Source organism: Paralimibaculum aggregatum (assembly GCF_030270585.1).
Taxonomy (GTDB): domain Bacteria; phylum Pseudomonadota; class Alphaproteobacteria; order Rhodobacterales; family Rhodobacteraceae; genus Thermohalobaculum; species Thermohalobaculum aggregatum.
Genome location: NZ_BSYI01000002.1, coordinates 111,186 through 168,856, shown reverse-complemented (window position 1 = coordinate 168,856; position 57,671 = coordinate 111,186). Strand labels below are relative to the sequence as shown.

42 protein-coding genes and 3 pseudogenes (2 of these 45 cut by a window edge) are annotated in these 57,671 nt (G+C 73.7%); 2 read left to right on the top strand and 43 right to left on the bottom strand.

The window, feature by feature from the left end; genetic code table 11:
• From fghA to QSJ97_RS01890, 8 genes and pseudogenes are all read right to left on the bottom strand, one after another.
• On the bottom strand, positions 1–500 hold the 5' portion of the coding sequence (gene fghA, locus QSJ97_RS01920) for an S-formylglutathione hydrolase (RefSeq protein WP_285669811.1). 325 nt of this gene lie to the left of the window's left edge; only the first 500 of its 825 coding nucleotides appear in the window; the start codon lies at positions 498–500; its stop codon lies beyond the left edge, outside the window.
• Positions 501–682: 182 nt separating this feature from the next.
• On the bottom strand, positions 683–1,084 hold the full coding sequence (locus QSJ97_RS01915) for an SRPBCC family protein (RefSeq protein ID WP_285669810.1): 402 nt from the start codon (positions 1,082–1,084) through the stop codon (positions 683–685).
• 83 nt (positions 1,085–1,167) lie between these two features.
• A complete protein-coding gene (locus tag QSJ97_RS01910; protein WP_285669809.1) occupies positions 1,168–1,692 on the bottom strand; it encodes a YbaK/EbsC family protein in 525 nt (174 codons plus the stop codon).
• Between the two features lie 7 nt (positions 1,693–1,699).
• On the bottom strand, positions 1,700–2,812 hold the full coding sequence (locus QSJ97_RS01905) for an S-(hydroxymethyl)glutathione dehydrogenase/class III alcohol dehydrogenase (RefSeq protein WP_285669807.1): 1,113 nt from the start codon (positions 2,810–2,812) through the stop codon (positions 1,700–1,702).
• 2,413 nt (positions 2,813–5,225) lie between these two features.
• Positions 5,226–7,040, bottom strand: coding sequence for a hypothetical protein (locus tag QSJ97_RS01900; RefSeq protein WP_285669805.1), 1,815 nt, complete (start codon positions 7,038–7,040; stop codon positions 5,226–5,228).
• A gap of 229 nt (positions 7,041–7,269) precedes the next feature.
• Positions 7,270–7,929: pseudogene (locus QSJ97_RS25210) on the bottom strand (DUF4214 domain-containing protein); the annotation flags it as partial.
• A gap of 153 nt (positions 7,930–8,082) precedes the next feature.
• Positions 8,083–8,235: pseudogene (locus tag QSJ97_RS25145) on the bottom strand (calcium-binding protein); the annotation flags it as partial.
• Positions 8,236–9,838: 1,603 nt separating this feature from the next.
• Positions 9,839–10,507 (bottom strand): response regulator, encoded by a 669-nt coding sequence (locus QSJ97_RS01890; RefSeq protein WP_285669802.1) that lies wholly within the window; start codon positions 10,505–10,507, stop codon positions 9,839–9,841.
• Positions 10,508–10,536: 29 nt separating this feature from the next.
• Between QSJ97_RS01890 and QSJ97_RS01885 the strand changes: the two genes are divergently transcribed.
• Complete coding sequence (locus QSJ97_RS01885; protein WP_285669801.1) at positions 10,537–12,762, top strand: sensor histidine kinase; 2,226 nt, start codon at positions 10,537–10,539, stop codon at positions 12,760–12,762.
• Positions 12,763–12,783: 21 nt separating this feature from the next.
• On the opposite strand, the pseudogene QSJ97_RS01880 reads toward QSJ97_RS01885, so the two are convergent.
• From QSJ97_RS01880 to QSJ97_RS01755, 26 genes and pseudogenes are all read right to left on the bottom strand, one after another.
• Positions 12,784–14,148 (bottom strand): annotated as a pseudogene (locus QSJ97_RS01880) (NAD(P)/FAD-dependent oxidoreductase); the annotation flags it as partial.
• The gene (locus QSJ97_RS01875) at positions 14,112–15,116 is read right to left on the bottom strand and encodes a lysylphosphatidylglycerol synthase transmembrane domain-containing protein (RefSeq protein ID WP_285669799.1); all 1,005 of its coding nucleotides are present in this window, start codon (positions 15,114–15,116) and stop codon (positions 14,112–14,114) included. The gene QSJ97_RS01875 and the pseudogene QSJ97_RS01880, both read right to left, overlap by 37 nt.
• On the bottom strand, positions 15,113–16,117 hold the full coding sequence (locus QSJ97_RS01870; protein WP_285669798.1) for a glycosyltransferase family 2 protein: 1,005 nt from the start codon (positions 16,115–16,117) through the stop codon (positions 15,113–15,115). Before QSJ97_RS01870 ends, QSJ97_RS01875 begins: the two co-directional genes overlap by 4 nt.
• 131 nt (positions 16,118–16,248) lie before the next feature.
• Positions 16,249–17,217 carry an ABC transporter permease gene (locus tag QSJ97_RS01865; RefSeq protein ID WP_285669796.1) on the bottom strand — a complete coding sequence of 323 codons (969 nt, stop codon included), beginning with the start codon at positions 17,215–17,217 and terminating at the stop codon, positions 16,249–16,251.
• A gap of 14 nt (positions 17,218–17,231) precedes the next feature.
• Positions 17,232–18,314 carry an ABC transporter permease gene (locus tag QSJ97_RS01860; RefSeq protein ID WP_285669795.1) on the bottom strand — a complete coding sequence of 361 codons (1,083 nt, stop codon included), beginning with the start codon at positions 18,312–18,314 and terminating at the stop codon, positions 17,232–17,234.
• Positions 18,311–19,927 carry an ABC transporter ATP-binding protein gene (locus tag QSJ97_RS01855; RefSeq protein WP_285669794.1) on the bottom strand — a complete coding sequence of 539 codons (1,617 nt, stop codon included), beginning with the start codon at positions 19,925–19,927 and terminating at the stop codon, positions 18,311–18,313. The genes QSJ97_RS01860 and QSJ97_RS01855 overlap by 4 nt, the downstream gene beginning before the upstream one ends.
• A complete protein-coding gene (locus QSJ97_RS01850) occupies positions 19,924–20,346 on the bottom strand; it encodes a VOC family protein (RefSeq protein WP_285669793.1) in 423 nt (140 codons plus the stop codon). The genes QSJ97_RS01855 and QSJ97_RS01850 overlap by 4 nt, the downstream gene beginning before the upstream one ends.
• 5 nt (positions 20,347–20,351) lie before the next feature.
• On the bottom strand, positions 20,352–21,350 hold the full coding sequence (locus tag QSJ97_RS01845) for a BMP family lipoprotein (RefSeq protein ID WP_285669792.1): 999 nt from the start codon (positions 21,348–21,350) through the stop codon (positions 20,352–20,354).
• Positions 21,351–22,388: 1,038 nt separating this feature from the next.
• Complete coding sequence (locus tag QSJ97_RS01840) at positions 22,389–23,228, bottom strand: isopenicillin N synthase family dioxygenase (protein WP_285669791.1); 840 nt, start codon at positions 23,226–23,228, stop codon at positions 22,389–22,391.
• A 32-nt stretch (positions 23,229–23,260) separates the two neighbouring features.
• Positions 23,261–24,208 (bottom strand): nucleoside hydrolase, encoded by a 948-nt coding sequence (locus QSJ97_RS01835; protein WP_285669790.1) that lies wholly within the window; start codon positions 24,206–24,208, stop codon positions 23,261–23,263.
• Positions 24,209–24,241: 33 nt separating this feature from the next.
• The gene (locus tag QSJ97_RS01830) at positions 24,242–25,120 is read right to left on the bottom strand and encodes a PfkB family carbohydrate kinase (protein ID WP_285669789.1); all 879 of its coding nucleotides are present in this window, start codon (positions 25,118–25,120) and stop codon (positions 24,242–24,244) included.
• Positions 25,121–25,129: 9 nt separating this feature from the next.
• Complete coding sequence (locus QSJ97_RS01825; RefSeq protein WP_285669788.1) at positions 25,130–25,813, bottom strand: phosphoribosylanthranilate isomerase; 684 nt, start codon at positions 25,811–25,813, stop codon at positions 25,130–25,132.
• Positions 25,814–27,405: 1,592 nt separating this feature from the next.
• On the bottom strand, positions 27,406–28,857 hold the full coding sequence (locus tag QSJ97_RS01820) for a hypothetical protein (RefSeq protein ID WP_285669787.1): 1,452 nt from the start codon (positions 28,855–28,857) through the stop codon (positions 27,406–27,408).
• Between the two features lie 103 nt (positions 28,858–28,960).
• Positions 28,961–32,791, bottom strand: coding sequence for a S8 family serine peptidase (locus tag QSJ97_RS01815; protein ID WP_285669786.1), 3,831 nt, complete (start codon positions 32,789–32,791; stop codon positions 28,961–28,963).
• Positions 32,792–32,940: 149 nt separating this feature from the next.
• Complete coding sequence (locus QSJ97_RS01810; protein ID WP_285669785.1) at positions 32,941–34,146, bottom strand: alginate O-acetyltransferase AlgX-related protein; 1,206 nt, start codon at positions 34,144–34,146, stop codon at positions 32,941–32,943.
• A gap of 9 nt (positions 34,147–34,155) precedes the next feature.
• Positions 34,156–34,479, bottom strand: coding sequence for a hypothetical protein (locus tag QSJ97_RS01805; RefSeq protein WP_285669783.1), 324 nt, complete (start codon positions 34,477–34,479; stop codon positions 34,156–34,158).
• Positions 34,480–34,502: 23 nt separating this feature from the next.
• Entirely contained in the window at positions 34,503–37,817 is a 3,315-nt protein-coding gene (locus QSJ97_RS01800) for a hypothetical protein (RefSeq protein ID WP_285669782.1), read from the bottom strand.
• A 120-nt stretch (positions 37,818–37,937) separates the two neighbouring features.
• The gene (locus tag QSJ97_RS01795) at positions 37,938–39,749 is read right to left on the bottom strand and encodes a CHASE2 domain-containing protein (RefSeq protein ID WP_285669781.1); all 1,812 of its coding nucleotides are present in this window, start codon (positions 39,747–39,749) and stop codon (positions 37,938–37,940) included.
• A gap of 4 nt (positions 39,750–39,753) precedes the next feature.
• Positions 39,754–40,443 (bottom strand): ABC transporter ATP-binding protein, encoded by a 690-nt coding sequence (locus QSJ97_RS01790; RefSeq protein ID WP_285669780.1) that lies wholly within the window; start codon positions 40,441–40,443, stop codon positions 39,754–39,756.
• Positions 40,443–41,195 (bottom strand): ABC transporter ATP-binding protein, encoded by a 753-nt coding sequence (locus QSJ97_RS01785; protein ID WP_285669779.1) that lies wholly within the window; start codon positions 41,193–41,195, stop codon positions 40,443–40,445. The genes QSJ97_RS01790 and QSJ97_RS01785 overlap by 1 nt, the downstream gene beginning before the upstream one ends.
• Positions 41,188–42,198, bottom strand: a complete 1,011-nt coding sequence (locus tag QSJ97_RS01780) for a branched-chain amino acid ABC transporter permease (RefSeq protein ID WP_285669777.1) — start codon at positions 42,196–42,198, stop codon at positions 41,188–41,190. Before QSJ97_RS01780 ends, QSJ97_RS01785 begins: the two co-directional genes overlap by 8 nt.
• Complete coding sequence (locus tag QSJ97_RS01775) at positions 42,191–43,108, bottom strand: branched-chain amino acid ABC transporter permease (protein WP_285669776.1); 918 nt, start codon at positions 43,106–43,108, stop codon at positions 42,191–42,193. The genes QSJ97_RS01780 and QSJ97_RS01775 overlap by 8 nt, the downstream gene beginning before the upstream one ends.
• Positions 43,105–43,551: a hypothetical protein gene (locus QSJ97_RS01770; RefSeq protein ID WP_285669775.1), complete on the bottom strand. Its 447-nt coding sequence runs from the start codon at positions 43,549–43,551 to the stop codon at positions 43,105–43,107. Before QSJ97_RS01770 ends, QSJ97_RS01775 begins: the two co-directional genes overlap by 4 nt.
• Positions 43,548–44,267: a 3-keto-5-aminohexanoate cleavage protein gene (locus QSJ97_RS01765; protein ID WP_285669774.1), complete on the bottom strand. Its 720-nt coding sequence runs from the start codon at positions 44,265–44,267 to the stop codon at positions 43,548–43,550. Before QSJ97_RS01765 ends, QSJ97_RS01770 begins: the two co-directional genes overlap by 4 nt.
• Before the next feature lie 12 nt (positions 44,268–44,279).
• Entirely contained in the window at positions 44,280–44,708 is a 429-nt protein-coding gene (locus tag QSJ97_RS01760) for a YfjT/YkfB family phage-associated protein (RefSeq protein WP_285669773.1), read from the bottom strand.
• A complete protein-coding gene (locus QSJ97_RS01755) occupies positions 44,708–45,868 on the bottom strand; it encodes an ABC transporter substrate-binding protein (protein ID WP_285669772.1) in 1,161 nt (386 codons plus the stop codon). Before QSJ97_RS01755 ends, QSJ97_RS01760 begins: the two co-directional genes overlap by 1 nt.
• A 167-nt stretch (positions 45,869–46,035) precedes the next feature.
• On the opposite strand from QSJ97_RS01755, the gene QSJ97_RS01750 reads away from it, so the two are divergent.
• Positions 46,036–46,863 carry a hormone-sensitive lipase gene (locus QSJ97_RS01750; protein WP_285669771.1) on the top strand — a complete coding sequence of 276 codons (828 nt, stop codon included), beginning with the start codon at positions 46,036–46,038 and terminating at the stop codon, positions 46,861–46,863.
• A gap of 192 nt (positions 46,864–47,055) precedes the next feature.
• Here QSJ97_RS01750 and QSJ97_RS01745 read toward each other — a convergent pair whose 3' ends face one another.
• The 9 genes from QSJ97_RS01745 to QSJ97_RS01705 form a co-directional block, all read right to left on the bottom strand.
• Complete coding sequence (locus tag QSJ97_RS01745; protein WP_285669770.1) at positions 47,056–48,210, bottom strand: iron-containing alcohol dehydrogenase; 1,155 nt, start codon at positions 48,208–48,210, stop codon at positions 47,056–47,058.
• Between the two features lie 182 nt (positions 48,211–48,392).
• Positions 48,393–49,604 (bottom strand): hypothetical protein, encoded by a 1,212-nt coding sequence (locus tag QSJ97_RS01740; RefSeq protein WP_285669769.1) that lies wholly within the window; start codon positions 49,602–49,604, stop codon positions 48,393–48,395.
• A gap of 165 nt (positions 49,605–49,769) precedes the next feature.
• Entirely contained in the window at positions 49,770–50,849 is a 1,080-nt protein-coding gene (locus tag QSJ97_RS01735) for an ABC transporter ATP-binding protein (protein ID WP_285669767.1), read from the bottom strand.
• Positions 50,850–51,794: an ABC transporter permease subunit gene (locus QSJ97_RS01730; protein ID WP_285669766.1), complete on the bottom strand. Its 945-nt coding sequence runs from the start codon at positions 51,792–51,794 to the stop codon at positions 50,850–50,852. It abuts the gene before it with no gap.
• A gap of 64 nt (positions 51,795–51,858) precedes the next feature.
• The gene (locus QSJ97_RS01725) at positions 51,859–52,173 is read right to left on the bottom strand and encodes a hypothetical protein (RefSeq protein WP_285669765.1); all 315 of its coding nucleotides are present in this window, start codon (positions 52,171–52,173) and stop codon (positions 51,859–51,861) included.
• On the bottom strand, positions 52,170–53,186 hold the full coding sequence (locus tag QSJ97_RS01720) for an ABC transporter permease subunit (protein ID WP_285669764.1): 1,017 nt from the start codon (positions 53,184–53,186) through the stop codon (positions 52,170–52,172). The genes QSJ97_RS01725 and QSJ97_RS01720 overlap by 4 nt, the downstream gene beginning before the upstream one ends.
• 186 nt (positions 53,187–53,372) lie before the next feature.
• Entirely contained in the window at positions 53,373–54,056 is a 684-nt protein-coding gene (locus tag QSJ97_RS01715; protein ID WP_285669763.1) for an SDR family oxidoreductase, read from the bottom strand.
• Positions 54,057–54,426: 370 nt separating this feature from the next.
• Entirely contained in the window at positions 54,427–55,731 is a 1,305-nt protein-coding gene (ugpB, locus tag QSJ97_RS01710) for a sn-glycerol-3-phosphate ABC transporter substrate-binding protein UgpB (protein ID WP_285669762.1), read from the bottom strand.
• Positions 55,732–56,208: 477 nt separating this feature from the next.
• Positions 56,209–57,671: the 3' portion of an ABC transporter substrate-binding protein gene (locus QSJ97_RS01705; protein ID WP_285669761.1), read on the bottom strand. It continues 136 nt past the right edge of the window; only the last 1,463 of its 1,599 coding nucleotides appear in the window; its start codon lies off the right edge, out of view — the gene reads right to left on this strand; it ends in the stop codon at positions 56,209–56,211.

Sequence of the window (57,671 nt, the reverse complement as noted above, 5' to 3'; positions counted from 1 at the left end):
GAGAGCGAGGCGTAGCGCTCGGGATGGCGCATCGCGAGGGTCAGCGCGCCGTGCCCGCCCATGGAATGCCCGGTGATGCCGAAGCGCCCGGGATCGACGGGGAACTCGGCGGCGACGAGCTGCGCGAGCTCCTCGGTGACGTAGCTCTCCATGCGGAAATGCGGCGCCCAGGGGGCCTCGGTGGCATCGACATAGAAGCCCGCGCCCTGGCCGAGGTCATAGGCCTCGTCATCGGCCACGCCCGGCCCGCGCGGCGAGGTGTCCGGGAACACCAGCGCGAGGCCGTAATCGGCGGCGAAGCCCTGCGCGCCGGCCTTGGTCATGGCGTTCTCGTGGGTGCAGGTCAGCCCCGAGAGATACCAGAGGCAGGGCACCGGGCCGTCCTCGGCCTCGGGCGGCAGGTAGACGGCGAAGGTCATGTCGCAGCCGCAGGCGGTGGAGGCATGGCGATAGACGCCCTGCACGCCGCCGAAGGCGCGGTTCTCCGAGACGGTTTCCATATCCCTCTCCTCAGTGTCGGTGATGGTGGGGTTTCAGGGGGTGACGGGAGCGGCCGTGGCCGGCCGCCCATGCCCGCCGCCTCCCCCGCCCGCCCACCCGGAGGCGGCGGGCATGGGCCGTGCCGAGGCCCCGGAACGGGGGCCCGGCAGGGCCGGAGGCGGCGGTATCCGGAGGCGGCCGGTCAGCCGCCGAAACGCTCCTTCAGCGCGGCGAGGCCGGCCTCGTAGACCCCGGCGATGGTGTCCTCGACGCCGGGCTCCTTGGCGGTGAAGATCGACGACCAGACCACCGCCGAGCCGGACCCTGCCGGCACCACCGCGATGGTGGCGCGGTAATGGCTGATCGGCAGCGGGCCGTCGACGATGGCGTAGCCGTAGGAGGCGCTGTCGGCGCCGAGATGCTTCTCGAGCAGCTCGCTGCCGTCGGCCAGCGCCAGCCGGCGATGCTCGGCCGAGCCGATGTCCTCGCGCGTCGAGCTGGCGAAGCCGGGGTGCCAGTCCGCCAGCGACTGGAAGCCGCCGATCGCCGCCCAGACCTCTTCGGGGCTTGCGGCGAGCGTCACCGAGCGTGTCACCTGTGCCATCCGTCTCTCTCCCTCTGGCGCCCGGGCCGCGATGCGGCGGGGCGGTTGGTGCCGGGGGCCGGACGGACCGGCAAGGACCCGGCTCAGCTCATCGCGATCACCCGTGCGCCGGTGGCCTCGCGGAGGCGTTCCGGCGCGATCTCGAAGACCGCGTCCGGCGCTCCGGCGGCGGCCCAGACGGTGCCGTGGGCGAGCAGGTCGCGGTCCATCAGCACCGGCACCGGCGCGGCATGGCCAAAGGGCGGGATGCCGCCGATGGCGAAGCCGGTGGCGGCGCGCACGCGCTTGGCATCGGCCCGGCCGAGGCGCTCGCCGGTGCGTGCCGCCACCGCCCCGGGATCGACCCGGTTGGCGCCGGAGACCAGCAGCAGGCGCAGCGCGCCCCCCGTGTTCTCCGCGTTCTCCGGGCTCCCGGCGCCCTCCGGCGCGTCCCCGGCCGCGCCCTCGACGGCGAAGACCAGCGACTTCACGATCTGCGCGACATCGCAGCCGCAGGCCGCGGCGGCGTCCTCCGCGGTGCGGGTCGAGGCCGGCATGCGCCGCACCGCCACCGCCAGCCCGAGCGCCGCGGCGGCGGCGGCGACCCGCTCCGGTCCGGAGGGCGCCACCCCGGCCTCAGTAGACCACGACGGCGCGGATCGAGGCGCCCTCGTGCATCAGGTCGAAGCCCTTGTTGATCTCGTCGAGGCTGAGCGTGTGGGTGATCATCGGGTCGATCTCGATCTTGCCCTGCATGTACCAGTCGACGATCTTCGGCACATCGGTGCGCCCGCGCGCGCCGCCGAAGGCGGTGCCCTTCCAGGTGCGCCCGGTGACCAGCTGGAACGGCCGGGTGGAGATCTCCGCCCCGGCCGGCGCGACGCCGATGATGATGCTCTCGCCCCAGCCCTTGTGGGCGCATTCCAGCGCGGCGCGCATCACGTTGACATTGCCGATGCACTCGAAGCTGTAATCGGCGCCGCCGCCGGTCAGCTCGACCAGGTGGCCGACGAGATCGCCCTCGATCTCCGAGGGGTTGACGAAATCGGTCATGCCGAAGCGCTCGCCCCAGGCCTTGCGGTCGTTGTTGAGATCGACGCCGATGATCTGGTTGGCGCCGGCCAGCCGGCAGCCCTGGATCACGTTGAGCCCGATGCCGCCGAGGCCGAACACCACGCAGCGCGAGCCGATCTCGACCTTGGCGGTGTTGATCACCGCGCCGATGCCGGTGGTGACGCCGCAGCCGATGTAGCAGATCTTGTCGAAGGGCGCGTCCTTGCGCACCTTGGCCAGCGCGATCTCCGGCAGCACGGTGTGGTTGGCGAAGGTCGAGCAGCCCATGTAGTGCAGGATCGGCTTGCCATCGAGGGTGGAGAAGCGCGAGGTGCCGTCGGGCATCAGGCCCTGGCCCTGGGTCGAGCGGATCGACTGGCAGAGATTGGTCTTGGGGTTGAGGCAGTATTCGCATTCCCGGCATTCCGGGGTGTAGAGTGGGATCACGTGGTCGCCCGGCTCCAGCGAGGTCACGCCGGGGCCGACCTCGAGCACCACGCCGGCGCCCTCATGGCCGAGGATCGCCGGGAAGGCGCCCTCGGGATCGGCGCCCGAGCGGGTGAACTCGTCGGTGTGGCAGAGGCCGGTGGCCTTGATCTCGACCAGCACCTCGCCGGCCTTCGGCCCCTCGAGATTGACCTCTGTCACCTCGAGCGGCCTGCCCGCCTCGAATGCCACTGCTGCGCGTGTCCGCATGAATAGCTCCCATCCTGTCGGCCCGTGATGCTCGCTCCGGGATGCGGGTTCCGCTACGGCGCCCGCCGCCCGGTGCTCCGCTGGACCCTAGGCCGCGCCCGCCGCTTTGTGAAGCCGTGACGTGCCGGTGAGGCGCCCGCGGCAGGCGGCGCATCCGGCCCCGGCGGAGCCGCGGAGACCGGCGCAGGCGCGGCCCGCAATGGTGCCGTCGCGGCAGGCCGAAGCCCCGGCCGCCGCGCCGGGAAACGGCGCCACGCCTTGAAGCGGCAGACCCGCGAAGGCACCCGGCGAGCGCCGCCCCGGGGCCGCCGGAAGCGGCAGGGCCGAAGCCCCGGCTGCCGCGCCAGACCCCGGCGCCATGCCAGAGAGCGCCGGCCCGCGGAGCCCCGCCGCAAGCGCCGTCCGCAGCTCCGCCGGGCGACGGCAGGACGGAGCCTCGGCCGGACCCCGAGGACATGGTTGCAGCCTCGACCACGCCGGCCCCGTGGAAGCGGGCGGCGAGCGCTGTCCCACAGAGCTGTCTTGTGTAGAAGTGCCGAGTCTCCGGCCGGAGCATCGGGACGCTGTGACAGGCCCGAAAGTGCCGGATCTGCGGACGCCAGCGGCGAACGCTGCCCGCAGAGTTGTTGCGTGCAGGAGGGCCGAGTCCCCGGCCGGGGCATCGGGACGCGATGACGAGCCCGAGAGTGGCTGACCCGCAGAGGGCAGCGGCGAGCGCTGCCCCGCAGGGCCGCCAGGCGCGTGAGGGCCGACACGCCGTCCGTCGCGTCAGGCCCCGATGCCATGCCAGAGAGCGCCGGCCCCGCGGAGCCCCGCCGCAAGCGCCATCCGCAGCTCCGCCGGGCGACGGCAGGCCGGAGCCTTGGCCGGACCCCGAGGACATGGTTGCAGCCCGAGAGCGCCGGACCCTCGGAAACGGGTGGCGAGCGGTGCCCGCACGACCGCCGGGCGCGGGAGGGCCGAGGCCCCGGCCGGCATGTCTGGAGGCAATGACTGCCCCGAGAGCGGCAGCCCGCAGAGGCCGGCAGAGGGCGGTGCCCGCAAAGCTGCCATATGCAGGAGGGCCGGGTCCGCGGCCGGGGTGTCAGGACGCCGTGACGGGCCCGAGAGCGGCGGACCAGCGGAGCCCAGCGGCGAGCGCCACCCATAGGGCCGCCGGGTGCGGGCGGTCCGAGGCCCCGGCAGGCGTGTCGTGATGCAGCGACACGCCCGTGAGCGACGGACCCGCAGCGGCCGGCGGTGAGCGCTGCCTGCAGGGCCGCCGGGAGCGGGAGGTGGACTCTCCGACCGGCGCTTCGAGAAGCGGCCGCGGACCGGATAGCGGTGGCCCCGTCGAGACGGGCGCCGAGCGGCACCGGCACTGCCGCCGATTGCGGGAGGCCGAGGCCCCGGCCGCTACGCTGGGAAGGCGACGACATGCCCGAGAGCGCCGGACCTGCGCGCAGCGCCCGGCGAGCAGAGCCCGCAGGGCCGCCGGGTACGGGCGGTGGAGGCCCCGGCCGGCTTGTCGGGAAGCCGTAGCGGGCCCAATAACGTCGGCCCTGCCGAGGAGGCCGGAGAGGGGCACCGGTAGAGCTGCCGGGAGCGGGAGGCAGCGCCCCGGCGGGCCCGAGATGTGCCGACCTGAAGCGCCGGGCGTCGCGGTGAGAATTGTCCGACGCGGGAGGCCAAAGCCCCGATTGGCGCGCCAGAAGGTGGTGGTCTGCCGGAGAGGGCGGACCCGAAGGGGAGGGCGGCGAGTGGCGCCGGCAGGGCTGCCGGGTACGGGAGGCCGGGGCCTCGGTCGGCGCGTCAGGACGCGGTGGCAGGGCTGGGAGTGTCGGGCCCGCGCAGGCGGCCGAGGAGTGTTGCCGGCAGGGCCGCTGGGCGCGGGAAGGCCGATGCCCCGGCCGGCGGGCCGGGAAACGGTGACAGGCCGGGGAGGGGCGGCCGGTGGAGGCGGGCGGAGAGCGGTGCCGGCAAGGGCGCCGGGAGCGGGTGTCCCCGGTTAGCGCGTCGGGACGCGGTGGCAGGTCGGGTGGGACGGCCGGCGGAGGCGGGCGGCGAGGATGACCGTTGTGGAAAGCGGTGGCCGTCGCCGGTGCGTCTGAACATGGTGGCAGGCCGGAGGGGGGCCGGCGCGTGGAGGCGGGCGGCGTGGGGTGCCTGTTGCGGGAAGCCGTGGCCGTCGCCGGTGCGTCTGAACATGGTGGCAGGCCGGAGGGGGCCGGTGCGTGGAGGCGGGCGGCGTGGGGTGCCTGTTGCGGGAGGCCGGGGCTGTCGCCGGTACGTCAGGGCCTAGTGGCAGGCCGAGGAGGGCGGGCGGGTGGACAAGGGGACCGGCGAGGCTACCGGGGGCGGCCGGGGCGGTCAGCTTTGGACATGCTGCGGGCGGCCGTTTGGGCCGCCCGCGGTGATCCCGCATCCCGGGCGTTCAGTTCTGGGTGCCGTCCTCGCGGGCCGGCTCCGGGGCGGGTTCGCCCTCGGTTGCCTCTTCCTCGGCCGTGTCATCGGTGGGGGCGGGTTCGCCCTCGGTGGCCGCTTCCTCGGCGGCGTCATCGGCTGGGGCTGGCTCGCCCTCGGTGGCCGCTTCCTCGGCCGCGTCATCGGTGGGGGCCGGTTCGCCCTCGGTGGCCTCTTCCTCTGCGGCGTCATCGGCGGGGGCGGGTTCGCCCTCGGTGGCCTCTTCCTCTGCCGCGTCATCGGCGGGGGCCGGTTCGCCCTCGGTGGCCGCTTCCTCGGCGGCGTCATCGGCTGGGGCTGGCTCGCCCTCGGTGGCCGCTTCCTCTGCCGCGTCATCGGTGGGGGCGGGTTCGCCCTCGGTGGCCTCTTCCTCTGCCGCGTCATCGGTGGGGGCCGGCTCGCCCTCGGAGGCCGCTTCCTCTGCCGCATCGTCGGCCGGGGCGGGCTCGTCGGCCGGCGCGGCCTCGGCCTCGGGGGCGCCGTCGGGCTCCGGCGCGGCGGCCGGCGGCTCGGTCTGCTGGCCGCCGGCATCCTCCTTGCCGACCGCGTCGGAGACATCCTCGCCGTCATCGACCGGGGCGGGCGCCTCCTTGCCGACGGCATCCGAGACCTCGCCGCCGTCATCGGCCGGGTCCGGCGCGGGCGCCTCCTTGCCGACCTGGTCGGAGACCTCGTCGCCGCCGGCCGCGCCGCCCTCCGCGCCGCCATCCGCGTCGTCGCCCTGGCCGGCGGCCGGCCCGGGTTTCCCGACCGCGTCGGAGACGTCGTCGCCCTCGCCCTCGGCATCGGCGCTGTCGGAGCCCTCGGCGCCGGCGCTGCCGCTCGGCTGCGGCACGCCCTCGGCATCGCCCTCGCCGCCGAGCTCGGTGGCCGGCGGGGTGTCGTCCTGCGCGCCGGCGGCATCGCTGGCCTCGCCGGACCGGCCGGCGCCGCCGTCGCGGCTCTCCTCCGGCATCGCGCTCAGCGCCGCGACCGCCGCGCTCAGCGCGCCGAGCTCGGCCTCGCTGCGCCCGATCGCGCCGAGCAGGCCCGCCATGCCGGCCTCCAGCGCCTCGAGCCGCGCGCCCATGTCGGTGCCGTCGCGCATCCCCTCGGAGAGCTCGAGGCTCATCAGCGCGGTCTCGCCCTGCAGCTCGGCGGCGATCGCCGCGGCGTCGTCGACATCCTCGGCCAGCGTCGCCATGCTCTCGCCGAGCCCGGCGATCTCCTCGGCCGCCATGCCCTGCGCCTCGGCGAGGCCGACCACCGCGCCGTCGAGCGAGCCGGTGATCTCCTGCAGCTCGCCGATCATGCCGACGGCGCCCTCGACCACGGTCTCCAGCGAGCCGAGCCGGGCGTCGAGCCGGTCGGCCGCGGCCTCGATCCCGGCGATCGCCGCGCCGGTCTCGACCATGTCGGCATCGACCCCCTCGACGACGCCGCCGAGCGCCGCGATCTCGCCGCCGAGCGCCGCCACCGTCCCGTCGAGCCCGGTGAGGTCGCCGACCAGCCCGCCGACGCTCACCCCGAGCGCGCCGATCTCGCCGCCGAGCGCCGAGACCTGCCCGTCGACGCCGGCGACCTGGCCGTCCAGCCCCTCGATCCGCGTGCCGAGCGCCAGCACCTGGGCCTGCAGGTCGGCCAGCGCGGCGGGGGTGTCGGCCATCGCCTGGACCTGCGCGCCGAGCCCCTCGATGCGATCGACGATGGCGGTGTCCTCGGCCTGCATCACGCCGACGGAGTGCCCGATCAGCCCGCCGGCCACCGCCACGCCTGCCATCATGGCGAACGATCTGAAGTCATCCATCTCCGGGAACCCCCTGTTACCTGCTGGGCGGCGCGCTGTGCCGCGCGCTGCGCCTGGTCTCGCCTGCTTCGGTTCGGGGGAAACTATCACGCGAAATCTGGCTGGGCCACGGGGAAGGGCCGCGAAACCGCGGCCCTGTCGCCGCGGCGCCGGAAGGCGCGCCGCGGAGCCGGTCGGGGCGGGCTCAGGCCACCCAGATCCCGTCGTCGTAGTTCTCGGCCTGGTTGGCGAGGTTCTCCGGCGCGTCGACGAATTCGAGCAGCAGGTCGGCGGCATCCATCAGCCCGCCCTCGAGCACGCCGACCCAGTGGTCGAAGCCGCCGCCATCGGGCACCCGGCCGAGCACGTTCTCGTAGAACGCGGAGACATAGTCCCCGGCCTCCGGCACGATGCCCTCGAAGCGCCCGGCGAACTCGCCGCTGCCGAGGAACTCCTCCGCCGCGTCCAGCAGCTCGAAGCCGGTCTCCAGCACGCCGTCCCAGAAGCGCAGGCCGGCCTCGTCCGGGGTGCGGCCGAGCGAGGCGGCATAGAGCCGGTAGGTGGTCTCGGCCTCGGCGCGCATGCCGAAGAGATAGGCGCCGTCGTCGAACTCCACGCGCTCGACATCGGTCAGCCGGTCGATGCGGCCATCGGCGTGCTCGATCTCGACGCTGCCGTCGGCGAGCACCCGGTCCTCGACATCCTTGCGCGACAGGGCGTAGCTCACGGTGTCGATGCCGGCGCCGCCGTCGATCTCGCGCCCGGCCGGGGCGGCAAAGTCGAAATGGTCGTCGTCCGGGGTGCCGGCGGCCGGGGCCGGGGCCTTGCCGGCGATCTCGACCAGCTCGCCGCCGACGCGGATCTGGGCGCCCTCGTAGCGGCCCTCCTCGTACCAGCCCTCGACCGTCACCGCGTTGTCGGTGCCTTCGGCGGCGAGATGCAGGTCGACGCCGTCGCGGGTCGCGGAGAGGGTCACGCCGGCGGCGAAGGACAGGGTCTCGCCGCCGGTGCCGTCGCTGACATAGTCGTGGCCGAAATCGCCGGAGAAGTGGAAGCTGTCGGCCCCCGCGCCGCCATAGAGCTCGTCGTCGTCGGCGCCGCCGTCGAGGCTGTCGTCGCCGGCGCCGCCGAACAGGAAGTCGTCGCCCCGGTTGCCGATCAGCCCGTCGTCGCCGGCGAGGCCGAAGAGCGCGTCGGAGAGCCTGCCGTCGTCCATGCCGATGGCGAGCGGCACGATCGGGTGCGGCGCCTCCAGCATGTCGTCGCCCCCGGTGCCGACGCGGACGGTGTCGAACAGATCGGCCGGGAGGTCGATCAGCATGTCGGCCAGGTCCTCGAAGAAGGCGCGCGCCGCGGCCATCGCATCCGCCGCCAGCTCGGCGATCTCGGCGATCTTCGCGCCGACCGACTCGACCGCGTCGAACATCGGCTCGAAGGGCTCCAGCAGCTTCTCCTTCAGCCGGTCGATGGCGCCGAAGAGGTCGAAGCCGATGGCGTCGAGCGCGTCCTCGACCAGCCCCTCGACGAAGCGCTGCACCGCGCCGATGGCGTTGTCGATGGCGGCGAGCACATCGGCCGGGTTGACCACCAGCGGCGGGATCGCCGGGGTGATCTGCACCGGCCCCCAGGGGCTCGGCACAAAGACCGCCGGCACCCCGGGGATCACGGTGTAGTCGCGGTCGAGCACGCCCTCGATGCTGTCGAAGGCGCTGGAGATCGGCTTGAACACGGTGTCGAGCGTGTCGGCGGCGGCGTCGATCAGATGCGCCGGCAGCTCCGACAGCGTGGTCTCGATCGCCGAGAAGGCGCCCTCGAGATCGTCGCGCACCCCGGCGAAGCCGCCGTGGAAGTCCGAGACCTCGTCCATGAAGCTGGCGGACCCGTCGAGGCGCTGGCTCAGCCCGTGGCCGAACACCATGCCGGTGCTCATCGAGGCGGCGATCATCCCGGCGACATCCTGCACCTCCCGGCCGTAATCGGCGGCGAGCGCGATATAGGGCTCCACCCGGCCGGCCTTGTCCTCGATCTGGCCCAGCGCGGTGGTGACCGGCTCGAGCGCGCTGTCGATCCGGCCGAGGCCCTTCTCCAGCGGCTCCAGCTTCTCGGCGACATCCTCGCCGATATCGGCGGCGCGGCGGATCGCCGAGCCGATGCCGTAGGGCAGCGGGCTCAGCGCCGTCACCACGCTGTCGGGCAGGTCGATGCCCTTGCGGAACAGCGAGACCGCGGTCTCCATGTCGCCGGGCAGGCCGAGATAGGTGCCGAGCTGGTCGGCGGCGCCCTCGAGGCTGGCGACGAAGCGGTGATCGGCCTCGAGATGGCCGGCGAACTCGTCGGCGCTCGCGCGGAAGGCGTCGAGCTGAGAAGCGGTGGTCATGGTGGCTCTCCTCATCTGTGCGCCCGGCCTTTCCGTCTGGTTGCACGGACCGGGGCGGGGTCTGTTGCGATGAGGTGAGGATGCCGGCGGGCCCGGCGGCGGCGTGAGAGGTCGGCCCCCCCGCCGGCATGGGGGAACTCCCCCAATCGCCGCACCGCCGGGACAGGCGCGGTTTTGCGCGGCCTGCGGCGGATTTTCCGGCGAATCGGGGGCGGGACGTGACGCGCGTCACCGGGGATGGGGCGGCGCGCCGGCGGCGCGCGCCCGGGGCCCGCCGCCTCCCCCGCCCGCCCACCCGGAGGCGGCGGGCCCCGGGCAGGGGGATGGCGGCCGCCGCGCGGGGCCCCGGCGGCGAAATGGGGCACGCACCCCATGCGCCGGGCGCGCGGCTCGGGCTATGCTGGGCGAAACCGGGGCGGGCGGGCCGGCCGATGGCGGCGGGTCAGGTCTCGGACAGGCTGTCGAGGAGGCCTTCGCGGAGCGCATGCGCCAGCAGCTCAGACATCGAATGCACGCCGAGCTTGGCCATCAGGCTGGTGCGGTGCTTCTCCACGGTCTTGTGGCTGATATGCAGCCGCTCGCCGATCTCGACATTGGTCAGCCCCTGCGCCACCAGGCTGAGGGTCTGGCGCTCGCGCGGCGAGAGCTCGGGGCCCGGCGGGCGCGCCTCGAGCAGCGCGACCACATCCGGCGAGACGAACTTGGCGCCCTCGAGCACGAGGCGCAGCCCGCGCGCCAGCACCGACGGGTCGCCCCGCTTCAGGAACAGCCCGTCGACCCCGGCCGAGGTCAGCTCGGCCAGCAGCCCCGAGGAGCTCATGCCGGTCAGCACCGCGATCCGGGTCTCCGGGCTCTGGCGGCGGATCTCGACGAAGACCTCGACGCCGCGGGCATAGGGCATCGAGAGGTCGAGCACGAAGAGGCTCGGCCGGCGGGTGCGCGCGGCGCGCACCGCGTCGAGCCCGTTGTCGACCTCCTCCAGCACCTCGACATCGCCGAACTCCTCGAGCACCTGACGGATGCCGGCGCGGATCATCGGGTGGTCGTCGGCGATCACCGCGGTCTTCGGCGCCGGCGGGCGGGGGGCGCGCAGCCCGCCGAGGCTACCCATGCGCGCCTCCGCCGGGGCGGAGCGCGCCGATGCGCCTGATGCAAGCCGGTCTCGCCCTCATCCTCGCCATCCTCTCATCGCTCGCGTTGCCGGCCGCGCCGGCCCGGGCCGCGGCGCCGATGCCGCTCACCGCCGGGATGGCCGAGACGCCGCTCGATCCGCATGCCGAGCATTATGCCGATCGCGACGGGAATATCGAGCTTTCCGAGGCCCGCGCGCTGGCCGAAGCGGGGCGGTTCGTGCCGTTCCGCCTGCGCGACGTGCTGCACGACCCGGCCGGCCAGACCCACTGGGTCCGCGTGCCGGTGGTGAGCCGCGCCGCGCGCCCGGCGCGCTGGATCCTCGATCTCAACGCCAAGAAGGCGCCGGTCGCCGAGGTCTACCTGCTGCGCGGCGGCGCGCCCGAGCGGATCCTCGCGATCGCCCCGGACAGCCGCTTCGACGCCCGCCCGATCCTGTTCCGCAACCTCGCGGTGCCGGTGGCGCTCGATCCCGGCGAGCGCGCCGAGATCTTCATCCGCCTGCGCCTGCACACCAATATCGAGCTCGAGCTCACCGTCCAGGACCCGGTGCACTATGCCACCGCCATGGCCGCCGAGAACGGGCGCTATTTCCTGTTCCACGGCTTCATCCTCTGCCTTGCGGTGATGACGCTGGCGCTGGCGGCGGCGCTGCGCGAGCCGGCGGCGCTGTTCTACGCGCTCTATATCGGTTCGGTGGCGAGCTGGGTGTTCCTGATGGACGGGTTCTCGTTCCAGTATTTCTGGCCCGGCTGGCCGGGCTGGGCCGGCGATGCGCTGCGCCCGCATCACGCCGCGATGGGCTTCTTCGGCGCCTGTTTCGCGCGCGCCTTCTACCGCCTCTCCGAGACCCATCCGCTGCTCGACCGGCTGTTTCTCGGGGTGATGGCGGGCACCGCGGCGCTGGCGCTCAGCACCGTCGTCTCGGGCCACCGGCTGCTGACCGGGGCGGGGTTCCTCTTCATCGTCGCCTCGGCGCAGATCTACCTCGCCACCGGCATCGTCGCGGTGCGCCGGGGCTGGCCCGGCTCGGTGCCCTTCCTGGTCGGCGCCTCGGCGGTGGCGGTGGCGAGCTGGCTGGCGATCATGGCCCATGCGATCCCGGAATTCGCCAGCATCGACCAGACGCGGGACTGGGGGCGCGTCGCCTTCGCGATCGAGGCGGTGGGCTTTCTCACCGCGATCGGCGCGCGCATCGCCCGGATCCGGCGCGAGCGGGCCGAGGCGGATGCCCGCGCCATTTCGGCGCTCGAGGCGCAGCTCGCGCTGGCCGAGGAGCTGCGCGCCGCCGATGCCGCCCATGCGCGGGCGACGGCGCTGGCCGAGCGCCGGCGCACCGAGATGGCCCATGCCACCCACGACCTGCGCCAGCCGCTGGCCTCGCTGCGGCTCTCGCTGCGGGGGATGCGGGCGCTGCCGGGGTCGGAGCGGGCGCAGCTCGAGCGGCAATGCGCCTATCTCGAGGACCTGGTGACGCGCTATCTCGACGAGGCGACCGGGGAGGCCGCCGCCGCCGGGGAAGAGGGCGGCGACGAGGACGGTGGCGGCGACGGCGACGGCCGGGCCGCGCCGGCGCCCGGCGCCGGGGCGGAAGGTCCCCGGGCGGACGGGCAGCGCGGCGACGACCCGCCCCCGCGGAGCGATCCGGAGGCGGCGCCGCTGCCCGGCACGCGCGAGGATTTCCCGATCCGCCTGCTGCTCGACACGGTGCGCGCGATGTTCGCCGAGGAGGCCCGCGCCCGCGGCATCGCGCTGCGCGTGGTGCCCTCCGGGGCAATGGTCTCGGCCGACCCGATGGTGGCGATCCGCATCGTCTCCAACCTCGTCTCCAACGCGGTCAGGCACAGCGGCGAGGGCCGCGTGCTGATCGGCTGCCGGCGGGCCGGCGACGGCGCGGTGACGGTGGCGGTCTGCGACACCGGGCCGGGGATGAGCGCCGCGCGGCTGGCGGCGATGCGCGCCCCCGGCGCCCGCGGCGCGGGCTCGGAGGGCAAGGGGCTCGGCCTCGCGCTGATCGCCGGGCTCGCCGCCGATCACGGGCTCGCGCTCCGCGCCGAGAGCGTGCCGGGCCGGGGCTCCTGCTTCGCCGTGACGCTGCCGCGGGCCGCCGCCGGAGCCGGGAGCGCCACCGGGACCGGGACCGCCACCGGGGCTGGGACGACCGCCGGGGACGGGGCCGGCGCCGGGAATGGGGACGGGGACGCAAGGGCCACCACCGGGGCCGGGCCGGGCTGAGCCTGGCCGGGGCGGGGGCGCTCAGGCGGGCGTCGCCTCGGGCGCCGTCTCCGCGGCCAGCCGGGCGCCGAGCCGCCGCCCCTCGCGGATCGCGTAGTTGGTGCCGCGGTCCTCCGGATAGATCTGCGCCATCGAGCAGAGCAGCAGCCCCTCCGGCCCCTCCTCGGGCGGGATCAGGCGGGAATAGCCGCGCTCCACCACCGGCTGCGCCCAGCGCGCGCGCCAGAGATGGTGCCGCTGCACCGAGGCCGGATCGAATTCCGGGAACATCCGCGCCAGGTGCGGCAGCGCGAAGTCCAGCATCTCCGCCGCGCCGAGGCGGTAGAGCGGATCGGTATGCGGCAGGTATTTCGAGAGATAGACGATGTGGCGCCCGCCATAGCGCGCGGCACCGGCGAAATTGGTGTGCTCGATCACCCCGACGAAGGGGAAGGAGGGGTCGTTGACATTGAGCCAGTAGGTCTCCGAGAGCGGCCGGTCGAGCTCCAGCACCAGGCAGAGATTGGCGAGGTAGTGGATCCGCTCGAGGCGCGCGACGTAATCCGCCGGCGCCCAGCCGCGCACCATCTCGGCGACCAGCGGCAGCGCCGGCGTGGCGATGGCGCGCGCCGCGGTGAGGCTGCCCCAGCGGCCCGAGAGCCGCCAGCCGCCGGCCTCCGGCACCAGCCGCTCGACCGGCGCGGCCAGCCGGATCTCGCCGCCGGCGCCGCGCACCGCCTCGGCCAGCGCCTCGGCCAGCGCCACGAAGCCGCCGCGGAAATAGGCCAGCCGCTCCTCGCCCCTGGCCCCGCGCGAGCCGCCGCGCAGCTTCAGCTTGTTCCAGAACCAGACCGCCGAGATCGCCTCGGCATGCGGGCCGAACTTGCCGGTGAGCAGCGGCTCCCAGACCACGCGGAACACCCGCTCGCCGCCCATCGCGCGCAGCCAGTCGGCCGCCGTGGTCTCCTCCAGCGCCCGCCAGTCGCGCACCCGCCGGGCGCGCAGAGCCAGCAGCCCGAGGCGGATCCGGTCGGCGAAGGGCAGGGGGGCGAAGCGCAGCAGGTCGAGCGGGCTCGAGAGCCGGTAGATCGTGTTGGCGAAGTAGAGCCCGGTGTTGGAGGGGTTGATCTCGACCTCGCCGTCGAGGCCGAGCGCGCCGATCAGGTCCATCACCGCGCGGTCGTTGGTGAACCAGTGGTGGTAGAAGCGGTCGAGCCGCTCGCCCTCGGTCTCGAAGGCGGCGGCGAGCCCGCCGATCCGGTCCTCGGCCTCGAGCAGGGTGACGCGGCGCCCGGCGCGGGCCAGCTCATAGGCCGCCGAGAGCCCGGCGAAGCCGCCGCCGATTATGGCGAACTCGGTGTCGCGTCCGGTCATGGCAGCGGGCTCTGCGAGGCGGCGCGGGCGGCGGCGCCCTTCGGCAGCGGGCGCAGCAGGAGGGCGATGCCGCCGACCGCCAGCGGCGGGAAATACAACATGGTATGGGTCAGGATCGCGAAGGCCGCGGCCACCGCCTGCGGCTCGCCGAACAGCTGCACCGCCTCGGCCGCGAAATAGTCGAAGGTGCCGACATAGCCCGGCGTGCTCGGCAGCAGCGTCGCCAGCGTGCCCACCGGCAGCGCCAGCCAGGCGGCCTCCGGCGCGGCCATCCCCGGCAGCGCCAGCGCGGCGCAGAGGAAGACGCAGCCCTCGAGCCCCCAGGCCAGCGCCGACCAGAGCATCAGCCGCGCCATGACGGCGCCGCGGGCGAGCCGGCGGAGCAGCGCGAAGATCCGGTCGGATTCCTCGCGCAGCCGCGCCCCGGGGCCGGGCGCGAGGCGCGCCACCAGCCCGGCGCCGCCGCGCGCCAGCGGCTCGAACACCCCCGGCAGCAGCAGCGCCAGCGCCACCGCCAGCGCCGCCGCCACCAGCGCCGCCGCGCCGACCCCGAGCAGCCCGCCGGCATCGAGCCCGGTGAGCCAGAGCGCGAGGCCGAGAATGCCGAGGATGGTCAGCAGGTCGAGCAGCCGCTCCACCACCAGCGTCGCCAGCACCCGCCCGGTGCCGACCCCGAGCCGGCCCGAGAAGGCGAAGGCCCGCAGCGCGTCGCCGGCGCGGAACGGCAGCACGTTGTTGACCGCCATCGAGATCATGAACGGCCCCATGCAGCGGCCCCAGGTGAGCGCCGGGTTCTCCAGCGCCAGCATCGCCCGCCAGCGCGCCACCCGGGCGGAATAGCCGGCGAGGAAGCAGAGCACGCCGAGCCCGATCCAGCCCGCCCGCGCCTCGGCGAAGGCCGCGCGCAGCGCCGCGCCGTCGGTCTCGCGCGCGATCAGCCAGACGAAACCCGCCGCCATGGCGAGCCCGAGCGCGAGGGTCAGCAGGCGCCGCGCGCTCACCGGCGCGGCTCCCCGGCCCCGTCGCCGAAGCCGATGCGCTCGCGCAGCAGGTAGAGCGGCCGGCCCTTGGCCTCGTCATAGATCCGCGCGACATACTCCCCGAGGATGCCGAGGCAGACCAGCTGCACGCCGCCGAGGAACAGCACCGCGATGAACAGCGCGGTCCAGCCCTCGACCCAGATATCGGTGAAGATCCGCAGCACCAGCGCATAGAGGATGCCGAGCAGCGCCACCCCGGCGGCGATCAGGCCGATCGCGATGGCGAGCTGCAGCGGCTTGCTGGAGAACGAGAGGATCCCGTCGAGCGCGAAGCGCACCATCTTGCGCAGCGGGTATTTCGAGACCCCGGCGGCGCGCTCGGCCCGCGCATAGGGCAGCGCCGCCTGGCGATGGCCGACCCAGGCGACCATGCCGCGCAGGAAGCGCCGGCGCTCCGGCATCGCCTTCAGCGCATCCACCACGGTCCGGCTCATCAGGCGGAAATCCCCGGTGTCGAGCGGGATCGCGACCTCCGAGAGCCGGTTGAGCACCCGGTAGAAGCCGCGTGCGGTGGCCAGCTTGAAGGCGCTCTCGCCGGGCCGCTCGGTGCGGGTGCCATAGACCACGTCGAAGCCGTCGTTCCAGCGCCGGACCATCTCCTCGATCAGCTCGGGCGGGTCCTGCAGGTCGGCGTCGATCAGCACCACCGCATCGCCGCCGGCGGCATCGGTGCCCGCGGTCGCCGCGATCTGGTGGCCGAAATTGCGCGACAGCGCCAGCACGCGCAGGCGCGGCTCGGCCGCCGCCGCCGCCTTCAGCAGCGCCAGCGTGGCATCGGCGCTGCCATCGTCGACGCAGATGATCTCGGTCTCCAGCACCGGCCGGCCGGCACCGGGCCGGGCGAGGCGGTCGGCCAGGGCGGCAAGGCGCGCGAGGGTGGCGCCGATCACCGCCTCCTCGTTGTAGCAGGGCACGACGATCGACAGGCGCGCCCGCATCTCCCCGCCCTCCGCATCGGTCATCGCCGCGTTCCTTCCGCCGGCCGCCGCGCGTTGCGGCGTCTCGCAGGGGACCTAGCCGATTTCGCCCGACGGGTCCAACGGGTCCGGCGCGATTGCCGGGTCTGCTGGCGCCGGCGGCCTGGCGCCGGCGCTCACCGCTCCTTGCTATAGGGCGTGCCGAGCGCCCGCGGCGGCACCGCGCGGCCGAAGAAGCCGGCGAGCAGCAGCACCGTCGCGAGATAGGGCAGCACCAGGATCACCTGCGTCGGCACCCGCCCGATCACCGGCAGCACCTCGCCCTCGAGCCGCGCCGCGCCGGCCTCGAGGAAGCCGAACAGCAGGCAGGCGAACAGCACCGGCCAGGGCCGCCACTTGCCGAAGACCAGCGCCGCCAGCGCGATGTAGCCCTTGCCGGCCGACATCTCGCGCACGAAGCCGGCGCCGTGCGCGGTCGAGAGGAAGGCCCCGGCGACGCCGCAGAGCAGCCCGGCGATCAGCACCGCGCGGTAGCGCAGCCCCGGCACCGAGAGCCCGGCGCTGTCGACCGCCGCCGGGGTTTCGCCGACGGCGCGCAGGCGCAGCCCGAAACGGGTGTGGCCGAGCATCCACCAGGCGCCGACCACCACCGCCAGCGCCAGATAGGTCGGCAGCGTGTGCCCCGAGACCAACTCGCGCCAGAGCGGCCCGAGCACCGGCACGCCGGAGAGCGTCTCCACCCCCGGCAGCACGATCGGGCGGAACCGCGCCTCCGGCCCCAGCGGCGGCGACTGCCCGCCCTGGTCGAACAGCGCGATGCCGACCACCACCGTCAGCCCCGAGGCGAGGATGTTGATCGCGACGCCGGAGATGATCTGCTCGCCGCGATGGGTGATGCAGGCAAAGCCGTGCAGCGCCGCCATCGCCGCCCCCACCGCCATCGCCGCGCCGAGCCCGGCCCAGGCCGAGCCGGTGAGCGCCGCCGCCGCCGCCGCGGTGAAGGCGCCGGCCAGCATCTTGCCCTCGAGCCCGATATCGATCACCCCGGCGCGCTCGGAGATCATCCCGGCCATGGCGCAGAGCATCAGCGGGGTGGCGAGGCGCAGCGCGCTGTCCGCGGTCAGCAGGAGATCGAGCCAGCCCATCCGCGTCTCCCCCCTCAGGCCCGGCCCAGCGCCCGCGCCACCAGCGGCACGAGCATCTGGCTGAGCGCCCCGGTGAACAGCACGATCAGCCCCTGCACCAGCAGCACCATCTCGCGCGTGATGGTGGCGAACTCGAAATCGAACTCCGCGCCGCCCTGGTAGAGCGCGCCGAACAGCAGCGCCGCCAGCGCCACGCCGAAGGGATGCCCGCGCCCCATCAGCGCCACCGCGATGCCGGTGAAGCCGAAGCCGGCGGTGAAGTTGATCAGCAGCTTGCCCTGCGCCCCGAGCACGGTGTTGACCGCCATCAGCCCGGCCAGCGCGCCGGACACCGCCATCGCCTGCACGGTGATCCGCGCCACCGGGATGCCGGCATATTCCGCCGCCGGCGCGGCGAGCCCGAGGCAGCGCAGCGCATAGCCCCAGCGGGTGCGCCAGATCAGCCACCAGACCCCGATGCAGGCCGCCACCGCCAGCAGGATCGAGAGGTTGAGCGGCGAGCGCCCGGCCTCGAGCCCGAGCAGCGGCGCGATCTCGTGCCACTGCGCGATGCGGGCGCTCTCGGCGAGGGCGCGGGTCTCGGCATTCGACTGCCCCGGCCGCATCAGCGGCCCCGAGAGCAGCCCGACCACGAGGCCCGAGGCGAGGAAGTTGAACATGATCGTAGTGATCACGATATGGCTGCCGCGGCGCGCCTGGAGCCAGCCCGGCACCGCGCCCCAGGCCGCCCCCGCGGCGGCGGCGCCGGCGATCGCCAGCGGGATCATCAGCAGCGCCGGCAGCACCGCGTCGAAGGCGAGGCAGAGCCCCGCCGCGCCGAGCCCGCCGAGCATCGCCTGGCCCTCGGCGCCGATGTTGAAGAGCCGCGCCTGGAACGCCACCGCCACGGCGAGCCCGGTGAAGATGAAGCTGGCGGTGTAGAACAGCGTGTAGCCGAGCGCGCCCTCATAGACGAAGGCGCCGGCGACCAGCACCTCGAGCGCCGCCGCCGGGTCCTCGCCGAGCGCCGCGATCACCAGCGCCGCGACGGCGAAGGCGAGGCCGAGATTGAGCACCGGGATCAGCCCGTAATCGGCCCAGGCCGGCAGGCGGGTCAATGCCGCGGGTCGGCCGGGCCGGGCCCGCCGCCTCCGCCGCCCGCCGGCCCGGCGGCGCCGGGCCCGGCCATCGCCGCCGCCGCGCCGGGGGTTTCGGGAATCCCGGCCATGGCGAGGCCGATGCGCTCGCGCGTCGCTTCGGCGCAGGGGAACTCGGCCACGATCCGCCCCGCCGCCATCACCGCCACCCGGTCCGACAGCGCCAGGATCTCGTCGAGCTCGACCGAGACCAGCAGGATCGCGCAGCCCTTCGCGCGCAGGCCGAGGATCTGCTCGTGCAGCGCCGCGATGCCGCCGATATCGACCCCGCGGGTCGGCTGGCCGATCAGCAGCACGGCGGGGTCGGCCTCGATCTCGCGGCCCATCACGAGGCGCTGCTGGTTGCCGCCCGAGAACGCCGCGGCGCGCAGCGACGGCGCCTCCGGCCGCACCCCGTGGCGGGCCATCAGCCGGGCGCAATGGGCGCGCATCGCGGCCGGGCTGAGGCGCCCCGGCGGGCCGGCCTGCGGCCCGTGATGATAGCCGAGCACGGCGTTCTCGGCCGCCTCCATCGCCAGCACGAGGCCGCGGCGGTGGCGGTCCTCCGGCACATGGGCGAGGCCGAGCCGGCGCATCTCGGCCGGGTCGGCCGGGTCGGCGGCGGTGATCCGGCGCGCGCCGATGCGGATCTCGCCGGCCTGCGGCGGCATCAGCCCGGCGAGCAGGTCGAGCAGCTCCGACTGGCCGTTGCCGGCGACCCCGGCGAGCCCGAGGATCTCGCCCGGCCGCAGCGCGAGATCCACCGCCTCGAGGCAGGCCACGCCGCGCCGGTCGCGCCAGCCGAGCCCGCGCGCCTCGAGCGCCGGCGCCGTGCCGGGGGCGCTGGCGGCGGGCCGCGCCGGGGCGGCGATGTCGCGCCCCATCATCAGCCGCGCCAGCTCCTCCGGTCCGGTCTCGGCGGTGACCCGGTGCGCCACCATCCGGCCGCCGCGCATCACCGAGACGCCGTCGGTCGCCGCCATCACCTCGCCGAGCTTGTGGGTGATCAGCAGCACCGTGACGCCGCGCGCCTTCAGCGTCGCGAGCAGGCCGAAGAAGCGCGTCGTCTCCTCCGGCGTCAGCACCCCGGTGGGCTCGTCGAGGATCAGGATGCGGGCGCCGCGGAACAGCGCCTTCAGGATCTCCACCCGCTGCTGCAGGCCGACCGCGAGGCCGCCGACCTCGGCCTCCGGGTCGATCTCCAGCCCGTGCTCGGCGCCGAGCCGGGCCAGCGCCGCGCGCGCGCCGCGGGCGCCGCCGGCCAGCCGCCAGCCGCCCTCGGCGCCGAGCATCACGTTCTCCAGCACGGTGAAGTTGGGCACGAGCATGAAATGCTGGTGCACCATGCCGATGCCGAGGGCGATGGCATCGGCGCTGTCGCGGATCTCCGCCGGCCGGCCGTCGATCTCGATGCGGCCCTCGTCGGCCCGGTGAAAGCCGTAGAGCACCGAGACGAGGGTGGATTTCCCCGCCCCGTTCTCGCCGATGATGCCGTGGATGGTGCCGGCCGGGATCTCCAGATCCACCGCGTCGTTCGCCACCACCGGGCCGAACCGCTTGGTGATGCCGGAGAGGCGGACGGCGGGCGCGGTCATGCGCCCTCCGGCCTCGCCGCGACGAGCTCCACCGTGTTGCCCTCGGGGTCCTCGGTGAAGACCCCGCGCCAGCCGATCCAGTCGAAATGCTCGATCCGGCAGGGCTGGCCGATCCGCGCATACCAGGCGATCGCCGCCTCCTGCTCCTGCCAGCCGAGCGACAGCGCGATGTGGTGCAGCGACGAGCCGCCGCCGGTCGCCGGGGCCGGGCCATCGGCGGCCGCGGCGAACAGCGCCAGCACCGCGGTATGGCCGGCATGGCCCTCGGCGATGCGGAAGAAGGTGATGCCGCCCGGCCGCCGGGAGAGGAGCTCGAGCCCGATCACCTCGCCATAGAAGCGCTCCATCGCCGCGAGGTCGCGGCAGCGGATCGCGATCTCCCCCAGCGCGCGGACGCGGAAGCCGCGCTCGTCCCCCATCACGGTCAGAACGGGCAGCTGTTGTCGGCCATGTAGTCGTGCACGGTGATCTCGCCGGACACGATCTTCGCCCGCGCCGCCTCGACCGCGGCCTTGACCTCGGGGCTCACCAGCGCCGCGTTGTGCTCGTCGAGCGCCCAGTCGACGCCGTCCTCGGCCAGCCCGAGGATGCGCACCTCGGCGGTCAGCGCGCCGGCCATGGCATCGGTCAGCGTGTCATAGGCGGCGACGTCCACGCGCTTGACCATCGAGGTCAGCACCGAGCCCGGCGCCACGCCGTTCTGGTTGCTGTCGACCCCGATCGCGAGCTTGCCGGCATCCGCCGCGGCGCGGATCACGCCGATCCCGGTGCCGCCGGCGGCGTGGTAGATCACGTCGGCCCCGCGGTCGATCTGGCTCTGCGCCAGCTCGGCGCCCTTGGTCGGGTCGTTCCAGGCGGCCGGCGTGGTGCCGGTCATGTTCTGGATCACCGCCGCGCCCTCGCGCGATTCGATCACCCCCTGCACATAGCCGCAGGCGAACTTGCGGATCAGCGGGATGTCCATGCCGCCGACGAAGCCGACCGTGCCGGTCTCCGAGGTCAGCGCCGCGGCGACGCCCACGAGATAGCTGCCCTCGTGCTCCTTGAAGGCGTATTGCCGGAGATTGGGTCGGTCGAGCCAGCTCACGTCGATTATCGCGAAGCCGACATCCGGGTTGTCGGCGGCCACCGCGTCGATCGCGTCGGCCTGCGCGAAGCCGACGCCGAGCACCACGGTGGCGCCGCGCCGGACCATGCGGCGCATCGCCTGCTCGCGCTGGGTCTCGTTGGTGACCTCGAACTCCATCACCTCGACGCCGGTCTCGTCCATGAAGCGCTTGACGCCGTTCCAGACGCCCTCGTTGAACGACTTGTCGAACTTGCCGCCCATGTCGAACACCACGGCGGGCTTGAACTCCGCGGCGACGGCGGAGGTGGCGAGGAGGGCGGCGGCGGCGAGGCCGGCGAGAAGCTGGATGCGCATGGTTGTGATCCCTGTTTTTATCTGTCGGGGTGCAGCGTTCCGGCGCACCCGTTCCGAGCAAAGGCAATCTGGCCCCGGTGGGCAAGGGAAAATGCATCCCGGCGTGCAGCTTTGTCCCGCACCGGCGGCCCGGCCCGCCGGGATCGCCCCGCCCCGCCCGCATGGCCCGGCCCGCAGAGCCCCGCCCCGGCCCCCGCGCAGAGGCTCGCGCCGGGCCGCAGGACCGCCCGCCCGCACGCCCGCAGAGCCCCGCCCCGGCCCGCCCCGAACCGCCGCGCGAAGGCCCGCAACGGGCCGCCGGGGGAAGGCATGTGCGGAACCTCTGCGCTGCGAACCGCCGCGGGAGGGTTTGCGCCAAACCTCTGCTGCTCCGGACTGCCACTTGGGGGCGCGCACCGAACCTCTGCTGCTCCGGACTGCCACTTGGGGGCGCGCACCGAACCTCTGCTGCTTCGAACTGCCGCTGGGAGGTTCGTGCCGAACTTCCACCGCCCCGGACTGCCGGGGGAAGTTCGCGCCGAACTTCCACCGACCCGGACTGCCGTAAGGAGGTTCGCGCCGAACTTCTGCCGCTCCGGATTGCTGCGGGAAGGTTCCTGCCGAACCTCTGCCGCTCCGGACCTCCGCGGGAAGGTTCGCGCCGAACCTCCGTCGTTCCGGACTGCCGCTGGGAGGTTCGTGCCGAACTTCTGCCGTTCCGGACTGCCGGGGGAAGGTTCGCGCCGAACCTCTGCCGCTCCCAACCTTCGCGGGAAGGTTCGCGCCGAACTTCTGCCGTTCCGGACCGCCGAGGGGAGATTCGCGCCGAACCTCTGCCGTTCCGGAGGGCCGGGGAAGGTTTGGCCGGGCCTCTGCCGCTCAGAGCTGCCGGGGGATGGTTCGGGCGGAAACGCTGCCGCTCCGGGGCGGTGCGGGGCGGGTCGGGCGGGGCGGTTGTCGCGGCCTCCCACGGGGCGCGGGCGCGGTGTCGGGCGCCGACCAACTGGCCGCCGCCGCAGGCCCTCGCCGGCGCGGGGCCGGGGCGGCGGGCCGTGCGGCTCAGCCCTTGAGGCCGATCTCGCGCAGGCGCTCGGTGAGGAAGTCCTCCGCCGTGGTGCCGGGCTTCAGCACCACCTCGGGGCGCGGGTGCAGGAACATCGGCATCGAGAAGCGGGCCGAGCGGTCGCCCTCTGCCGGGTTCACCACCCGGTGCACCGTGGCGGGGTAGTGGCCCCCGGTCGCCATCTCCAGCATGTCGCCGGCATTGATCGCCATCATGCCGGGATCGCAGGGCACCCGGTGCCAGGTGCCGGCGGTGTCGCGCGCCTCGAGCCCCGGCGCCGAGCCGGCCAGCAGGCAGGTCAGCAGGTTGATGTCGCCATGCGCCGCGGCGCGCACCGCGCCGGGCTCGGGCGGCGTCTTGACCGCCGGATAGTGCAGGATGCGCAGCAGGTTCTGCCCGCTGCCGGCGAGCATGTCGGTGAGCGGCTCGGAGAGCCGCGCGGTCACCTCGGCCGGGCTCTCGTCCTGCAGCCAGCCGAGCAGGGTCGCCCCCACCGCGACCAGATCGGCATGCAGCGCCCGGGTCCCGGCCTCGAGCGCCGGCGGCACCGGGCCGTCGGCATAGACGTGGTAGAACTCCTTGAGATCCTTGACCGCGCTGTCCTTCGCGTTCTCCGAGCGGAACGGGAAGAAGCCGGCCGCGCCGCCGGGCGCGCGGGTGAAGGCGTGCTTCTCCTCCGAGGCGAAGAACCTGCCCCAGGCGTCATAGGTGGCCTGGATGCGCTCCGGCGCGATCGGGTGGTCGGTGAGCACGGCGAAGCCGGTCTCGTGCAGCGAGCGGGCGAACTTCGCCGGCGCGCCCGGGTCGCGGTAGGAGACGGTGGCGATGTCGAACATGGGGCTCTCTCCGGTGAGGGGGCGTGCCGGGCTCAGGGCAGCCGCCCGGCATGCAGGATCTCGAGGAAGCGGGCGCGCACCGCCGGTGCATCGACCCCGAGGCAGAGGGTGAGGGGGCGCGCCGCCGCCTCCGGCGCCTCGCGGGTGCGCCCGGCCTCCGGGCCGCGGACCGTCACCTCGACCGGCGCGACGGCGGTGCGGAAGAGCTCGGGCCGCAGCGCCGCGATCACCGCGGTCGGGTCGTGCAGGTGGCAGCCGTCGAGCCCCTCGCTGGCCTTGTGGAAGGCGAAGTAGAACTCCGCCGCCTCCGCCAGCAGCGCCCCGCATCGCGGCGAGCGCGCCACCATCGGCGCCAGGTCGGCGGCGGTGAGGATCACCCGCTCGGTGACGTCGAGCCCGACCAGCGTCACCGCCCAGGGCGCGGCGAAGACCGCCGCGGCGGCATGCGGGTCCTGGTGGATGTTGGCCTCGGCGAAGGGGGTCACGTTGCCCTTCTGGCGCAGCGCCCCGCCCATCACGATCACGCCCCGGGCCTGGCGCGCGATGGCCGGATGCACGTCGAGCGCCGCGGCGAGGTTGGTCAGCGGGCCGACCGCGACGATGGTGACCTCGCCCGGCCGCGCCGCGCAGGTCTCGGCGAGGAAGCGCGCGGCCGGGCGCGGGTCGGGCAGACGGCCCGGCGGCAGCGGCGGCAGCACCGCGGTGCCGAGGCCGTCGGCGCCGTGCACATCGGTCGCGAAGGGGCGCGGCGGCTGGAGGCGCGGGCGCGCCGCGCCGGCGGCCACCGGCAGCGCCGGCGCCCCGGCGAGCAGCGCCAGCTGCAGCGCGTTGCGCGTCGCCACCGGCTCGGGGACATTGCCGAACACCGTGGTCAGGCCGAGCAGCTCGATCTCCGGATCGGCCAGCGCGTAGAGGATCGCCATGGCGTCGTCGACGCCGGGATCGGTGTCGATGACGATGGCGGCGGGGGTCTCGGTCATGCGTCTCGGCTCATGCTGGGTCTCCGGCAGGGCTCAGCCGCGGCCTGCGGCGAGGAAGGCATCGGTTTCGGCGGCGGTGGGGATCGCGGCGGCGGCCCCCGGCCGGGTCACCGAGAGCGCGGCGGCGGCGGCGGCCCGGGCCAGCGCCGCGCCGTCGTCCAGCCCGCGGTCGCGCCCGGCGAGGAAATAGCCGAGGAAGCAGTCCCCCGCGCCGGTGGTGTCGACCGGCTCGACCGGCAGCGCCGGCACCGAGAGCGTTCCCGCCGGGCCGCGCAGCTCCGCCCCCTCGCGGCCGCGGGTGACCAGCAGCTCCGCCGCCGGCAGCGCCGCCGGATCGGTGCCGAGATGCGCCGCCAGCGCCGCCGCCTCCACCGCGTTGAGCGCGAGCAAATCGGTGTGCGGCAGCGCCTCGGCCGCCGCCGCCGGGTCGAAGGGCGCCGCGGCATAGGCCGTGCGCAGGCCGGCCGCGCGCGCCGCGGCGAGGCTCTCGGCGACCCGGCTGGTCTCGTTCTGCGCCAGCCACCAGTCGCCGGGCCGGGCCGCGGCGATCCCGCCGGCCACCATCGCGCCGGTGATCGCCCGGTTGGCGCCGCCATGGATGACGATGCGGTTCTCGCCGGAAGGCTCGACGAGGATGATCGCGTGCCCGGTCGCCGCCGCGACCGTGGCGAGGCCGGAGACATCCACCCCGCCGGCCGCCAGCGCCTCGCGGCACCAGCCGCCCTCGGCCCCCACCGCGCCGACCAGGCGCACCGCCGCGCCCGCCGCCGCCGCCGCCAGCGCCTGGTTGCAGCCCTTGCCGCCGAGCCCGCGGACATAGCCGCCATCGGCCAGCGTCTCGCCCGGCCCCGGCGCATGCGGCACGCGGTAGCTGTGGTCGATGTTCACCGAGCCGAGGACATGGATCGCCATGCCCCGAGCCTAGCCGTCGCCGGGCGAGGCCGCCAGCATGTTCGCCGCCTCGCCGACCGCCGCCATGAAGGCCGAGAGCCGCTCCGGGTCGAGCGCCTTCGCCGCGCCGCGGCGCAGGCCCGAGCAGATGTCGAGCCCGAACGGCCGCACCTCGAGGATCGCCCGCTGCGCGTTCTCCGGGCCGAGCCCGCCGGCGAGGAAGACCGGCTTCGGGCTCTGCAGCACGAAGGCCCGGCTGACCTGCCAGTCATGCACCCGCCCGGTGCCGCCGAGCGCGCCCTCCGAGGGCCGGCCCGAATCGAGCAGGAAGGCGGCGACATGGGGCGCATAGGCCGGGATCAGCCGCAGCGCCTCCGGCCCCTCGACATGGATCACCTGGATCGCGTGCAGCCCGGTGGCGGCCAGCCGCGCCGCCTCGGCGGGGGCGATGTGGCGCACCACCTGCACGGTGTCGACCCCGGCCGCGCGCGCCTCCCCGGCGATCGCCGCGGCGGTCTCGGCAGCGGTCAGCAGCACCGGCCGCGCCCAGGGCGGCGCGGTGCGGGCGATGCGCCCGGCCTCGGCGAGGCTCAGCGTGCCCGGCCCGCTCGGCATCGGCCCGACGAGGCCCAGCAGATCGGCCCCGGCGCCGGCGGCCAGATGCGCCTCCTCCGGCGAGGCGATGCAGCAGATCTTGACGCGGATGCGGCGCATGGCGGGTCTCCCGGCGCCCGCGGGGCAGGGCGGGCCTCGCCCCTTCCTCCGCCGCCCGCGCCGGCCGGTCAAGCCCTGCCGCGACCGCCCCGCGCCGGCGGCGGACGCGCGCAGCGCGGCCGGAGGCGGCGGGGGCGGCGGCGGGCCCGCTCGCGCGAGCGGCCGGGCGCACCGCGCCCGCCCGTGAGGGGGAAACCGCCGCCCCGGTCGCCCGCCCCGCAGCACCGGAGGCCCGAGCGAACGGACGCCCGGCCTTTCGAAACGCCCGGACGCCGCAACCTGCCCGCAAGGGGAAGACTGCCGCACCGGTCGCCGGCCGCAACACCGGGGGCTCGGACGAAGGGGCCGTCCGGGCGGTCGGAACGCCCGGACGCCGCAGCCCGGCCACAAGGGGAAGACCGCCGCCCGGGTCGCCGGCCGCAACATCGGGGATCCGGACGAAGGGACCGTCCGGCCGGTCGGAATGCCCGGACACCGCTGCCCGGCCATGAGGGGAAAACCGCCACCCCGGTCGCCCACCCCCCAACACCGGGGCCCGGACGAAGGGATCGTCCGGTCGGTCGGAACGCCCGGACACCGCTGCCTGGCAGCGAGGGAAAGACCGCCGCGCCAGTTGCCGGCCGCAACACCGGGGGCCCTGACGACGGGATCCTCCGGTCGGTCGGAACGCCTGGACACCGCTGCCCGGCAGCGAGGGAAAGACCGCTGCTGCGGTCGCCGGCCCGCAACGCGAGGGCACTGACGGCGGGACCCTCCGGCCGCTCGGAACGCCCGAACGGCGCAGCCTAGCCATGAGGGGAAGATCGCTGCTCAAGTCACCCGCCCCGCAATGCAGGAGGGAACTGGCAGTGGTCTGGCAGGCCGGACCATCCGGGCGCCGTCATCCGGCCGTGCGGGAGACGCGGCGCCGCCAACTGGCGTCGCGGGAAGCGGCGCCGGCACCAGCGATGGCGGTATGCGGAACCGGCATCAGCCATGACGCGAGGCGACGCTGGCATCAGCCAGGGGGAGGGGTGTTGCTGCCATCAGCGATGAAGGTGACGCGGTGCCCGGCACCAACCCTGAGGCGAAGCGGCGCTGGTATCCGGCCATTGGGAGGAGCCGCAGCGGCACCAGCCATGAGGGAGAGGCGGTGCTGGTATCAGTCATGAAGGAGAAGCGGCGGCTGCATGGGCTACGGGGGATGCGACGCTGGCATCCGGACATGAGGGTGACGCGGCTCCGGCATCAGGCATGAGGGAGCGGCGGCGGCGATCTTGGCCAGTGGGTAGAGGCGCGGGCGTTGGACATGAGGGCGGCTCGGCGCCGGCATCAGGCATGGGGGAGAGGTGGCGGCGATCTTGGCCAGGGGGGTAGAGGCGCTGGCATCGGCCAGGGGGGAAGCGGCGCTGACATCAGCCTGGAAGGAAGCGGTGCTGGCATCAGCCAGGAGGGGGATGCTGCGCCGGGCCTGGCTCGGGGAGGAGGGGTGCTGGCGCCCGGCTCGGCGAGGGCGCGGCGTTGGCTTTCGCCGTGTGGGGGCGGCGGTGCGGGGCCTGGGCTCTTCGAGTCGCCGGGGGCTGTCCGCGCCCGGCCGGGGCGGCCGGGCCGGGTCAGTCCGGCGCCGGTTCGCGGATCGCCTCGAGCAGCGCCTCGATGGCGCGGAGCTCGGCCTCGGCCTCCTCGGCGGCGCGGGCATTGATCAGCTTGCGGGCGCGGTCGAGGCTCTGCACCACCCGGTCGCGGTGCTCGGGCGCGGCGGCCAGCGCCGCCTTTGCCTCGCGCGCCAGGTCGCGCAGCCGCAGCCGCAGCTTCGAGAGCCGGCGGCCGGCCTCGGGCGGCGCCGGCTCGCGGCCGGCGGGGCCGGGCGCCGGCCGGGGGGCCGAGCGGGACCCGGACTTGGCCGCGGGCCTGCCGCGCTGCCGGGTGCCGCCGACCCGCGCCTCGAGCGCCAGGATCGCCCGCTCCGCCTGGCCGAGCGCGCCCTGGTCGATCCGCCGCCGGGCGAGGCTGGCCACCTCGTCGAAGGTGCGGCTGCGCCCGCGCGGCAGATGCGCCACCAGCGCGCTGACCCGCGTCAGCCGGCGGCGCAGCCCGGCCGCCGCGGTCGAGCCATGGCTGGTGGCCCGCGCCGCGGTCGCCGGCGCGCCCTGCGCGGGCTTCGGCGCCGGGCCCGGCCCCAGCCTGGCGCCCGGATCGGGGCCGGGCCCGGGATCGGTCCCGTCGTCGTCGGGGTCCTCCTCCGAGAGGTCGATCTCCTCCAGCGCCTCGTCGCTGTCCTCGTCGGCGCGCTCGATCTCCTGGCCGTTCTCGTAGACCTTGACCCGGGTGAACTGGCTCACCCCGAGCCGCTTCAGCATCACCTTCACCCGGCGCGCCAGCGAGGGGATCTTGCGCCCCTCGACATAGAGCACCAGCGTGCGCTTGGAGACGTCCTCGCCGGCCACCTCCTCGGCGAGCTGCTGCGCGCCGGCCACGCCGAAGGTCCATTTCTTCACCTTGAGCCCGCGCCGCAGCCGCCCGCCGAGGCTGCGCCCACCCTTCTTGCGGTGGAAGGCAAAGCGCATGTCGACCGGCTCGTTCGAGGTCAGCGCCAGGGCGAAGTTGAAATTGCCCCGCTTCAGCTTGGTGGCCAGCCCGGAGATATAGGCGGCATGGGCGCGCGGATCGCCGAGCGGGTCGTCGCCGCCGCCCTCCTCCTCGAGCCACTCGGCCTCCGCCGCATCGGCCGAGGCGCGCGCCGCATCGAGCTCGCGCGCCAGCGGCCGCCCCATCACGGTGGCGGTGTTCTTCAGGTCCTTGAGCCGGGCGCGGTCGGCGGTCTTCTTCTCCGCCTTCTCCAGCGCCTTCGCGGCGGCGGCGACATCCTTGCCGGCATCCTCGAGATCGTCGAGCGCCGCCTCGAAGACGGTCAGCGCCTTGCGGGTGGGCTTGCGCAGCGCCGCGTTGGCCTTGGCATAGGCGGCGATCGCCGCGGCGAAGGCGTCGCCGGCGGCGCCGAGACCCTCGGGCGCCTCCTTCTTCCACCAGGCGCGGCTGAGCTGGAGCGAGCTTGCGCTGTTCACGGTGAGGCCCTCCGCCGGCAGGCGCCGCGGCCCGGCGCTCGCAGGCCCAGCTTCGCAGCCCCCGGCGCGGTGTCAAGCGCCGGGGGCCGGGAGCGGCCCCGCCTCAGACGATCGAGAGCAGGTAGTCGACGCCGCTCTCGTCGCCGGAGAAGCTCTTGGCGACGAGGAAATAGGTGTCGGTCTCCGGCGCGGTGAACTCGAGGAAGCTGTCGAGCCCGTTGAAATCGTCGTTGTTGTCGAGCACCACGCCAAAGGCGTCGCGCACCTGCAGGAACGGGTCGTCCATGGTGCCGGCGCCGCTGTCGGCGCCGCTGAGCGCGATGCCGTAGGTGCTCCCTCCCACCAGGTTCACCGCGAACCAGTCCTCGTCGCCCTCGAAATCGATCTCGCCGCGGACCGAGCCGCCGACCGCGACGCTGCCCTCCTCGAAGACGATGCTGAGCGCATAGCTGCCGGTGGCGTCGTCGAAGCCCGAGGCGCTGGCGAAGTAGAACCCGTCGGCCGGCGGCGTGAAGGTCAGCGAGGAATCGGTGCTGCCGCCGAAATCGTCGTTGCCGGTGACGAAGTTGCCGCCGGCGTCGTAGAGCTCGAGCACCGGGTCGCCCAGCGTGCCGGCGCCGCCATCGGCGCCGCGCAGGTCGATGCGGTAGGGCACGCCGCCGAAGAGCTGGACCTCGGCCCAGTCCTCGTCGCCGGCGAAGTCGATGCTGTCGGCCAGCGGCAGCCCGCGCGCGATGAAGGCGGTGGTGCCGGTATCCGCCGGGATCGTGTCGGTGCCGCCGCCGCCCCCGCCGCCGCCCCCGCCGCCGCCATCGCCGGTGACGATGGAGAGCTCGTAGGTGCCGGCGAAATCGTCGGCATAGGCGCCGGCCTCGAGGAAATAGGTCCCCGCCACGGGCACGGTGAAGGTGAGCGAGGATTCGAGCGCGCCGCCGCCGTCGTCGTCGAAGGCGATCAGCGTGCCGCCGGAGCCGAAGAGCGCGATCAGCGGATCGGCCAGCGTGCCGGAACCGGAGCCCTGGCCGAGCAGCCGCGCGGTGTAGACGGTGCCGGCCGCGAGCTGCACCGCATACCAGTCGCGGTCGCCGGCCTCCTCGAGCTCGCCGCCGAGCGCCGAGTTGACCGCGATGTTGCCCGTGGTGGTGACATCGGCGGAGGGGTCGCCGCTCTGGATCCCGGTGAGCGAGACCGCGTAGCTGCCGGTGTAGTAGTCGCCATAGGCGGCGACGCCGACGAAATAGGTGCCGGCCTCCGGCGCGCGGAAATCGAGCAGCGGGTCGAGCCCCGGCCCGCCGTCGTCGTCGAAGGCGACCAGGGTGCCGGCGCCGTCGAACACGCCGAGCACCGGGTCGGCCAGCCCGAGCGCCGGGTCGCTGTCGAGCCCGGCCACGGCGATCTCGTAGAGCCCGCCGCGCTCGAGCTGCACCGCGAACCAGTCCTCGTCGCCGAAGAAGTCGATCTGGCTGAGCGCCGGCACGCCGTCGAACAGCGCCGCGCCGGTGCCCGGGCCGGCGGGGATCTCGGTCTCGCCGCTCTCCTCGACGAAGACCCTGTAGGTGCCGGTGAAGGCCTCGCCGAAGGCGCCGGCATCGACGAACACGGTCTGGCTCACCGCGGGCTCGAGGATCACCGCGCTGTCGCGCAGGGTCGCGTCGTCGTTCTGCACCACCAGCGCGCCGACATCGTCGAAGATCCGCAGGAAGGGGTCCTGCAGCGTGCCGTTGCCGGTGTCGGCGCCCTCGAGGAAGATCTCGTAGCGCAGGCCCCCGACGAGATCGAGGCGGTGCCAGTCATGGTCGCCGAGGCTCTCGAGGCTGCCGAAGCTGGCGAGGCCGGGGGTCAGCACCGAGGGGGTGGCGGCGTTCGCCGGCAGGTCGTCGAAATTGCTGCCGGGGTCGATCAGCGTCGCGGTCAGGGTGTAGCTGCCGGTCTGCGCGCCGTAGGCCCGCGCCTCGACGAAGACCTCGCCGGTGCCGGCGGCGGTGAAGACCAGCTCGGATTCGAGGCCGAGCCCGCCGTCGTCGTCGGTGGCGAGCACCCGGCCCTGGGCATCGACGAGGTTGAGGAACGGGTCGGTCAGCGTGCCGAGGCCCGAGGCGACGCCCTGCAGCGAGACCGCATAGGTGCCGCCATCGACGATGTCGAAGGCGAACCAGTCGCTGTCATAGGCGAAGTCCACCGCGCTCTCGACCGGGCTGTCGAGGAACAGCACCTGGCCGGTGCTGGCATCGCCCGGGATCGCGTCGCCGGTCGGCGGCGGGACGGTGCCGGCGCCGAGCGCGAGCACCGCCTCGGCCATCGCCAGCGCATCCACCTGGTCGAAGCTCGCGCCGGTGTTGAGCACGGTGTCGCGGGCGATCTCGGAATCGACCACGGTGGCCGCGCCCGCGCGCAGCACGAACTCGACCTCGCCGGGGGTGAGCTGGCGGCCGAGATAGGTCACCGCCACGTCCTGCGCCAGCGCCACCAGGCCCGAGACCTGCGGCGCGGCCTGGCTGGTGCCGGCCGAGAGCACCGCGCCGCCGCCCGGCGCCGCGCCGAGGATCAGCGCGCCGGGGGCGAACAGGGTGTCGATGGTCGGGTCGGCCGAGCGCTGCGAGAAGAAGGCGATGTCGCCGACCTGGGCGGAGAAGCCCTTGAGCAGCGCATCCGGCGGGATCGCCTCGTCCCAGAGCGCGCCGACCGCGATCACGTTGGGATCGGCCGAGAGATCCGAGCTGCCCTGCGACTGGAACTCGCTGTAGGAGTTGCCGGCGGCGGCCACCACCGTCACCCCCATGGCGCGCAGCTGCGCCAGCTCGTCGGCATAGCCGAAGGGATGCGGGCCGGCCACCGGCACGTTGGTGACGGTGCCGAGCGACATGTTGACCACGACGATGTTCTCCGCCGCGGCGTTGTCGATCACCCATTGCAGCGCCCGCTCGATCCAGGCGCTGGCGCCGCTGCCGGAATTGTCGAGCGCCTGCAGCCCGGCGATGCCGGCGCCGGGGGCGACGCCGAGATACTGCGGGTCCTCCGAGGCGATGATCGAGGCGACATGGGAGCCGTGGCCCTCGACGTCGTCCGGCGTGAAATCGCCCTCGGTGGTGAAGTCGACGGCGCGCACGATGCGCTCCGAGACGCCGCCCACCAGCGGCCCGAAGGCCGGGTGGTCGAGGTCGATCCCGGTGTCGATCACCGCCACCGTGAAGCCGCCGCCGTCGATATCGGCGAAGCGCGGATCGGCGCGGAACGCATCGAGGTTCATCAGGCTCGCCGCCTCGATGTTGAGCGGGCCGATGGCGGGGGCCTCGAGCGCGCCGGCGATGTCCACCGGATCGGGGATGCCGACCTTCTCGTTGCCGCCCTCGAACTCGGTGTCGTCGCCGGGTTTCGCGGCATCGTCGGCATAGTCGAAGATCGTCGCGCGCTCCATCTCGCCGCGCGCCTCGGCGCCGAGATAGGCGCGCGCCAGCGGGCCGAAGGTGTCCACCGTCTCGGGCGCGGTGGCGAAGGCCTGGCCGAGATCGTCGATGTCGAAGCCGTTGTCGGCCTCGACCTGGCCGAACCAGAAGTCGAAGCCCGGCTCGTCGGCCTCGCGGCCCAGCACGTTGCCGTAGAGCGCGCGCACCGCATCGGCGGTGCTCAGCCCGCCATAGATCACGTCGAACTCGCCGGCCTCGAAGAAGAACCCGGCGAGCTGCGCATCCGACAGCCCGGGATTGTCGCGGATCACCCCGGTCCAGAAATCCAGCCCGCCGGAATCGGGCAGGCGGTTGTAATAGACCTGATAGAACCGCACCGCGCGCACCGTGTCGGCGGAGAGATCCGCGAGAATCGCCGCGATCGCGGCATCCTCGTCGGCGCGGCCGCCATAGTCGGCAAGCTCCGCATCGGTCGGCGCGCGGCGCACGATGGCCGCGAAATATTCGGTGATCTGCTGGTCGCTGAGCATCCGTCTCGTCCCCCGGTCGGCCGACCGCCTGCTGCGTGCGGTCAGGCAAGCATCTCTCCACCGGCCGCCACGCCGGTTCCGTCACGTGAGCCTAACACAGAAAATGAACGAACAATGACAGGCGCCGGCGCATTTCGCCGCGTCGGGCTTCAGTTGTCCAGTGCTACGCGAAAATGCTCGAGCTGGAAGCGCACGGCATAGGCGTCGTTCATCAGGAAGATCACCTCCTGTGGTTGCACCTCGGCGATCAGCGGGCGGATCACGCGGGCGAGGTCCGGGCCGAGCAGCGCGTTGTTGGGCACCGCGATCACCTCGCGAAAGCCCGGCGCGAGGTGCTGCGGCACATAGAGCGCGAAGGAATTGCCGAACACCACCGCGCGCCCCGTCGCCCCCGGTGCCGGGTTGCGCCAGACCCGCAGCCAGCGCCCGCGCGGGATCTCCGGCAGCAGCAGCTCGGCGAGGCGCTTCTCCTCGGCATGGGCGCGGCGCGGCGTGGCCGGGCCATAGTCCGGCTCGGCCATCGCCACCTCGAGGCTGAAGCCGATCAGCGGGGTGAGGTCGGAGCGCCTGGTCTCGGCCGCGAAGGGCACCGAGCCGGCCGGTGGGTGCCCGGGCTTCAGCGCCTCCAGCAGGTCCCAGGCGGCGAGATGCGCGGCCATCCCCTCGGTGTGGAAGTTCTCGGGCGGGTAGAAATGTGGCCGGTCGCGCATCGCCTCGAAGCGGCGGAGCGGGTAGCGCGCCACGATCCCCGCCGCGGTCAGCGCCTCGACCCAGGCGAAGAGCTCCGGCGCGGCGCGGGTGGAGAGGCAGGCGGCGCGCAGATCGGGCGCCACCGCGGCCGGCAGCCGGTCGGCATAGACCACCGGCTTGCCCGGCACCGCGAGGAACGAGACCCGCCGCCCGGGGCCGGCCAGCGCCGCGGCCAGCGCGCGGGAATTGGCGATCAGCGGCGCCAGCCAGGGGCCGCCGTCGTCCGGCCGGCCGCAGGCCCGGCGCAGGATCACATGGACGAGCCGGCCGCCGGCATCGGAGGCGGCGTTGAACAGCAGCGCGCCGTTGCGGATCACCGCATCCGAGCCGGGATCGCCGAGCCCGTGATAGCGCAGCCGCGCCAGTGCCCGGGTTGCCGGCACCGGGCCGGCCATGCGGTCCTCGAGGAAGGCCGCCGCCCCGCGCAGCGCGCCATGCGGATCGCCGGCCCAGGTCGCCGCGCCCGGCAGCGCTGCCAGCGGGCGGCCGAGGAACAGGCTGCGCGCGCCCCGGTCGTCATGCGCCAGCCCCCAGCCCAGCGGCAGGGCGAGCAGCGCCGCAACCGCGAGCCCCGCCAGGCGGACCGGCCAGCTTCGGCGCAGCATCTCCCGGCCTCAGTTGCAATAGGCCTGGTAGCAGGGCGAGCTCGGCGAGAGCTGGCTGCAGGCGGGATAGTAGGAGCACATGTAGTCCCAGCCCGTCGGGCCCTCGAAGTAGTAGTCGAACTGCACGTAATCCTCCGGATAGGGCGGCGATTTCGCCGCGCAGCAGACGGTGTTGCCGCCGTCATCGCGCTGGTCGGTATAGGGAACGCCCCGGTTCACGCACCATTTCGACGAGGGGCTCACCGTGCAGGCGGCCAGCGCCGGGCCGCCGGCAAGCAGCGTTCCGGCAAGGGCCAGCCCGAGGGCTGCGAGGATGCGCTTCTGCGTTTTCATGCTGTGTCCTTTCTCGCACGCGACTAGAACGCCAGGGTCACCCGCGCGAGGGCGGTGAACCCGCGCGGATAGACAGGGTCGAGGATCGCCGCCGCCCCGAGTGCCCGGATCGGGCGCTCGCGGAAGGCGACGTCCTGGTCGAACGCATTGGTCAGCTCGAGGCTGAACACGCCGCGCCGTTCCGGCAGACGATAGCCGATGCCGAGCGTGCCGAGAAGAAACTCGTCGGCCTCGCGGCCGGCGCCGTCGTTGTCGGTGCTGGAAAAGTCCACATAGTCGAGCCCGGTCCAGGCGAAGATGCCGGAGGGATCGAAATAACGCAGCTCGCCGCCGATCACCGTGGTCTCGTAGTCGTCCGGGTCGGCGGCGAGGTCCGAGGTCACGTCGAGATGCGTGCCGTAGAGCCGGAAGGCCAGCCGGCTGCCGAGGCGGGCATGGGCATAGAGGCCGGCCTCGACCTCCTCGGCACGGTCGCCGAAGCGCTCGGTCTGGCGCTCGCCGACCTCGCGCCAGGCGCCGTTGCCGCCGAGGGTGAGCCAGCCGGTGGCGCGCCAGTCGAGCCCGCCGAGCACCTGGCGCAGCTTGGCGCCGGCGAATTCCGGGCGATACTGCGCGAAGCCCGCCACGGTCACCGGCTCGATGCGCTGGTCGAACAGCAGATCCGGCGTCAGGCTCTCGAGATAGGCGGCGCGGAGCGACACGCCGCCGGCCAGGTCGAGCCGCAGCCCGGCCTTGGGATTGACCACGATCCGGTCGACCTCGCCGCCGCCGGGAAAGCTCAGGTGATCGACGCTCAGCCCCAGCGTCGCCTCGAGCGCGCGCAGCGGGCCGGAGAACGCCATGCGGTAGCGGCCATAGCCATAGGCGGTGAGCTGGCGGCTGTCCTCGACGAAGCGCTGGTCGATCTCGCCGAAGAAGGTCTCCTGGCGCACGTCGATCTCGCGGTCGATGCCGGTGAAGGAGAGCCCCGCGGTGGTGGTGAGATCGCCGAAGCGGCCGATATGCTGGAGCTGGAAGTCGAGCCCGCGGGAATCGATGTCGGTCTGGAAATCCAGCAGCTCGGTGCTGCCGAACAGCGGGTTCGGCAGCAGCGTGTCGCTCTCGAGATCCTGGCTGCGGAAGGTGGCGACGGCGAGCACGTCATGCCCCGGCGCCGCACGGATATGCGCGCCGATCCGCCCGCGGCTGCGCCGGTCGCGCCGGTCGAAGAACGGATCGTCCTGCGAGAGGTCGAAGGAGAGGCTGCGGTCGCCGGCATCGGTGTGGCGATAGCCGATCTCGCCGAACAGCGAGAGAAACGGGCCGACCTCCACCTTGCCCTCGAGCGAGAACAGCAGGTGGTCGACCTCGTTGTTGAAGCGGTAGCCGTCGGTCGCATAGTAGCTCTGGCCGAAGCCGACGGAGTAGCCGTCGGCGGCATGGGTCACCGAGAGGTTGTCGCCCCAGGTGCTCTGGGTGCCGCCGAAGGCCGAGAGCCGCGCCGCGCTGCCATAGCGGTCGAACAGCGGGGTGTATTCGCCGAAGCTGAGCCGCGCCGGGCCGGACTGGTCGAGCAGCGCGAGATCGGGCTCGGCCTCCGCCGCCTGCACCGGCGCCAGCGTCGGCGGGCTGAGCAGCTGGGCGCGCAGCGCCGAGGAGCCGCGGGCGAAGGTGAGCCCCGGATAGCCGGCCATCAGGTCGGCGAGCACGCGGTGCGCGGTGGCGTTGGTCGGGTCCTCCTCCACCGCGCGGGCGCCCTCGTCGAGCGCGGTCTCGGTGAAGCCGAGCTCGTCGAGCGCGCGGCCGAGGCTGGCGGCGGCCACCGCGCGATCCTCGCCGAGCCCCTCGGGGCCGCGCATCACCGCACGCGCCGGCGCCAGCGCCCGGGCCTCCTCTAGATCGCGCACCGCCTCCAGCGGCGCGTTGGCGGCATAGCGCTCGGCGGCGGAGAACAGCAGCGGCAGCGGGTCGTCCGGGTCGAGCTCGCGGGCGAGGGCGAACTGCGACGCGGCCTTCGCGCCGAGCCCCTCGGCGAAATAGGCGCGGCCGAGCCAGGTGCGCAGGTCGGCGCGGCGCGGGTCGAGGCTGGCCGCCAGCTCGAGCTCGCGCCGCCCCGCCGCCACCGCGTTCTGGCGCACCAGCGCGAGGCCGAGCCCGAGCCGGGGCAGGGGGGCGCTGTCCTCGAGCGCGATGGCCGCCTCGAAATCCGCCATCGCCGCCGCGTCGTCGTAGAGCGCGAGCGCGGCGAAGCCGGCGATGGCATGGCCGAGCGCGGTGGGCCGGAGCGCCAGCGAGGCCGCCGCCGTGTCGCGCGCCTCGGCCCGCCGGCCGAGGGTGAGCTGAAGCTCGGCCAGCCGCGCCCGGGCATAGGCGTCGGCCGGCGCGAGGCTGGCCCCGGTGCGCGCCGCGGCCAGCGCTTCCTCGACCCGCCCCGCCGCCTGCAGCGCATAGGACTGTGCGATGCGCGCCGCGCCGAGCCCGGGATCGAGCGCCACCGCCGCCTGCGACAGCGCCGCGCCCTCGGCCTCGCGCCCGCGCAGCAGCGCCACCACCGCGCGCAGCGCCAGCGCCGCCGCGCCCTGCCGCCCGCGCCGCGGCACGCCGGCCAGCAGCGCCTCGGCGCCGTCCGGGTCGTCGGCCTCGAGCCGGGCCGCGGCGCGCGCGAGCAGCGCGCTCTCGACCCCGGCGCCGAGCAGGATCGGCGGGTAGTAGATCGCCCAGTCCGAGGCCCCGGCCTGGTCGAGCAGCAGCCCGCGGAAGGCCGCCGGCACCTCGCCGACCCGCGCCGCCCGGGGCGCCACCCCCGCCGCCGCATAGCCGGCATCCCCCGCGGTCAGCAGGATCGACCGCCCGGCCCGGCCGGAGAGCGTGACATCGCCCTCGCGCACCAGCACCAGCGTGCTGGCCTCCGGCCCGTCGCCGACCGCGACCACCGCCTCGGTGCCGTCGATGCCGGCATTGGCGGTGCGGGTGCCGATGCAGAACAGCCCGCGCACCGAGCTGATGAAGCGCAGCAGCCCCGCGCCGAGCATGGCGTTGCAGCCGCCGGCATCCGCCCGCTCCGGCAGGCTGAGGCTGGAATTGCCGGTGAGCCCGAGCGTGGTGTCGCGGGTGACGAAGCGCAGCTCGACCCGGCCGCCCTCGCCGGTGCGCAGGAGATCGCCGGGGCAGAGCGCGGCGCCGCGGGCGACCGGGCGCGCGGCGCCGCCGCGGACCAGCTCCACCGGCCCGTCCACCGTCACCGCGGTGGCGCTGCGCGCGGCGCCGCCGGGGCATTGCGCGATGCCCTGGGGCTCTGCCGGCGTCGCGCCCAGCAGCAGGGGAAACAACGTGACAAGAACAAGCCGGCCGCCGGACATGCGCGGGACCCCCTCAGATCTCCCGAATCCAATGTACACCCGCGATCCTGCACAATTCTGGGGTGAATCCGCAACCGGGGATTGGGCGCCGGCGCGCGCCCGGGCGGCGGCCCCGCGCGCTCAGGGCAGCAGCCGGTAGAGCCGCACCTGCTCCTGCCCGGCAAGCACCAGCGTCCCGAGATCCTCCACCTCGGTCGGCGCGAGCCCCGCCGCCGCCACCGTCGCCGCGCTCAGCAGGCAGATCGCCGGCCCCTCGAACACCAGCGCCTTGCCGCGGCGCTCGATGGCGAAGGTCTGCGTCACCGTCTCGCCCACCGCGCGGTAGTAGGACCGCCGGTCGGTGCCGATGTCGCCGATCTCGGCGGGTCCGGTGTTGAGCGCGATGCGCAGGCGCAGCGGATCGTCCGCGCCCGCCGCCGCGGCCACCCTGCGCTCGGCCGCCGCGATCGCCGCACGGGCCGCGCGCACCGCGTGCACCGCATGGTCCGGCCCGGCCACGCTCTCGGGAAAGACCGCGAAGGTGGCATCGCCCGGATATTCCGCGATCAGCCCGCCCGCGGCCTCGATCGGCGCCGAGACCATGTCGTAGAAGCCCTCCATGGCGCCCTTGAAGGCGGCATTGCCGAGCCCGCGGCCGATCGCCGTGGAGCCCACCACGTCGCAGACCAGCACCGTCGCGGTCTCGGCGCGGACCACCCGCTCGGTGCCGCGGCGCCGGTCGAGGATGTCGCTGGCCCAGGCCGGCGGTGCCAGCCGGCCGATCACCCGGCGCGCCATCAGGTAGCGCAGCGCCAGCGCGACGAAGCCGGCCAGCCCCAGCAGCCCGAGCGGCAGCGCCACCGGCAGCCAGAGCCGCGCGCCGAGAAAGGCGCCGCCGGCGATCAGCACCCAGCCGGCGCCGAGCGCCGCCCCGGCCTGCAGCCCGCGCTTGCCCGGCAGCAGCAGCGCCGCGGCGAAGGCCAGCGCCGCGAAGCCCGCCACGATGCCGGCGAGGGCCAGCGGCGGCGGGCGGACCATGCGCTCGCCGCTGAGGCCGTTGAGAAACGCGGTGGCCATGATCTCGACACCGGCCATGGCGCGGCCGTCGCTGCCCGGCAGCGGCACGCGGAAATGGTCGGGCAGGCCGGGGGTCTCGGGATCGGAGAGCCCGACGAACACCGTGCGCCCGGCGAGCCAGGCGGGCGGGCCGGCCGCCGCCAGCAGCTCCGGCAGGCCGAGATGCGCGATGCTCGCCGGCGGCCCGTAGAACCAGACCGGCCGGGTCTGCGGCGGCCCGGCCGGGGGTAGCGGGCGGCCGGAGATCTCGGCCACCGCGAGGGAGGCGAGGTCGCGCAGCCCCGGATGCCCGGCGATGCCGGAGAGATAGCCCTCGAGGAAGCCGCCGGCCGGCGCCTCGATCAGCGACAGCCCGGTGCCGCGCGCCGCCGCCGCGAAGACCTCGCGCGGGCTGTGGCGCAGCATCACGCCCGGCAGCTCCGGCGCCGGCTCGACCCGCTCGAAGAGCAGCGTCGGCAGGGCGGCCAGCGCCGCGGCGAGGCGGGCATCGGCGGCATCGGTCTTGGCGAACAGCACGTCGAGCACCACCAGCCGCGCCCCGGCCGCCGCCAGCCGCTCCAGCGCGCAAGCATAGACCGCGCGCGGCAGCGGACCGGTGCCGAAGGTCTCGCCGAGCGCGGCCCGCGCCGGCGGGGTCAGGCAGTCCGCCAGATGCGGCTTGACCGGCCCCGGCGCCCGCGCCTCGAAGCGCAGCCAGTCGACCCCGGCGCGGTCGATCGCGAGGATCGCCGCCTCCTGCGGCACCGCCACCTCGCCGCGCAGGCCATAGAGCAGCCGCAGCCCGAGATCGCGCTCGAGCCGCGCCCCCGGCCCGGTCAGCGCGGCCAGCCCGGCGACAAGCCCCAGCAGCAGCGCGAGCGCGAGCCGGAGCGCCACCGCCTCAGGCCCCCGCGAGCCCGAGATAGCGCCCGGCGAGCTGCGGTGTCAGCGCCGCCGGCGGGCCGGACCAGACGCTGCGGCCGCGCTCCAGCACCATGCAGGCATCGGCCAGCGGCAGCAGCTCGCGCACCGACTTGTCGACCAGCAGGATCGCCTCGCCCTCGGCCTTCAGCCGGGTGATCGCCGACCAGATCTCGCCGCGGATCGCCGGTGCCAGCCCCTCGGTGGCCTCGTCGAGCAGCAGGATCCGCGGATTGGTCATCAGCGCCCGGGCGATCGCCAGCATCTGCTGCTCGCCGCCGGAGAGGGTGCCGGCGCGCTGGCCGCGCCGCTCGGCGAGGCGGGGGAACAGCGCCTCCACCGCGCGCCGGTCCCAGGGCCCCGGGCGGGCGCTGGCGCGCAGGTTCTCGGCAACGCTGAGCGGCGCGAAGCAGCGCCGGCCCTCGGGCACCAGCCCGAGCCCGAGCCGCGCCCGGGCGTTGGGCGCGAGCCCGGCGAGGTCGCGTCCCTCCAGCAGCACCCGGCCGCCCCAGGTCGCGGCGAGGCCCATCACCGCGCGGATCGTCGTGGTCTTGCCCATGCCGTTGCGGCCCATCAGCGCCACCACCTGGCCCGGCGCCACCGCCAGATCGACGCCGAACAGCGCCTGCACCGGCCCGTATCCCGCGGTCACGCCCTCGAGCCTCAGCATCACGCCGTCCCCAGATAGATCTCGCGCACCAGTGCCGAGGCCTGCACCTCGGCGGCGCTGCCGGCGAAGACGATGCGGCCCTCGGCCAGCACCGAGATCCGGTCCGCCAGCCGGAACACGGCGTCCATGTCGTGCTCGATCAGCAGCATCGGGGTCTCCGCCTTCAGCCCCTCGAGGATGTCGGAGAGCGGGCCGACGCCGCCGGCGCCGAGGCCGGCCATCGGCTCGTCGAGCAGCAGCACCCGGGGCGCCAGCGCCGCCGCCATCGCGAGCTCGAGCTGGCGCCGCTCGCCATGCGAGAGCGCGGCCGCCGGCACCTGCGCCCGCCCGTCGAGATCGAAGCGCGCCAGCGCCGCCATCGCCGGCTCGATCAGCCGCCGGTCGGCCGCCGCGCGGCGCCAGAAGCCCCAGAGGCCCGAGGCGCGCGCCTGCACCGCCAGCATCGCGTTGCCGAGGGCCGAGAGCTCGAGCGCCACCGAGGTCACCTGGAAGGTGCGCCCGAGCCCGGCCCGCGCCCGCGCCGCCACCGAGAGGCCGCTGATCTCCTGCCCGGCGAGCCGGATCTCCCCGGCATCCTGCGCGAGCTGGCCGGCGATCTGCGCCACCAGCGTCGACTTGCCGGCGCCGTTCGGCCCGATCAGCGCGTGGATCTCGCCGGGGCGGATGTCGAGATCCACCGCGTCGGTCGCGATCAGCGCGCCGAACCGCTTGCTGAGGCCCGAGACCTCGAGGACCGGCGCCGCCTCAGCCATGGCGCCGCGCCCCGCAGAGCAGCCCGATCAGCCCGCCGCGGCCGAACAGCACCACCCCGAGCAGCACCAGGCCCAGCCCCATCTGCCAGTGCACCGTGACGCCGCCGAGCAGCGTCTCGAGCCAGACATAGAGCACCGCCCCGGCGACCGGGCCAAAGAGCCGCCCGGTGCCGCCGAGGATCACGAAGACGATGATCTCGCCCGAGGTGTGCCAGCCGAGCATCGCCGGGCTGACATAGCCGTTGAGATCGGCATAGAGCGCGCCGGCCAGCCCGGTGATCGCGGCCGAGATCACGAAGGCGGCGAGCTTGACCGGGAACGGCTCCATGCCCAGCGTCGCCAGCCGCAGCGGGTTCATCCGCGCGCAGATCAGCGCCCGGCCGAAGCGCGCCTCGGTCAGCCGCCACGAGAGCAGCAGCGCCGCCGCCAGCGCGCCGAGGCAGACCAGCGCGAAATCCAACGGGGCGTTGGTGTCCATCCCCGGAAAGCCGTTGCGCAGATAGATCGGCATCCCGTCCTCGCCGCCATAGGCCGGCCAGGAGATCGCCAGGTAGTAGATCATCTGCGCGAAGGCGAGGGTGATCATGATGAAATAGACGCCCTCGGTGCGCAGCGAGATCGCCCCGATCCCCAGCGCCACCAGCGCCGAGAGCGCCATCGCCGCGAGCCAGATCGGCAGCATCCGGTCGCTGCCCGGCAGGCCGAGCACGCCGGCGCCGCTGAACGCCGCATCGGCCGAGATCGCCGCGACATAGCCGCCGATGCCGAAGAAGGCGGCATGGCCGAGGCTGACCATGCCGCCATAGCCGAGCGCGAGGTTGAGCCCGACCCCGGCCAGCGCCAGGATCGCCGCCTTGGCCGCGAGGCCGGCCCACCAGGGCTCGCCCGCCGCGTCGGCGAGCAGCGGCCAGGCCAGCAGCGCCGCGGCGATCGCCGCGTTCACCGCCCATTCGGGCAGGCGCCGCCGGGCCGGCGCCGCGATCTCCGCCGCCGCCTCAGCCATGGGCCGGGAACAGCCCGCGCGGGCGCACCGCCAGCACCGCCGCCATCAGCACGTAGATCGACATCGAGGCCAGCGCCGAGCCGATCGCGGTGGCCTCGGCCGGCGGCCAGGCCAGCGCCAGCAGCGCCGGCAGGAAGATCCGCCCAGCGGTGTCGGTGAGCCCGACCAGCAGCGCCGCCACGAAGGCCCCCCGGATCGAGCCGATGCCGCCGATCACGATGATCACGAAGGCCAGGATCAGCACCGGCTCGCCCATGCCGACCTCCACCGACTGCAGCGCCCCGACCATCGCGCCGGCGAGCCCGGCCAGCCCGGCGCCGAGCGCGAAGACCACCGTGTAGAGCCGGGCGATGTCGACCCCGAGCGCGTCGATCATCTCGCGGTCGGCCTGGCCGGCGCGGATGCGGATGCCGAGCCGCGTCTGCCGGATCAGCAGCCAGAGCAGCAGCCCGACGCCGAGCCCGGCGCCGATCAGCGCCAGGCGATAGACCGGATAGGGCACGCCGCCGGGCAGCGTCACCGAGCCGGCCAGCGCGGCCGGCATGTCGAGCCAGAGCGGACGGCCGCCGGAGACCATGCGCGCGCCCTCCGAGACGATCAGGATCAGCGCGAAGGTGGCCAGCACCTGGTCGAGATGGTCGCGCGCATAGAGCGGGCGGATCACCGAGAGCTCGATCAGCGCGCCGAGCCCCGCCGCCGCCACGATCCCGGCGCCGAGCCCGGCCCAGAAGCCGGCCTCCGGCGCCACCAGCGCGCAGGCGAAGGCGCCCACCATGTAGAGCGCGCCATGGGCGAGGTTGATCACCCCCATCACGCCGAAGATCAGCGTGAGCCCGGCCGCCATCAGGAACAGCATGACGCCGAACTGCAGGCCGTTCAGCCCCTGCTCGATCAGGAAGGCCGCGCTCATTGCCCGCCCGTGCCGCAATCGGCGAACCCGTCCTCCGGGCCCGCGATGGCGAACACCGCGAGCCCGCCATCCGGCAGCACCACGCTCAGGATGTCGTGCTCCGCGAGATCGTCCAGCATCTCGGCAAACACCGCCCCGTCGCGCGAGCCGGGATCGTCCGGCTCCGGCGCGGCGAGGCCGACCACCAGCTTCGGCACCTCGTCATAGGTGTAGGCCCGGCTCAGATGGCCGAGATCATGCGCCTCGGCCCCGCTCTCGATGCCGACCGCGCTGCCGAGCTGCCCGTTGCCGGCATCGCAGACCACCGCGAGCACCGTATGGCCGTCGTCTGAGACCGCGCGCCACTGCAGCAGCCCCTGGCCCATGGCGAACCGCCAGTCGTCCGCCGCCGCGGCAGCGGGGGCGAGGGCGAGCGCGAGCAGCATGGCGGCAGGGCGGGTCATCGGGTCTCCAGCATCCTCCGGGCGGCGGTGACCAGCGCCGCGTTGTCGGGCGCCGGGCTGCCATCCGGCAGATGCGTGACATCCTCGAAACCGATGCGCGTGTCGAGCCCCAGCTCGCCCGCCCGCGCGATCATCGCCCAGGTCGAGGCGCCGATCCCGTGCAGCAGCACCGGCAGCCGGTTGCCACCCGCGGCGAGCCGGGCCAGCACCCGGTCGGCCAGCGCCAGCGCCTCGGCGGGCGCGGCATCGGGCATCTCGACGAGGATCCGCACGCAATGGGCGGGGTCGATCTCGGCGAGGAACCGCGCGGCATCGGCCTCGTCCCAGATCCCGGCCTCGGTGGCGACGCCCTGCGCCGCCAGCAGCGCGATCACCTCCGGCGCATCCGGCTCGTTGAGGTTGACCGAGGCATAGTCGGGCTGCACCGCCCAGGCGGCCATGCCGGCCTGCCGGGCGCGGCCGCCGGGCGCGATCCAGTCCCCTGTGCCGACCCCGACCGGCATCCCGGGCACCGCCGCGCGCACCGCCGACAGCGCCGCGCCGACCGGGCCGGCGGCCAGGGTCTCGGCGCCGCCCGCGTCCCGCGGGTGGATGTGCAGGCAGGCGGCGCCCGCAGCCCGGGCGGCCAGCGCATCGCGGGCCAGCGCCTCCGGGGTGAGCGGCACGGTAGCGGCTTCGGCCGGATCGCGGCCCCCGTTCAGACAGGCTTGCAGCATTGGTTCTCTCCCTCAGCAGGCGGGCCCGATGGCGGCGGCCGAGCCGCCGAGCGAGAACGCCGCCGCCCGGCCGTCGGGCAGCGCGACCTCCAGCACCCGGCCCTTGCGGATCATCGCGACGATGCCGCGGAACAGCACCGCCTCGAGCGCGCTGGCGCTGCCGATCGCCCCGCCGCTGGCGCGCGCCGAGATCGCCGCCCCGCCATCCGCCGAGAACACCAGCCGGTCGCCCTCGGCCGGGGGCACCCCCGCCAGCGTCACCGCGACGGCGCCCGCGCCGGCGCCGCAGGTCACCTCGAGCCGGGCGTCCGCCGTCTCGGTGGCGGCGACGCGCCGGCCGCCGCGCTCCTCCCAGACCCAGTCGCCGGAGCGGGCGGGCTCCGCCGCGGCGGCCCCGGCCGAGGCCAGCAGCCCCGCCAGCAGCAGCCCGCCCCGCCGCATCAGAGCCGGCACTCGGCGGCGAAATCGTCCGCCCGGTCGGCGATCGCGACGCCGACCAGCCTGTTGGTCGGCCCGCCCTCGCCGGCCACCACCTCGCGGACATGGATGTCCTGGATCGGGTGGTGGTTGCTGTTGAAGCGGAACTTGCCGCGGGTGCTCTCGAACTCGGCCGCCTCGAGCGCCGCGCGGAAGGCGTCGGCATCGTCCGGATGCGCCTTGTCGAGCGCCGCGAGGATCAGCCGCGCGGTGTCGTAGCCCTGCGAGGCGTAGAGCGTCGGCGTGCGGCCGTAGGTCTCGCGGAAGGCGGCGACGAAGGCGACATTGGCCGGCACGTCGAGGTCATAGGCCCACTGGCTGGTGTTCTTGACCCCGAGCGCCGCATCGCCCACCGCCTTCAGGATGATCTCGTCGAAGGAGAAGGCGGGGCCGTAGACCGGCAGCTCCACGCCGCTCGCGGCATACTGCTTCATGAAGGCGATGCCCATGCCGCCCGGCAGGAAGAAATAGACCGAATCGGCCCCCGAGGCGCGGATCTGCGCGATCTCGGCGGCATAGTCCTTCTGCCCGAGCTTGGTGTAGACCTCGCCCGCCACCGCCTCGCCATAGGTCGACTTGAAGCCGGTGAGCGCGTCGGTCCCCGCCGGGTAGTTCGGCGCCAGGATGAACGGCTTGGCCAGCCCGGCATCCTTCATGTGCCCGCCCATCGCGGCGTGCAGGTCGTTGTTCTGCCAGGCGACGTTGAAATAGTTCTCGTGGCAGAGCTTGCCGGCGAGCGCGCTCGGCCCGGCATTCGGCGAGAGGTAGAACACCCCCTGGCGCACCGCCGGCGGCACCACCGCCATGGCGAGGTTCGACCAGATGATGCCGGTGAGGATATCGACCCCCTCGCGCTGGATCATCTCGTCGGAGAGCTGCTTGGCGAGGTCGGGCTTGCGGGCGTCGTCCTTGACGATGAGGGTGACGTCGTCGCGGCCGGCCTCGGCGAGGGCCAGCTCGAAGCCGTCGCGCACGTCGATGCCGAGATGGCTGCCGCCGCCGGTCAGCGTGGTGATCATGCCGATCTTCACCTCCGCCGCGGCGGCGGGCAGGCTGGCGGGCAGTGCCGCCGGCAGCCCGAGGAGGGCAGCGGCGAGCAGGGTCTTGAGCGCGGTGGACGGCATGGCGGGTCTCCCATTCCCTGTTGTGTCGGTTCCGGCGGATTGCCGTGACTTGAGCGCAGCGGGCGGAAGAATTCCAGCCCCTTTCGGCGCGGCCCCCGCCGCGGCTTGCGCCCCGGCGCGGGATCGGGGAGGCTGCCGGCCTGTTGAGCCGGGACGGGGAGGGCGCGATGAGCGGGCATGCGGACGGCGGAGCGATCGACTGGGAGACGGCCTATGACAACCGCGCCGCGGTGCCGGGGGCCGGGGATCTGCCGGAGGTCTGGACGGCGGCGGCGCAGCGCTTCGTCGCGGAGACCGGGATCGCGCCGGAAGCGGTGGCCTACGGGCCCGGCGCGCGCAACCGGGTGCATCTGCTGCGGCCCGCCGGAGAGGCCGCCGGGCTCGCGGTGTTCATCCATGGCGGCTACTGGATGCGCAACGGGCCGGAGATGTTCCACCACCTCGCCGCCGGCGCGCTGGCCCGGGGCTGGGCGGTGGCGATGCCGGGCTACACGCTCTGCCCGGATGCCAGCATCGCCGGGATCGGCCGCGAGGTCGCCGCGGCGGTGGAACGCGCGGCGGAGCGGGTGCCGGGGCCGATCCGGCTCTCCGGGCACTCGGCGGGCGGCCATCTCGCGGCGCGCCTCGCCTGCGCGGGAATGCTGCCGGAGGGCACCGCTGAGCGGGTCGCGGGGGTGCTCTCGATCAGCGGCCTGCACGACCTGCGCCCGCTGATGCGGACGCCGATGAACCCGGTGCTGCAGCTCGATCTGGCGATGGCGCGGGCCGAGAGCCCGGCGCTGCGCGAGCCGCTGCCGGGGGTGCCGGTCACGGCCTGGGTCGGTGCGGCGGAGCTGCCGGCGCTGCGCGCGCAGGCGCGGCTGATCGCCGGGATCTGGGCCCTGCAGGGCGCCGATGTGTGCCATGTCGAGGATGCCGGGCACGACCATTTCAGCGTGATCGAGGCGCTGGCCGATCCGGAGAGCCCGATCACCCGGGCCTGGCTCGGGGTCTGAGCGCGGACCGCCGCCTCCCCCACCCTGTCGAGGCTCCGCCCTCGGACAGGGCTTTCAAGAGCCCACCCACGGGAGGCGGCGGGGCGTTCCGCCCGGGGCCTGGCGCAACCGCCCGCCGGCGACCGGGTGGGCTGCGCCAGCGCGTGCAGCCGGCGCAGGTCCGTCAGGGGTGGGGGGCGCCGGCGGGCCCGGTCAGAGGGCGGCGGCGTAGATCGCCTGCGCCGCCTCCAGCGTCATCTCGCGGGGGTTGTTGACCAGCAGCCGCTCCTGCTTCATCGCATCCGTCGCCAGCATCGGCAGGTGATCGTTCGAGATCCCGAGCGCGCCGAGCCGCGCCGGCAGGCCGAGCTCCGGCCCCAGCGCCGCCAGCCCGTCGATCAGCCCGCTCACCCGCATCTCGGGATCGTGGGCGCCGAGCTCGGGGAAGATCAGCGGCGCCAGCTCGGCATAGGCGGCCTCCGCGGCGGGGCGGTTGTAGGCCAGCACATGCGGCAGCACCAGCGCGTTGGAGAGCCCGTGCGGCACGTGGAAATGCCCGCCCAGCGGATAGGCCAGCGCATGCACCGCGGCCACCGGCGCATTGGCGAAGGCCATTCCCGCCAGCATCGCGCCGTAGAGCATGGCGCCGCGGGCATCGAGGTTCTCCGGCTCGCGGCAGGCGGTGCGGATGTTCGCCCCGAGCGCGCGCAGCGCCTCCCGCGCCAGGCAGTCGGAGAGCGGGTTCTTGCGGTGGCGCGAGGTGAAGGCCTCGATCGCATGCACCATCGCGTCGATCCCGGTGGCGGCGGTGACATGCGCCGGCAGCCCGGTGGTCAGGCGCGCGTCAAGCACCGCGACATCGGGCAGCAGCTGCGGCGCCACCACGCCCTTCTTCTCCGCCGCCCCGGTGGTGACGATGGCGATCGGCGTCACCTCCGAGCCGGTGCCCGCGGTGGTCGGCACCAGCACCAGCGGCAGCCGGGTGCCGCGGGCCAGCCCGACGCCGTAGATCTCGCCGAGCGGCTGGTCGCTGCCGAGCAGCAGCGCCACCAGCTTGGCGGTGTCCATCGGCGAGCCGCCGCCGATCGAGACCACCGCCTCGACGCCCGCGGCGCGGCCGGCCTCGACTGCCGCCAGAACCTTGGCCTCGGGCGGGTCGGCCTCGACATCCGACCAGGTCTCCACCGCCACGCCGGCCGCCGCGAGCCCCTCGAGCGCCGCGGCGCAGAGCCCGGCGCCGAGAACCCCCGCATCGGTCACCAGCAGCGCGCGCGAGACGCCGCGCGCCGCCAGCAGCCCGCCGATCTCGGCGGTGCGGCCGGAGCCGGCGAGCACATGCGGGGTGGTCTGGAAGGTGAACGGGGTCATCGGCTCCTCCGGGGGCGTGGTTTCGGCGGATCCTCCCCGCGCGCGGGGGCGATGTCAAATCCCTGCGGCGCGGGGCGGCGGGGCACGGTGCAACGGGGCGGGGCGGCGGGGCGCCGCGTGGGGCGGGCGCGGCGCGGCTCCCGCCACGCCGCGCCGCCATGTCTCTGCCGGCGCGCCGGGCCTCAGGCGGCCTTCAGCGTCTTCTTCACGTCGTCCTGCCAGCGGTCGATGTTCTTGCCGACGGTGATGGTCTGCTTGACGATCCGCGTGCCGAGCTTGTCGCCCTTGTCGGCGAAATCGGCCCAGCCGCTGGCCGAGGAGGCAATGTCGGCGGCGCTCTCGAGCGCCTTCACCATCTTCGAGAGATGGGTGATGCTCTTGGCCTTCTTGATGTCGGTCACGATCTTCTCGACGGTGTTGGCCCAGTCGATGCCCTTGTTCACATCGCCCATCAGGTCGCTGACCTTGGTGATGAGGTCGCGCACATCGGTCTCCAGCGTGGCCATCTCCGACTTGATGTCGGCCGGCACCTCGGCCTTCACGCTGTCCATCCGGTTGAGCGCGAGCTGCAGCTCCTTGGCGGCCTTGTGCGCCGAGAGCTCGACGCCCTTCAGCTTGTTGCGGAACTGCTTGACGTTGGCGCCCACCGCGTCGATCGACATCTCGCAATCGGTGCCGATCACCGCCTTCAGTAGGCCGAGCCCGACCTCGGCCGTGGTCACGCCCTTGCCGTCGCCGAGCTTGGCCTGCCAGGCGAGCACCACCTTGAGCTGCTTCTCGGTGGCCTTGCGGAAGGTCTCGGCCGAGACGCAGAGCTTGCCGATCTCGCTGACGGTCTTGATCGAATCGCGCACCAGGCTGCGCCAGGCCATCAGGTCGGCGCCCGAGGTGCCCACCAGCTTGGCGATGGCGAAGCCGAGCGCGGCGAATTTCAGGCCCAGCTTGATCCCGGAGCGGATCTTGTAGCCCTTGTACTCCTTCTTGGTCTTCTGGTATTTCGCGAAGGCATCCATGATGCCCTTGTCGATCTCCTTCTCGGCGCTCTCGACCTCGGTGCGCATCTCGCGGACGAACTTCTCCTGGATCGCGTCCCACTTCTTGCCGAAGGCGACGATGTCCTTGTCTTTCTCGAACTCCTTCGAGAGCTTCTCGAGGTCGGACTCGGTCGATTTCACCTTCTTCGCGGCCGAGGCGATGAAGGCCTTGTATTTCTCCGAACCGCCATCCGAGAGCTTCTGCAGCAGCAGCGGATCCTTCTTCAGCTTCTCGTGCAGCTCCTTGGGAAAATCGACCGTCACCTCGATGGGGTTGGCCTCCCACTCGATGTATTTCGGCGAGGCGGCCTTCTTCACTTCGCCCCACCAGTTCCCGGAGATCATCTTTTCCTTCGGCATGGATCGGCTCCCTTGCTCCCGTTCAACCCAGACAGGCGAGGCTAGCCTCGCCCGTTGGTCTGAATATGGAGTTGACCGGCCGGCCCCCCTGTGTCGCGGAGCACAGGGGGCGCAGGGTTCCGCAATTTCCGGTCTGATCCCGCCATGCCGGCGGGGGAAGGCCGCTCAGCGCCGGCCGGGCGGTGCGATCGCCGCGCCGTCGGCATCGAACAGGCGCAGCTTGCCGGGCTCGAGATCGACGCCGATCCCGGTGCCCTCCTCGGGGATGTTGCCGTCGCGCAGGCGCACCACGAGGCGGTGCATCTCGCGCTCGCGCAGCACGTCGACATGCACGAAGACGTCCGAGCCGAGATGCTCGACCAGCTCCACCGTGCCGCCGAGCGGCGAGGCGCCGATCGGGCGCAGGATGAAATGCTCCGGCCGGATGCCGATCGAGACGGTCTCGCCGTCCGGCCGGTCGAGCTGGCTGAAGCCGACATCGCCGAACCAGACCGCCCTGTCGCGCACGGTGCCGGGCAGGATGTTCATCGCCGGCGAGCCGATGAAGCCCGCGACGAAGAGCGTCGCCGGCTCGCGGTAGAGCTCCATCGGCGTGCCGACCTGCTCGACCCGGCCGCCGTTCATCGCCACCAGCCGGTCGGCCAGGGTCATCGCCTCGACCTGGTCATGGGTGACATAGAGCGAGGTGGTGCCGAGCTCGCGCTGCAGCCGCTTGATCTCGAGCCGCATCGAGACGCGCAGCTTGGCGTCGAGGTTGGAGAGCGGCTCGTCGAACAGGAACAGCTTGGGCTGGCGCACGATGGCGCGGCCCATGGCGACGCGCTGGCGCTGCCCGCCGGAAAGCTCGGAGGGCTTGCGCTTCAGCAGCTCCGAGAGCTCGAGGCTCTCGGCCGCTGCGCGCACCTTGCGGCGGATCTCGGAGCGCGACTCGCCCCGGTTCTTCAGCCCGTAGGCGAGGTTGTCGAACACCGTCATGTGCGGGTAGAGCGCGTAGTTCTGGAACACCATGGCGATGTCGCGCTCGGCCGGCTCCAGCCGGTTCACCTTCTGCCCGTCGATCAGCAGGCTGCCGGCGGTGATGCTCTCCAGCCCCGCCACCATGCGCAGCAGCGTGGACTTGCCGCAGCCCGACGGCCCGACGATCACGATCAGCTCGCCGTCGCGGATCTCGAGATCGACCCCCGAGACCGCGTCCACACCCCCCCGATAGGTCTTGGAGAGCCCCTCCATCACCACGGTTGCCATTTACTTCTCCTGCTCGGTCAGGCCCTTGACGAAGAGCTTCTGCATCGCAAGCACCACGATCACCGGTGGCAGGAGCGCCAGCACCGCGGTCCCCATGATCTCGTGCCAGACGGGCAGCGCCTCGCCGGAATTCACCATGCGCTGGATGCCCATCACCACGGTGGTGTAGTCGGCATCGGTGGTCACCACCAGCGGCCAGACATACTGGTTCCAGCCATAGATGAAGAGGATGATCGTCAGCGCCGCGATGTTGGTGCGCGACATCGGCAGCAGGATGTCGCGGAAGAAGCGCCAGGGCCCCGCGCCGTCCATCTTGGCGGCCTCGACCAGGCTGTCCGGGATGGTCAGGAACACCTGGCGGAACAGGAAGGTCGCGGTGGCCGAGGCGATCAGCGGCAGGATCAGCCCGGGATAGCTGTTGAGCAGCGACAGCCGCGGGATCTCGAGCCGCACCTCGTAGCCCAGCCATTGCGAGAACAGCGCATCCCCCGCGATCACGTCCCAGAGCGAGCGCACCGGCTTCAGCATGTCGGCGGCGACGTCGAAGGTCGGCAGGATGCGCACCTCGACCGGCAGCATCAGCGTCACGAAGATCAGCCAGAACGAGATCATCCGGAACGGAAAGCGGAAGAACACGATGGCATAGGCCGCGGTCAGCGAGATCGCGATCTTCCCGGCGGTGATGCCGACCGCCATGATCGCCGAGTTCAGCAGCATCCGCCCGACCGAGGCGGTGCCCGCGCCCGCCGCGCCCTCGGTCATCAGCTTGGTGTAGGTCGCCAGCCCCTGGTCGCCGAACCAGAGCGGCAGCGGGTCCTGGCTGAGGCGCGAGCCGTCATGGGTCGAGGCCACCAGCGCCATCCAGAGCGGGAAGCAGATCGCCAGCACCCCGAAGATCAGCACGGTATGGGTGAGGAAGGTCAGGACAGGCCGCCGCTCGATCATCGTGCGCACTCCCCGCGCAGGGTTTCCGGGCCGGCGCCGCAGGGCGGCAGGGCGAAGGGGGCGCTCATGTCTCGGGCTCCGTGATCTGCCAGGGGGTGTCCGGCCCGGCGCGCTCCGCCGCCCGGCCAAGCGGGATCGGCGGGCAGGCGGCAAGGCTGGGATCCGCCGCCGCCACCGCGCCATAGCTCGCCGAGAGCCAGTCCTCCGGCCCGTCGCCGTGATCCTCGGCGCCGCAGGCGAGCACCAGGATGCCCTCCTCGGTGGGCTCGGCATAGGCCACCGGCCGCTCGCGCAGGAACACGTGCCGGCACATCAGCGTGAGCTGGTTCTCCGGCAGGTCGCCGAGCACCGCCTGCCGCTCCGGTGACGCGCCGCTCAATAGACCACCCTCCGCTCGACATAGCGGAACTGGATCATCGTCATCCCGATCACCAGCCCCATCAGCACCACCGACTGCGCCGCCGAGCCGGAATAGTCGGTGCTCTCATAGGCGCGGTAGACCTGGTAGACCAGCGTCGTCGTCGCCTGCGCCGGCCCGCCGGAGGTGGTGGCATGGATCGTCGCGAAGGTGTCGAAGAAGGCATAGACGATGTTGACCACCAGCAGGAAGAAGGTGGTCGGCGAGAGCAGCGGCAGCGTGATCGACCAGAACCGCCGCCAGGGCCCGGCATGGTCCATCGCCGCCGCCTCGATCAGCGAGCGCGGGATCGACTGCAGCCCGGCGAGGAAGAACAGGAAGTTGTAGGAGACCTGCTTCCAGACTGAGGCGATGATCACCAGCGCCATGGCCTGCCGGCCGTCGGTATAGTGGTTCCACTCCTCGGGCAGCCGCAGCCAGGCCCACCAGCCCGGGTCTGCCGACGCCGCCGTCTCGGCCCCCGTCTCCGCCCCCGTCTCCGCCCCGGTGGCGCCGGCCGGGGCGCCGGTCAGCCCGTCCAGCGCGGCATTGGCGGCCGGGGCGACGGCGTCGTACCAGTTGGCCAGCACGCCGACCGAGGGGTTGAGCAGGAAATACCAGATCACGCCGGCCAGCGCGGGCGCCACCGCATAGGGCCAGATCAGCATCGAGCGGTAGCCGAGCGCGCCGCGCACCACCCGGTTCGCCGCCAGCGCCAGCACCAGCGCGATGCCGATCGCCAGCACGGTCACCGCGGCGCTGAAGACCAGCGTGGTGACGAAGCTCTGCAGATAGAGCGGATCGGCAAACAGCTCGGCATAGTTGCCGAATCCGACGAAGGCGCGATTCCCGCCGAAGCCCTGGTCGAGGAAGAACGAGGTATAGACCCCCTGCACCGCCGGCCAGACGAAGAAGAGCAGCGTCACAAGGATCTGCGGCGCCACCAGCATGAGCGGCAGCGCGCGTCCCGAGAAGCCCGTGCGTCGGTCGGCCATCGCCCTGTCCTTCTCCCCGGCTCGTGATGCGTCGCGAGCGGGCTTAACAGAACGATGTGACAGGGAGATTGCAAGCACCAAGGTGGCGCGGCCGCAGGCACCCGGGGCGCTGGCCTGAGCGCTGGCCGGGGCGCCGGCCGTGCTGCCGGCCGGGGCGCGCCGGCCGGGCCGGGCGCCCCGCCGCGGTCAGTCCTCCGCCCGGCAGGGCAGGATCACCAGCTCGTGGATCTCCACATGCGGCGGCTGCGACAGCGCGAACAGCACCGAGCGGGCGACGTCGCCGGCCTCCAGCCCCTGCGGCTTCGGCTCGTCGAAGAACGGCGTGTCGACCATCCCCGGCTCGATCACCGTGACCCGCACGCCGCTGCCGGCGAGCGCCTCGCGCAGGTTGTAGCCATAGGCGTTGGCCGCCCATTTCGTCGCGCCGTAGAAGGAGCCCTTCAGCACCTTGCGCCCGGCCACCGAGCCGGTGATGACGAATTGCCCGCGGCTGTCGCGCAGCGCCGGCATCGCGGCCCGCGCGGTCTGCGCGAGGCCGAGCATGTTGGTTGCCGCCATCTCGGCCCAGTTCTCCGGGTCGCCCTCGTCGAGCCCCGGCCGCGAGGCGCCGAGCCCGGCATTGGCGAAGACCGCGTCGAGCCGGCCGAAGCGCGCCAGCGCCGCCGCCACCAGCCCCTCGCAGGCCGCCATCTCGCGCACGTCGCAGGGCACCGCCAGCGCCCGGTCCTCGCCGAGCTCGGCCACCAGCGCCGCCAGCCTGGCCTCCGTGCGGGCGCCGAGCACCAGCCGCCAGCCTGCCGCCGCCGCCTGCCGCGCGGTCTCCGCCCCGATCCCCGTCGAGGCGCCCGTGATCGCCAGAACCTTGTCCATGATGGTCTCTCCCTCTGCTCCGGTCCGGCAGGCTGGGGCGGGCGCGGGCAGGGGTCAAGCCCGGCCCGGCGCCGCCATGCGGGATCGCGCGGGCAGGGCCGCCGCCTCCCCCACCCTGTCGAGGCCCCGCCCCCGGACGATCCGTTTCAAGAGCCCACCCATGGTCGGCGGCGGCGCGTTGCGCTGCGGGCCGGCCCCGCGCCCGACAGGGGCCGGGCGGGCTGCGCCTGGGCCGGAGACTGGCGCGGGACCTGCTGGGGCGGGGGCTCCGGCGGGTGCGACCTGCCGGGGAGCGGCGCGGCACCGAGCGGGGGGAAAGGGGGGCCGGACGGGCCGGCCCCCTCGACTGGTTCGGCAGCGTCGCCGCGGATCAGCGGGCGTGCGCCGCCTCGAACTTGCGCAGCAGCGCGTTGCTGCGCTCGACGGCGGTGTCGAGGGCCTCCTTGGCGGTCTTGTCACCGGCCCAGGCCGCCTCCAGCTCCTCGTTGATCACGTCGCGGATCTGCACGAAGTTGCCGTAGCGCAGGCCCTTGGAATTGACCGTCGGCTCGTTCAGCGAGAGCTGCTTGATCGCGGTGTCGGTGCCGGGGGAGGTCTCGTAGAAGCCCTGCTCGCGGGAGAGCTCGTAGGCCGCCGTGGTGATCGGCACGTAGCCGGTGGTCTGGTGCCAGTAGGCCTGGTTCTCCGCCTCGGACAGGAAGGCGAGGAACTCGGCCACGCATTTGTACTCCGCCGCCTCGCGGCCGCGCAGCACCCAGAGCGTGGCGCCGCCGATGATCGAGTTCTGCGGCGCATCGGCCACCGCGGTGTCGAGCGGCATCATGGTCTGGGCGAATTCCCAGTCGGTGATGTCCTGCGCGAAGCCGCCGTAATAGGCCGAGCTGTTGATCCAGAAGATCGCCTCGCCGTTGACGAACATCGCCCGGCTGTCGCCGCGCCGGCCGCCATACTTGAAGAGCCCCTGCTCGCCCATGCGCTGGATCCGGGCGATGTGGTTCACCACGTGCTCGTTGTTGAAGGTGAACTCGGTGTCGAGCCCGGCGAAGCCGTTCTCCCTGGTGCCGGTGGGCAGGTTGTGCCAGGCGGAATAGTTCTCGATCTGCGTCCAGCTCTGCCAGCCGAAGGAGAACGGCGCCTCGACGCCGGCTTCCTTGGCCTTGGCGGCGGCTGCCTCGAGCTCGTCCCAGGTGGCCGGCACGGCGATGCCGAGCTCGTCGAGCTTGGTCTTGTTGTACCAGAGCACCGGCGAGGAGGAGTTGAACGGCAGCGAGAGCAGCTCGCCCTCGGGGGTGGTGTAGTAGGAGATCACCGCCGGCAGATAGGCCGAGCGGTCGAACGGCGTGCCGGTCTCGGTCATCAGCTGCTCGACCGGATAGATCGCGCCCTCGGCGGCCATCATGGTCGCGGTGCCGACCTCGAAGACCTGCACGATATGCGGCTGCTCGCCGGCGCGGAAGGCGGCGATCGCCGAGTTCATGGTCTCGGTATAGTTGCCCTTGTAGGACGAGGTGACGGTGCAGCTCGCGTGGCCGGCGGAGAAGTCGGCGGCGAACTTGTCGGTGATCTCGCCGAGCTGGCCGCCCATGGCGTGCCAGAACTGGACCTCGGTCTTCGCGATGGCGAAGGCCGGCGCGGCGGCGATGGCGGCGGCAAGCGCAAGCCGGGAAATCGACATGGGGGTGTCCTCCTCTGAGATTTGGCGCGGGCAGGGGCGTCCGCGCATGGCCTGTCGACATGGGCGGCGGACGCCCCGCCTTAGGCCAGAAAACCGTAACCTGTTTGCGTCGGTTTCGTGCAACTTTCGTGACAGCGGCAGGCTTCTCCGGCCCGCTCCGGCCACGCGCCGGCCGAGCGGCGCGCCCCGCCCGCCCACCCGCGCCCCGCTCGGCCGGCGCGCGGCCGGAGCGGCGACCCGAGACCGCGGCGACCCGAGACCGCGGCGACCGGAGACCGCGGCGACCCGAGACCGCGGCGACCCGAGACCCGGGCGGGCCGGGCCGCTGCAAGGGCGGCGCCCTGCCGCCGATCCCGCCCGCGCCCCTCCGCGCGACCGCCGGGCGGGGCGCGGGGTGGGCGGGTGGGCGTGCCCTGGCCGGTGGGCGCGCGGAGGGGGCGGCCCCGGGGCGCGATGCCCGCGGGGGCCGCCGGCCGGTCAGGCCTTGAAGGCCCAGCGCTCGCCGTTCTTGTGGCCGTCGAGCTCCCAGTTGGACGCGACCTGCTCGGGCAGGTGGATATCGGTCGCCACCGCGTGGGTATAGGCCATGAAGAGCGGGATGATCGAGGCGCCCTCGTCGCGCAGGATGCGCTGCATCTCGACATAGATCTCGCGGCGCTTGCCGGTGTCGAGCTCGGCGCGGGCCTCGACCAGCAGCGCGTTGAAGCGGTCGTGGTCCCACTTGCCCTCGTTCCAGTCGACGCCCTTGGCGTAGATCTGCGAGAAGATCCAGTCCTCGGTGGGCCGGCCGCCCCAGTAGCTGGCGCAGAACGGCTTCTTCAGCCAGACATTCGACCAGTAGCCGTCGTCGGGGGCGCGGTTGAGGTTGATCTCGATGCCGGCCTTGCGCGCGGTCTCCTGGTAGAGCGAGCCGGCCTCGACGCAGCCCTCGAAGGCGGTGGAGGCGACGTAGAGCTCGACCGAGAGCTTGTCGAGCCCGGCCTGCTTGAGGTGGAATTTCGCCTTGTCCGGATCGAAGTCGCGGGGCTCGAGCTCCTCCGGCGTCGCGCGGTAGGTGTTGGCCGGGCCGATCGGGTGGTCGTTGCCGGCCTCGCCATAGCCGCGCAGGATGGTCTTGACCATCTGCGCCCGGTCCATCGCCAGCTTCAGCGCGAGGCGCACGTGGTTGTTGTCGAAGGGGGCGGCGGTCGAATCCATCGGGAAGGTGCAGTGCTTGTTGCCATAGGTCGGCAGCACCACGAGGTTCGGGCTCTTCTCCATCAGGTCGATGGTCTTGAGGTCGAGGTTCGACTGGCTGTGGATCTTGCCCGAGATCAGCGCCGAGGTGCGCGCGGTGCTGTCGGCGATGAACAGGTTCTCGATCGAGTCGAAATAGGCCGCGTTCTCCTTCCAGTAGTTGGGGTTGCGCTCGACCACGGTGTTCACGCCGGGCTCGAAGCTGACCACTTTGTAGCCGCCGGTGCCGGTGCCGCTCTCCCAGTCGATGCTGCCGTCGCCCTTCGCCGGGCAGATCGGCAGGTGGTAGTCGGAGACGAGGAAGGGCCAGTCGGCATTGCCGCCGGTGAGCGTGAAGACCACGGTCTCGGCGCCATCGGCCCTGACCTCGGCGATCTGCTCGACGAGGCCCTTGGCGGCGCTCTCGGTGCCCTCGCCCATGTGGTGCTGGAAGCTCGCCACCACGTCCTCGGCGGCGAACGACTTGCCGTTGGTGAACTCCACGCCCTTGCGCAGCTTGAAGGTCCAGGTGGCGGCGTCGGCGCTGGCCTCCCAGCTCTCGGCCAGCTCGGCGCGGAGCTGGTTGTCCGGCCCGATCTCGGTGAGGTTGTTGCGCAGCTGCGAGCTGACGTTGATCATGTAGCTGTCGAGGATCTTGGCGGGATCCATCGAGTCGGAGGTGGCGCCGCCGGTCAGCGCCTGCTTGTAGGTGCCGCCCGACGAGG

Bases quoted from the DNA above. Each gene is read 5' to 3' on its own strand.
- QSJ97_RS01810 (WP_285669785.1), bottom strand. From the start codon at position 34,146: ATGCTGCGCCGAAGCTGGCCGGTCCGCCTGGCGGGGCTCGCGGTTGCG.
- QSJ97_RS01915 (WP_285669810.1), bottom strand. From the start codon at position 1,084: ATGGCACAGGTGACACGCTCGGTGACGCTCGCCGCAAGCCCCGAAGAG.
- QSJ97_RS01735 (WP_285669767.1), bottom strand. From the start codon at position 50,849: ATGGCAACCGTGGTGATGGAGGGGCTCTCCAAGACCTATCGGGGGGGT.
- QSJ97_RS01750 (WP_285669771.1), top strand. From the start codon at position 46,036: ATGAGCGGGCATGCGGACGGCGGAGCGATCGACTGGGAGACGGCCTAT.
- ugpB (WP_285669762.1), bottom strand. From the start codon at position 55,731: ATGTCGATTTCCCGGCTTGCGCTTGCCGCCGCCATCGCCGCCGCGCCG.
- QSJ97_RS01730 (WP_285669766.1), bottom strand. From the start codon at position 51,794: ATGATCGAGCGGCGGCCTGTCCTGACCTTCCTCACCCATACCGTGCTG.
- QSJ97_RS01835 (WP_285669790.1), bottom strand. From the start codon at position 24,208: ATGACCGAGACCCCCGCCGCCATCGTCATCGACACCGATCCCGGCGTC.
- QSJ97_RS01885 (WP_285669801.1), top strand. From the start codon at position 10,537: ATGCGCCTGATGCAAGCCGGTCTCGCCCTCATCCTCGCCATCCTCTCA.
- QSJ97_RS01785 (WP_285669779.1), bottom strand. From the start codon at position 41,195: ATGGCTGAGGCGGCGCCGGTCCTCGAGGTCTCGGGCCTCAGCAAGCGG.
- QSJ97_RS01760 (WP_285669773.1), bottom strand. From the start codon at position 44,708: ATGCGGCGGGGCGGGCTGCTGCTGGCGGGGCTGCTGGCCTCGGCCGGG.
- QSJ97_RS01755 (WP_285669772.1), bottom strand. From the start codon at position 45,868: ATGCCGTCCACCGCGCTCAAGACCCTGCTCGCCGCTGCCCTCCTCGGG.
- QSJ97_RS01840 (WP_285669791.1), bottom strand. From the start codon at position 23,228: ATGTTCGACATCGCCACCGTCTCCTACCGCGACCCGGGCGCGCCGGCG.
- QSJ97_RS01720 (WP_285669764.1), bottom strand. From the start codon at position 53,186: ATGGCCGACCGACGCACGGGCTTCTCGGGACGCGCGCTGCCGCTCATG.
- QSJ97_RS01745 (WP_285669770.1), bottom strand. From the start codon at position 48,210: ATGACCCCGTTCACCTTCCAGACCACCCCGCATGTGCTCGCCGGCTCC.
- QSJ97_RS01830 (WP_285669789.1), bottom strand. From the start codon at position 25,120: ATGGCGATCCATGTCCTCGGCTCGGTGAACATCGACCACAGCTACCGC.
- QSJ97_RS01855 (WP_285669794.1), bottom strand. From the start codon at position 19,927: ATGACCGCGCCCGCCGTCCGCCTCTCCGGCATCACCAAGCGGTTCGGC.
- QSJ97_RS01780 (WP_285669777.1), bottom strand. From the start codon at position 42,198: ATGGCTGAGGCGGCGGCGGAGATCGCGGCGCCGGCCCGGCGGCGCCTG.
- QSJ97_RS01800 (WP_285669782.1), bottom strand. From the start codon at position 37,817: ATGTCCGGCGGCCGGCTTGTTCTTGTCACGTTGTTTCCCCTGCTGCTG.
- QSJ97_RS01790 (WP_285669780.1), bottom strand. From the start codon at position 40,443: ATGCTGAGGCTCGAGGGCGTGACCGCGGGATACGGGCCGGTGCAGGCG.
- QSJ97_RS01815 (WP_285669786.1), bottom strand. From the start codon at position 32,791: ATGCTCAGCGACCAGCAGATCACCGAATATTTCGCGGCCATCGTGCGC.
- QSJ97_RS01845 (WP_285669792.1), bottom strand. From the start codon at position 21,350: ATGCGCATCCAGCTTCTCGCCGGCCTCGCCGCCGCCGCCCTCCTCGCC.
- QSJ97_RS01865 (WP_285669796.1), bottom strand. From the start codon at position 17,217: ATGGGCTGGCTCGATCTCCTGCTGACCGCGGACAGCGCGCTGCGCCTC.
- QSJ97_RS01765 (WP_285669774.1), bottom strand. From the start codon at position 44,267: ATGCTGCAAGCCTGTCTGAACGGGGGCCGCGATCCGGCCGAAGCCGCT.
- QSJ97_RS01905 (WP_285669807.1), bottom strand. From the start codon at position 2,812: ATGCGGACACGCGCAGCAGTGGCATTCGAGGCGGGCAGGCCGCTCGAG.
- QSJ97_RS01870 (WP_285669798.1), bottom strand. From the start codon at position 16,117: ATGACCGATGCGGAGGGCGGGGAGATGCGGGCGCGCCTGTCGATCGTC.
- QSJ97_RS01850 (WP_285669793.1), bottom strand. From the start codon at position 20,346: ATGGGGGACGAGCGCGGCTTCCGCGTCCGCGCGCTGGGGGAGATCGCG.
- QSJ97_RS01805 (WP_285669783.1), bottom strand. From the start codon at position 34,479: ATGAAAACGCAGAAGCGCATCCTCGCAGCCCTCGGGCTGGCCCTTGCC.
- QSJ97_RS01740 (WP_285669769.1), bottom strand. From the start codon at position 49,604: ATGCCGAAGGAAAAGATGATCTCCGGGAACTGGTGGGGCGAAGTGAAG.
- QSJ97_RS01775 (WP_285669776.1), bottom strand. From the start codon at position 43,108: ATGAGCGCGGCCTTCCTGATCGAGCAGGGGCTGAACGGCCTGCAGTTC.
- QSJ97_RS01825 (WP_285669788.1), bottom strand. From the start codon at position 25,813: ATGCGCCGCATCCGCGTCAAGATCTGCTGCATCGCCTCGCCGGAGGAG.
- QSJ97_RS01900 (WP_285669805.1), bottom strand. From the start codon at position 7,040: ATGGATGACTTCAGATCGTTCGCCATGATGGCAGGCGTGGCGGTGGCC.
- QSJ97_RS01890 (WP_285669802.1), bottom strand. From the start codon at position 10,507: ATGGGTAGCCTCGGCGGGCTGCGCGCCCCCCGCCCGCCGGCGCCGAAG.
- QSJ97_RS01770 (WP_285669775.1), bottom strand. From the start codon at position 43,551: ATGACCCGCCCTGCCGCCATGCTGCTCGCGCTCGCCCTCGCCCCCGCT.
- QSJ97_RS01715 (WP_285669763.1), bottom strand. From the start codon at position 54,056: ATGGACAAGGTTCTGGCGATCACGGGCGCCTCGACGGGGATCGGGGCG.